General features: G+C 56.6%; 62 protein-coding genes and 7 pseudogenes (1 of these 69 only partly in view). 40 read left to right on the forward strand and 29 right to left on the reverse strand.

The genetic code is table 11. From position 1 onward, the window contains the following. The first annotated feature begins 182 nt into the window (after positions 1–182). Positions 183–437 carry a hypothetical protein gene (locus RGCCGE502_RS21085; protein ID WP_016556221.1) on the forward strand — a complete coding sequence of 85 codons (255 nt, stop codon included), beginning with the start codon at positions 183–185 and terminating at the stop codon, positions 435–437. A gap of 59 nt (positions 438–496) precedes the next feature. Here RGCCGE502_RS21085 and RGCCGE502_RS21090 read toward each other — a convergent pair whose 3' ends face one another. Beyond that, a complete protein-coding gene (locus tag RGCCGE502_RS21090; protein ID WP_016556222.1) occupies positions 497–1702 on the reverse strand; it encodes an MFS transporter in 1206 nt (401 codons plus the stop codon). A 107-nt stretch (positions 1703–1809) separates the two neighbouring features. Between RGCCGE502_RS21090 and RGCCGE502_RS21095 the strand changes: the two genes are divergently transcribed. Continuing rightward, complete coding sequence (locus tag RGCCGE502_RS21095) at positions 1810–2760, forward strand: AraC family transcriptional regulator (protein ID WP_016556223.1); 951 nt, start codon at positions 1810–1812, stop codon at positions 2758–2760. On the opposite strand, the gene RGCCGE502_RS38190 is transcribed toward RGCCGE502_RS21095, so the two are convergent. The 3 genes from RGCCGE502_RS38190 to RGCCGE502_RS21110 form a co-directional block, all read right to left on the reverse strand. After that, a complete protein-coding gene (locus RGCCGE502_RS38190) occupies positions 2741–2929 on the reverse strand; it encodes a hypothetical protein (RefSeq protein WP_016556224.1) in 189 nt (62 codons plus the stop codon). The genes RGCCGE502_RS21095 and RGCCGE502_RS38190 overlap by 20 nt on opposite strands. Positions 2930–2955: 26 nt before the next feature. Continuing rightward, a complete protein-coding gene (locus tag RGCCGE502_RS21105) occupies positions 2956–3240 on the reverse strand; it encodes a hypothetical protein (RefSeq protein WP_244441771.1) in 285 nt (94 codons plus the stop codon). Positions 3241–3408: 168 nt separating this feature from the next. Further along, positions 3409–3828: a hypothetical protein gene (locus RGCCGE502_RS21110; protein WP_016556226.1), complete on the reverse strand. Its 420-nt coding sequence runs from the start codon at positions 3826–3828 to the stop codon at positions 3409–3411. A 305-nt stretch (positions 3829–4133) separates the two neighbouring features. Here RGCCGE502_RS21110 and RGCCGE502_RS38195 point away from each other — a divergent pair, with 305 nt between their 5' ends. Further along, positions 4134–4349 (forward strand): hypothetical protein, encoded by a 216-nt coding sequence (locus tag RGCCGE502_RS38195; protein ID WP_016556227.1) that lies wholly within the window; start codon positions 4134–4136, stop codon positions 4347–4349. 10 nt (positions 4350–4359) lie between these two features. Then, positions 4360–4596 (forward strand): DUF6894 family protein, encoded by a 237-nt coding sequence (locus tag RGCCGE502_RS37770; protein WP_016556228.1) that lies wholly within the window; start codon positions 4360–4362, stop codon positions 4594–4596. A 33-nt stretch (positions 4597–4629) separates the two neighbouring features. Here the strand turns inward: RGCCGE502_RS37770 and RGCCGE502_RS21125 are convergent, their stop codons facing one another. Next, on the reverse strand, positions 4630–5046 hold the full coding sequence (locus RGCCGE502_RS21125; protein ID WP_016556229.1) for a hypothetical protein: 417 nt from the start codon (positions 5044–5046) through the stop codon (positions 4630–4632). Positions 5047–5371: 325 nt separating this feature from the next. Between RGCCGE502_RS21125 and RGCCGE502_RS37455 the strand changes: the two are divergent. The 7 genes and pseudogenes from RGCCGE502_RS37455 to treZ form a co-directional block, all read left to right on the forward strand. Further along, positions 5372–5520, forward strand: a pseudogene (locus RGCCGE502_RS37455) (DUF736 family protein); the annotation flags it as partial. A 168-nt stretch (positions 5521–5688) separates the two neighbouring features. After that, complete coding sequence (locus RGCCGE502_RS21135; RefSeq protein ID WP_051158714.1) at positions 5689–6186, forward strand: DEAD/DEAH box helicase; 498 nt, start codon at positions 5689–5691, stop codon at positions 6184–6186. A 145-nt stretch (positions 6187–6331) separates the two neighbouring features. Then, positions 6332–6394 (forward strand): annotated as a pseudogene (locus tag RGCCGE502_RS38990) (hypothetical protein); the annotation flags it as partial. Between the two features lie 60 nt (positions 6395–6454). After that, positions 6455–6568 (forward strand): annotated as a pseudogene (locus RGCCGE502_RS38200) (DUF736 family protein); the annotation flags it as partial. A gap of 356 nt (positions 6569–6924) precedes the next feature. Then, positions 6925–7275, forward strand: coding sequence for a hypothetical protein (locus RGCCGE502_RS35645; RefSeq protein WP_016556232.1), 351 nt, complete (start codon positions 6925–6927; stop codon positions 7273–7275). A gap of 251 nt (positions 7276–7526) precedes the next feature. Continuing rightward, entirely contained in the window at positions 7527–9176 is a 1650-nt protein-coding gene (locus RGCCGE502_RS21145; RefSeq protein WP_016556233.1) for a glycoside hydrolase family 13 protein, read from the forward strand. Positions 9177–9248: 72 nt separating this feature from the next. After that, positions 9249–11198, forward strand: a complete 1950-nt coding sequence (treZ, locus tag RGCCGE502_RS21150) for a malto-oligosyltrehalose trehalohydrolase (protein WP_016556234.1) — start codon at positions 9249–9251, stop codon at positions 11196–11198. A gap of 697 nt (positions 11199–11895) precedes the next feature. Here treZ and RGCCGE502_RS21155 read toward each other — a convergent pair. Further along, positions 11896–12213, reverse strand: a complete 318-nt coding sequence (locus RGCCGE502_RS21155) for a DUF982 domain-containing protein (RefSeq protein ID WP_016556235.1) — start codon at positions 12211–12213, stop codon at positions 11896–11898. A 685-nt stretch (positions 12214–12898) separates the two neighbouring features. Then, positions 12899–13114, reverse strand: a pseudogene (locus RGCCGE502_RS39270) (5-aminolevulinate synthase); the annotation flags it as partial. Positions 13115–13577: 463 nt separating this feature from the next. On the opposite strand from RGCCGE502_RS39270, the pseudogene RGCCGE502_RS35655 reads away from it, so the two are divergent. From RGCCGE502_RS35655 to RGCCGE502_RS21180, 3 genes and pseudogenes are all read left to right on the forward strand, one after another. Further along, positions 13578–13984: pseudogene (locus tag RGCCGE502_RS35655) on the forward strand (ATP-binding protein); the annotation flags it as partial. A gap of 1422 nt (positions 13985–15406) precedes the next feature. Continuing rightward, positions 15407–15967 carry an NAD(P)-binding domain-containing protein gene (locus RGCCGE502_RS21175; RefSeq protein WP_244441773.1) on the forward strand — a complete coding sequence of 187 codons (561 nt, stop codon included), beginning with the start codon at positions 15407–15409 and terminating at the stop codon, positions 15965–15967. Positions 15968–16207: 240 nt separating this feature from the next. Then, positions 16208–16624, forward strand: coding sequence for a CBS domain-containing protein (locus RGCCGE502_RS21180; RefSeq protein ID WP_016556240.1), 417 nt, complete (start codon positions 16208–16210; stop codon positions 16622–16624). Between the two features lie 113 nt (positions 16625–16737). Here the strand turns inward: RGCCGE502_RS21180 and RGCCGE502_RS21185 are convergent, their stop codons facing one another. Beyond that, complete coding sequence (locus RGCCGE502_RS21185; protein ID WP_016556241.1) at positions 16738–16974, reverse strand: hypothetical protein; 237 nt, start codon at positions 16972–16974, stop codon at positions 16738–16740. 347 nt (positions 16975–17321) lie between these two features. On the opposite strand from RGCCGE502_RS21185, the gene RGCCGE502_RS37775 reads away from it, so the two are divergent. After that, positions 17322–17516, forward strand: coding sequence for a hypothetical protein (locus RGCCGE502_RS37775; RefSeq protein ID WP_019280242.1), 195 nt, complete (start codon positions 17322–17324; stop codon positions 17514–17516). A gap of 232 nt (positions 17517–17748) precedes the next feature. Continuing rightward, positions 17749–18303: a hypothetical protein gene (locus RGCCGE502_RS35665; RefSeq protein WP_019280244.1), complete on the forward strand. Its 555-nt coding sequence runs from the start codon at positions 17749–17751 to the stop codon at positions 18301–18303. 15 nt (positions 18304–18318) lie between these two features. Here RGCCGE502_RS35665 and RGCCGE502_RS38205 read toward each other — a convergent pair whose 3' ends face one another. Further along, on the reverse strand, positions 18319–18618 hold the full coding sequence (locus tag RGCCGE502_RS38205) for a hypothetical protein (protein WP_016556242.1): 300 nt from the start codon (positions 18616–18618) through the stop codon (positions 18319–18321). Between the two features lie 836 nt (positions 18619–19454). Between RGCCGE502_RS38205 and RGCCGE502_RS21200 the strand changes: the two genes are divergently transcribed. Next, entirely contained in the window at positions 19455–19676 is a 222-nt protein-coding gene (locus tag RGCCGE502_RS21200) for a hypothetical protein (protein ID WP_016556243.1), read from the forward strand. Positions 19677–20502: 826 nt separating this feature from the next. Further along, entirely contained in the window at positions 20503–21591 is a 1089-nt protein-coding gene (locus RGCCGE502_RS21205) for an extracellular catalytic domain type 1 short-chain-length polyhydroxyalkanoate depolymerase (protein WP_016556244.1), read from the forward strand. 1603 nt (positions 21592–23194) lie between these two features. Here the strand turns inward: RGCCGE502_RS21205 and RGCCGE502_RS38210 are convergent. Continuing rightward, a complete protein-coding gene (locus RGCCGE502_RS38210) occupies positions 23195–23425 on the reverse strand; it encodes a DUF411 domain-containing protein (protein WP_019280248.1) in 231 nt (76 codons plus the stop codon). Positions 23426–23997: 572 nt separating this feature from the next. Between RGCCGE502_RS38210 and RGCCGE502_RS21220 the strand changes: the two genes are divergently transcribed. Both RGCCGE502_RS21220 and cueR read left to right on the forward strand, forming a co-directional pair. Beyond that, positions 23998–24390, forward strand: coding sequence for a heavy-metal-associated domain-containing protein (locus tag RGCCGE502_RS21220; protein ID WP_016556247.1), 393 nt, complete (start codon positions 23998–24000; stop codon positions 24388–24390). A 154-nt stretch (positions 24391–24544) separates the two neighbouring features. Further along, positions 24545–25012 (forward strand): Cu(I)-responsive transcriptional regulator, encoded by a 468-nt coding sequence (cueR, locus tag RGCCGE502_RS21225; protein ID WP_016556248.1) that lies wholly within the window; start codon positions 24545–24547, stop codon positions 25010–25012. A gap of 3 nt (positions 25013–25015) precedes the next feature. Here the strand turns inward: cueR and RGCCGE502_RS21230 are convergent, their stop codons facing one another. Both RGCCGE502_RS21230 and RGCCGE502_RS21235 read right to left on the reverse strand, forming a co-directional pair. Further along, positions 25016–25549 carry a cytochrome c gene (locus RGCCGE502_RS21230; protein ID WP_016556249.1) on the reverse strand — a complete coding sequence of 178 codons (534 nt, stop codon included), beginning with the start codon at positions 25547–25549 and terminating at the stop codon, positions 25016–25018. A gap of 85 nt (positions 25550–25634) precedes the next feature. After that, positions 25635–26159 carry a GNAT family N-acetyltransferase gene (locus tag RGCCGE502_RS21235; RefSeq protein ID WP_040675359.1) on the reverse strand — a complete coding sequence of 175 codons (525 nt, stop codon included), beginning with the start codon at positions 26157–26159 and terminating at the stop codon, positions 25635–25637. 253 nt (positions 26160–26412) lie between these two features. Between RGCCGE502_RS21235 and RGCCGE502_RS39275 the strand changes: the two are divergent. The 6 genes and pseudogenes from RGCCGE502_RS39275 to RGCCGE502_RS21270 form a co-directional block, all read left to right on the forward strand. Beyond that, positions 26413–26578: pseudogene (locus tag RGCCGE502_RS39275) on the forward strand (arsenical-resistance protein); the annotation flags it as partial. Positions 26579–27013: 435 nt separating this feature from the next. Then, positions 27014–27199: pseudogene (locus tag RGCCGE502_RS21245) on the forward strand (hypothetical protein); the annotation flags it as partial. 220 nt (positions 27200–27419) lie between these two features. After that, entirely contained in the window at positions 27420–27731 is a 312-nt protein-coding gene (locus RGCCGE502_RS21250) for a DUF982 domain-containing protein (protein ID WP_016556253.1), read from the forward strand. Positions 27732–28903: 1172 nt separating this feature from the next. Continuing rightward, positions 28904–29128, forward strand: coding sequence for a hypothetical protein (locus RGCCGE502_RS21255; RefSeq protein ID WP_016556254.1), 225 nt, complete (start codon positions 28904–28906; stop codon positions 29126–29128). 735 nt (positions 29129–29863) lie between these two features. Continuing rightward, positions 29864–30148: a DUF982 domain-containing protein gene (locus RGCCGE502_RS21260; protein WP_016556255.1), complete on the forward strand. Its 285-nt coding sequence runs from the start codon at positions 29864–29866 to the stop codon at positions 30146–30148. 673 nt (positions 30149–30821) lie between these two features. Beyond that, positions 30822–31262, forward strand: coding sequence for a hypothetical protein (locus RGCCGE502_RS21270; RefSeq protein WP_016556257.1), 441 nt, complete (start codon positions 30822–30824; stop codon positions 31260–31262). Between the two features lie 79 nt (positions 31263–31341). On the opposite strand, the gene RGCCGE502_RS34695 is transcribed toward RGCCGE502_RS21270, so the two are convergent. The 5 genes from RGCCGE502_RS34695 to RGCCGE502_RS21295 form a co-directional block, all read right to left on the reverse strand. Next, positions 31342–31806: a hypothetical protein gene (locus RGCCGE502_RS34695; RefSeq protein WP_141652397.1), complete on the reverse strand. Its 465-nt coding sequence runs from the start codon at positions 31804–31806 to the stop codon at positions 31342–31344. A gap of 60 nt (positions 31807–31866) precedes the next feature. Further along, on the reverse strand, positions 31867–32028 hold the full coding sequence (locus tag RGCCGE502_RS35000; RefSeq protein ID WP_016556259.1) for a DUF1328 domain-containing protein: 162 nt from the start codon (positions 32026–32028) through the stop codon (positions 31867–31869). 79 nt (positions 32029–32107) lie between these two features. After that, positions 32108–32512, reverse strand: coding sequence for a hypothetical protein (locus RGCCGE502_RS21285; protein WP_244441774.1), 405 nt, complete (start codon positions 32510–32512; stop codon positions 32108–32110). Positions 32513–33059: 547 nt separating this feature from the next. Further along, positions 33060–33467, reverse strand: a complete 408-nt coding sequence (locus tag RGCCGE502_RS21290) for a DUF4174 domain-containing protein (protein ID WP_019280253.1) — start codon at positions 33465–33467, stop codon at positions 33060–33062. A 31-nt stretch (positions 33468–33498) separates the two neighbouring features. After that, positions 33499–33684: a DUF3008 family protein gene (locus tag RGCCGE502_RS21295; protein ID WP_016556262.1), complete on the reverse strand. Its 186-nt coding sequence runs from the start codon at positions 33682–33684 to the stop codon at positions 33499–33501. Positions 33685–33872: 188 nt separating this feature from the next. Here RGCCGE502_RS21295 and RGCCGE502_RS21300 point away from each other — a divergent pair, with 188 nt between their 5' ends. Beyond that, positions 33873–34682, forward strand: coding sequence for a mechanosensitive ion channel family protein (locus tag RGCCGE502_RS21300; protein WP_016556263.1), 810 nt, complete (start codon positions 33873–33875; stop codon positions 34680–34682). 382 nt (positions 34683–35064) lie between these two features. After that, on the forward strand, positions 35065–35403 hold the full coding sequence (locus RGCCGE502_RS21305) for a hypothetical protein (protein ID WP_016556264.1): 339 nt from the start codon (positions 35065–35067) through the stop codon (positions 35401–35403). Positions 35404–35554: 151 nt separating this feature from the next. Here RGCCGE502_RS21305 and RGCCGE502_RS21310 read toward each other — a convergent pair whose 3' ends face one another. Further along, on the reverse strand, positions 35555–35887 hold the full coding sequence (locus RGCCGE502_RS21310; protein WP_016556265.1) for a hypothetical protein: 333 nt from the start codon (positions 35885–35887) through the stop codon (positions 35555–35557). Between the two features lie 69 nt (positions 35888–35956). After that, positions 35957–36148: a CsbD family protein gene (locus RGCCGE502_RS21315; RefSeq protein WP_016556266.1), complete on the reverse strand. Its 192-nt coding sequence runs from the start codon at positions 36146–36148 to the stop codon at positions 35957–35959. Positions 36149–36570: 422 nt separating this feature from the next. On the opposite strand from RGCCGE502_RS21315, the gene RGCCGE502_RS21325 reads away from it, so the two are divergent. Continuing rightward, the gene (locus RGCCGE502_RS21325; protein WP_016556268.1) at positions 36571–37476 is read left to right on the forward strand and encodes a hypothetical protein; all 906 of its coding nucleotides are present in this window, start codon (positions 36571–36573) and stop codon (positions 37474–37476) included. A 593-nt stretch (positions 37477–38069) separates the two neighbouring features. Here RGCCGE502_RS21325 and RGCCGE502_RS21330 read toward each other — a convergent pair. Further along, on the reverse strand, positions 38070–38264 hold the full coding sequence (locus tag RGCCGE502_RS21330) for a hypothetical protein (RefSeq protein ID WP_016556269.1): 195 nt from the start codon (positions 38262–38264) through the stop codon (positions 38070–38072). Between the two features lie 269 nt (positions 38265–38533). Between RGCCGE502_RS21330 and RGCCGE502_RS21335 the strand changes: the two genes are divergently transcribed. Further along, positions 38534–38734, forward strand: a complete 201-nt coding sequence (locus tag RGCCGE502_RS21335; protein WP_016556270.1) for a hypothetical protein — start codon at positions 38534–38536, stop codon at positions 38732–38734. 13 nt (positions 38735–38747) lie between these two features. On the opposite strand, the gene RGCCGE502_RS21340 is transcribed toward RGCCGE502_RS21335, so the two are convergent. Next, complete coding sequence (locus RGCCGE502_RS21340) at positions 38748–38951, reverse strand: hypothetical protein (RefSeq protein ID WP_016556271.1); 204 nt, start codon at positions 38949–38951, stop codon at positions 38748–38750. Positions 38952–39040: 89 nt separating this feature from the next. Beyond that, on the reverse strand, positions 39041–39436 hold the full coding sequence (locus RGCCGE502_RS21345) for a DUF1236 domain-containing protein (RefSeq protein WP_016556272.1): 396 nt from the start codon (positions 39434–39436) through the stop codon (positions 39041–39043). 344 nt (positions 39437–39780) lie between these two features. Between RGCCGE502_RS21345 and RGCCGE502_RS39280 the strand changes: the two genes are divergently transcribed. Both RGCCGE502_RS39280 and RGCCGE502_RS21360 read left to right on the forward strand, forming a co-directional pair. Continuing rightward, complete coding sequence (locus RGCCGE502_RS39280; RefSeq protein WP_439332348.1) at positions 39781–39987, forward strand: acyltransferase family protein; 207 nt, start codon at positions 39781–39783, stop codon at positions 39985–39987. 500 nt (positions 39988–40487) lie between these two features. Beyond that, the gene (locus RGCCGE502_RS21360) at positions 40488–41516 is read left to right on the forward strand and encodes a porin (RefSeq protein ID WP_016556275.1); all 1029 of its coding nucleotides are present in this window, start codon (positions 40488–40490) and stop codon (positions 41514–41516) included. Positions 41517–41554: 38 nt separating this feature from the next. Here the strand turns inward: RGCCGE502_RS21360 and RGCCGE502_RS38215 are convergent, their stop codons facing one another. After that, entirely contained in the window at positions 41555–42031 is a 477-nt protein-coding gene (locus tag RGCCGE502_RS38215) for a hypothetical protein (protein WP_244441776.1), read from the reverse strand. On the opposite strand from RGCCGE502_RS38215, the gene RGCCGE502_RS21370 reads away from it, so the two are divergent. The 3 genes from RGCCGE502_RS21370 to RGCCGE502_RS21375 all read left to right on the forward strand — a co-directional run bounded on the left by RGCCGE502_RS21370 (position 41913) and on the right by RGCCGE502_RS21375 (position 43026). Further along, positions 41913–42206: a TspO/MBR family protein gene (locus RGCCGE502_RS21370; protein WP_280114304.1), complete on the forward strand. Its 294-nt coding sequence runs from the start codon at positions 41913–41915 to the stop codon at positions 42204–42206. The genes RGCCGE502_RS38215 and RGCCGE502_RS21370 overlap by 119 nt on opposite strands. Continuing rightward, positions 42155–42355 (forward strand): tryptophan-rich sensory protein, encoded by a 201-nt coding sequence (locus tag RGCCGE502_RS38800; protein WP_280114303.1) that lies wholly within the window; start codon positions 42155–42157, stop codon positions 42353–42355. The genes RGCCGE502_RS21370 and RGCCGE502_RS38800 overlap by 52 nt, the downstream gene beginning before the upstream one ends. 254 nt (positions 42356–42609) lie before the next feature. Continuing rightward, on the forward strand, positions 42610–43026 hold the full coding sequence (locus RGCCGE502_RS21375) for a helix-turn-helix domain-containing protein (RefSeq protein ID WP_051158716.1): 417 nt from the start codon (positions 42610–42612) through the stop codon (positions 43024–43026). Between the two features lie 164 nt (positions 43027–43190). Here the strand turns inward: RGCCGE502_RS21375 and RGCCGE502_RS21380 are convergent, their stop codons facing one another. Both RGCCGE502_RS21380 and RGCCGE502_RS21385 read right to left on the reverse strand, forming a co-directional pair. Then, positions 43191–44870 carry a sensor histidine kinase gene (locus tag RGCCGE502_RS21380; protein WP_016556279.1) on the reverse strand — a complete coding sequence of 560 codons (1680 nt, stop codon included), beginning with the start codon at positions 44868–44870 and terminating at the stop codon, positions 43191–43193. A gap of 235 nt (positions 44871–45105) precedes the next feature. Beyond that, positions 45106–45576, reverse strand: a complete 471-nt coding sequence (locus RGCCGE502_RS21385) for an Hsp20 family protein (RefSeq protein WP_016556280.1) — start codon at positions 45574–45576, stop codon at positions 45106–45108. Between the two features lie 402 nt (positions 45577–45978). Here RGCCGE502_RS21385 and RGCCGE502_RS21390 point away from each other — a divergent pair, with 402 nt between their 5' ends. Then, positions 45979–46251: a DUF982 domain-containing protein gene (locus RGCCGE502_RS21390; RefSeq protein ID WP_051158717.1), complete on the forward strand. Its 273-nt coding sequence runs from the start codon at positions 45979–45981 to the stop codon at positions 46249–46251. A gap of 164 nt (positions 46252–46415) precedes the next feature. On the opposite strand, the gene RGCCGE502_RS21395 is transcribed toward RGCCGE502_RS21390, so the two are convergent. After that, a complete protein-coding gene (locus tag RGCCGE502_RS21395) occupies positions 46416–47069 on the reverse strand; it encodes a ChrR family anti-sigma-E factor (RefSeq protein WP_016556282.1) in 654 nt (217 codons plus the stop codon). Continuing rightward, positions 47070–47612: a sigma-70 family RNA polymerase sigma factor gene (locus RGCCGE502_RS21400; protein ID WP_016556283.1), complete on the reverse strand. Its 543-nt coding sequence runs from the start codon at positions 47610–47612 to the stop codon at positions 47070–47072. It abuts the gene before it with no gap. A gap of 372 nt (positions 47613–47984) precedes the next feature. On the opposite strand from RGCCGE502_RS21400, the gene RGCCGE502_RS21405 reads away from it, so the two are divergent. The 4 genes from RGCCGE502_RS21405 (at position 47985) to RGCCGE502_RS21420 (ending at position 51963) form a co-directional block, all read left to right on the forward strand. Continuing rightward, positions 47985–49358, forward strand: a complete 1374-nt coding sequence (locus tag RGCCGE502_RS21405; protein ID WP_019280258.1) for an NAD(P)/FAD-dependent oxidoreductase — start codon at positions 47985–47987, stop codon at positions 49356–49358. Further along, entirely contained in the window at positions 49355–50179 is an 825-nt protein-coding gene (locus RGCCGE502_RS21410) for a DUF1365 domain-containing protein (RefSeq protein WP_016556285.1), read from the forward strand. Before RGCCGE502_RS21405 ends, RGCCGE502_RS21410 begins: the two co-directional genes overlap by 4 nt. Beyond that, positions 50176–51408 carry an SAM-dependent methyltransferase gene (locus tag RGCCGE502_RS21415; RefSeq protein ID WP_016556286.1) on the forward strand — a complete coding sequence of 411 codons (1233 nt, stop codon included), beginning with the start codon at positions 50176–50178 and terminating at the stop codon, positions 51406–51408. The genes RGCCGE502_RS21410 and RGCCGE502_RS21415 overlap by 4 nt, the downstream gene beginning before the upstream one ends. Positions 51409–51558: 150 nt before the next feature. Continuing rightward, a complete protein-coding gene (locus tag RGCCGE502_RS21420) occupies positions 51559–51963 on the forward strand; it encodes a DUF2177 family protein (protein ID WP_016556287.1) in 405 nt (134 codons plus the stop codon). A gap of 386 nt (positions 51964–52349) precedes the next feature. Here the strand turns inward: RGCCGE502_RS21420 and RGCCGE502_RS21425 are convergent, their stop codons facing one another. Continuing rightward, positions 52350–52730, reverse strand: coding sequence for a DUF2147 domain-containing protein (locus RGCCGE502_RS21425; protein ID WP_016556289.1), 381 nt, complete (start codon positions 52728–52730; stop codon positions 52350–52352). Between the two features lie 475 nt (positions 52731–53205). Further along, positions 53206–54129, reverse strand: partial view of an amidophosphoribosyltransferase gene (gene purF, locus RGCCGE502_RS21430; protein ID WP_016556290.1) — the 3' portion only. 549 nt of this gene lie beyond the right edge of the window; only the last 924 of its 1473 coding nucleotides appear in the window; its start codon lies off the right edge, out of view; its stop codon occupies positions 53206–53208.

The following is a 54129-nucleotide window of genomic DNA, read 5'->3' on the forward strand; positions in this document are numbered from 1 at the left end:
CCAGCCCTCGCATCGACCCCATGAACGCTTCCTGGTCTCGACGAAACCGCACTGCAATGCGCCTTTTTGACGTGCGACCTCTCCTGATGAGGGGATTGTCCAGAGTTAACATTTCGTTAACCATGTGACCTTAGCGTCCGGAAGGCGAAACAATACTCTCCGGAAATCTCTAGGAGGACGCCATGTCTCTCGCAACCGTGCCCGGCAAAATCAGATTATATGGCAGTCATGCCGTCTTGGTCATGACTGAGGGTAGTCTGCATCAGACCGTATGCATCAGCGACGATGCCTTGCCTGCTGACGAGGGTGATGTAATCCAAGGCATCCTTCGTTATCTTCCCATGTATGAGTGTATTGCCGATCGCAAGTTCTCAGAGGGCCAATTGGCATATGATGGACGGGTATGGATCACATCTTCTGACATCACTTCGCACTGAGAAACAAAGCACATGCTTGGGCTCCGGCTATATGATTGCTGTGATCCGGCCGCTGATGCTCATGAGATCGCTCGAACGGTGCTCCGACCGAGGACGCCGATCAACGCGGATCCGCAAAGCGCCGCGATAGCCGCAAAGCCAAATACGCCTTCCAGACCTTGTGTTTCGACAATCAGACCGCCAATCGCCGCGCCGCTCGAAATGGCAATCTGAAATGTTGTCAGCATCAATGCTCCTGCGCTCTCGGCTTCATCGGACGCCGCCTGCGTCACGAAGCTCTGCACGCTCACAGGCAGAGCTCCGAACGCGAAACCCCATAATGCCGTTGCAATGAACGCGATCGTCGGATGAGCGCCAACAATAGCCAATGCAAGGGTCGTCGCCGCAATACCGGTTGCCGCGAAGGCAATCGCCCGACCCGTATTGCGTTCGGCCAGGTACCCCCCAATGAAATTGCCGAGGAAGCCACCAATACCGAAGGCGAGAAGAACACCCGAAATCCCTTGGACTCCGAAGTGAGGCACCGTTTCGAGAAATGGCCGGATGAACGTGAAGCCTGCGAAGTGACCCGAAACAACCAGAAGTATAGTGGCTAAGCCGATTCGAATTGCGGGCCGTCGCAAGACGCCCGCTATCGTACCCAGCCCGGCACCGCCCATGGATGGCATGGGAGGCAGTGCGAAAACCTGAACCGCAAGCGCGATGGCACCCACTGTGGCTGCGATCAGGAACGCCGCGCGCCAGCCTAAGGTCTCCCCAACCCATGCACCGACCGGCGCGGCGCAGACCGTTGCAACCGACACACCTGTCATTATCACCGCCATCGCTCTTGGCATCAACTCCTCAGGCACAAGCCGCATGGCGAGCGCCAATGACATTGCCCAAAAGCCGCCAAGTGCAATTCCGAGAACTGCTCGCGCTACCAGAAGTGTGGCCAAACCACCGGCGACAGCTGCGAGGAAACTTGAAATGATCAGGAGCGTGGTCAGTCCCCAGAGCGTTAGCCGACGGTCAAGCCGGCTGGTGGCAATGACAACGGCAGGACCCGCAATCGCGCCGATGACAGCTGTCATTGTGACGGACTGCCCCGCCGCGCCAATACTGATGCCCAGATCGTGAGATATCGGTGTAAGAAGACTGGCTGGAAGGAATTCCGCAGTGACAAGGCCAAACACTCCAAGGCCGAGAGAAACAACGCCTGGCCAATGAGCATCGCGCTTCCTGCTTTCCACCTCGAAGGCACTGGCTTCAGGTTTGACGTTCATAATCTATCTCCAACGTTTGATCATTGAAGGCTAGACGTGCCGCTACGGTGTTTCTATGCTAGAAAAGACAAAATATTTGATTATTCGTCCAAACAACGGATAGAGCAATGAGCGATGCATTGACGGAAATGATGCGGGGTTTGCGCTTGGATGGCGTCGAATATGGAAGATGTCAGCCGTCCGCGCCTTGGGCGACAGCTTTTCCAGCCAAGGAAGAAGCGCAATTTCACTTTGTGGCGGCAGGCAAGGCGCACCTTCAATCCCCGAATGGCGAGTGGGCAGAAATGCTGCCCGGCGACGCGGTGCTGCTGCCGAGAGGCGACGCACATGTGATTGCCAGCGAGCCCGGGCTGGATCCGACGCCGGTCGGTAGTCTACCACGCAAACCGCTCTGTGACGGCATCGTCGATTTGCAATGTCCGTGCGCCGACAACCGTAATCTCCTATTCTTTGCCGTCCTCCGCTTCAATGTCGATAAGCATCATCCGCTGTTGCAGTTGATGCCGAAGGTGATGCGGACAAGTGACCTCGCTGCGAATGAGCCATCGATCCCTGCCCTTCTCGAGGCAATGATGCGTGAGGTCGACATGAACCGCGTAGGCGCTGGAGGGATATTGGCTCGTCTCGCCGACGTCCTGACTGCAACACTCATCAGAACATGGGTGGAGCATGGGTGCGGAGACGCCTCCGGTTGGCTGGCCGCTGTTCGGAATCCGGAGATAGGCCGGGTTCTCGCCGCTATTCACCTCGACCCCGCATATGACTGGACGGTGGAAGAACTTGCCCGAAAAATGGGGGCATCGCGGTCCGCCTTTGCCGAGCGATTTTCTAAGGTCGTTGGCGAGACCCCGGCCCGGTATGTTGCACGGATGCGCATGCATCAAGCACATCAATGGCTTCTCGAGGGTCAGCGCGTTGGCTCAATCGCTGAGCGTCTGGGCTATGAGTCAGAGGCATCCTTCAGCCGTGCCTTCAAACGAATCATGGGTGCATCGCCTGTCACGTTTCGCGGAAGGGCCCTGGACCCTTCCCGACCCGTCATGCGAGTCGCCTCTTGAACAAAGGGGCATGACGCCGGTTGAGCGCGTAGGCCTCGCGGCTACCGATTGGAACTATGCCTTGCGCCTCGGCGATAGCCCGCTGGAGGTCATCGATCGGCGTTGCATTGACGATCGTGTTGCCTTCCAGTTCCTTCGGTATTTTCCAGCCTGGATCGACGCCATCCATTTTCGGCATACATTCCAACGAGCTTTTCAGGCGGCTGCCTTCCAACCGATGACAGTCACATCCGACTCCGTAGACAGGCATGGAAAAGCCGGCAGGAACAGCTTGACCATAGCGTCGCTGGTCGAAACTCCGCTCTGGTTGAGTTCGTCTGCACTCAATGATGAAATTGCCTTCCGCTGAACCGAAACGACATGCACCCTGCTCGCCGGCCAGAACCCACTCGCAGAACGGATTTCAAGCGGCCCCGGCTCGATGGAACAGTATCCAACTCGAACAGCAATCGTTTTGGCGCCGCTTTCAACGGATTCCATATGGTTATCCGCTATGATTATGTTTTGCATCATGTCTCCGTTCAAGGCATCGCGCATCACAAAGGGACCGTTAAATCGATCCGGTCCTTCCTAATAACCGGTGGTACACCGCGGGAAAACTGTAAATCCGGAATATCAGCTATGCGCGTTTTTAACACGGCATCTCCCTTAGATGACGGAGAAGATGACATTCATCTGTGGGAAGACAATCAAAGAACATCGCGGAATACCGGTTACAACATGGCTATCGGTGCGATGACCGGCCGCAGCCTCGATCCTTATCTCGGTCCGGCAAGGCGACGGGATCGCAACCATGTTTTCGAGTTTCGATGGTACCGCCGGACGTCTCTGGGAGGAGAACAATGTGGACTTCACCAACCTAGCAACCTGATAGTCGCCGGCGTCGCGCTGGTCCAAGGTGCTGGCCACTACGCTCAACATCGGCGGTTTCACGCTGGACGGAATCACTACAGCCACGCTCGGAGCGATGACCATATACACGCGCTCGATCAGCGAGATCGCCGGATCGAACGGGACTAACTCCGGGCGCTCGTAGCATACGTCGGGCGAATAGTCATGCGCTCGCACGATAGGATCGAGACATGCCACCTGACTAAACGTACGTCAGCGTACCCAAGCTGCAGTCAGACCTAGGTCCGATTGCTAACCTCGTCTACGGGCCTAATCTTCACCTATCCTTCATCTCCTGGAAGGATAAGGGAGGCCACCCGGGTGGGGTTTGTAATAGTCGGTGGCCTCCCAGTCATGTCAACTCTGGACCTACCTTTGCCATAGCGGCTCCCGACAGGGATTGCGTTGATCTCGCCGCCCTCCGTGTTCGGAACCATTTGGATTGTAGTTCATTAAACGGACGAAATCATCTGGAGGCAGTGATGGAAAGCGTGCGGACGTTTGAGAGGCGACGTCGTGTGCGAGGTGCGCCATATTCCTTGGAACAGTTTCAGCAAAAGTACGCTCTTCAGTCCGGTGAGGCCGAAGACCTCTATGCCCGGTTCGGACCCTCGTCAATCGAGCTTGATCTGTTGATGGCGGCAAAAAGGCGAAAGCCATGCTTTTCATCGCTCTCCGCGGACTTCGAACTGCGATAGTCGCAGCACCATGAAAAATGGTCCGCAAAAGCAGCGTTTTTTCTTTAATATCCGCGATGGCAGCAATTACATTGCGGACACAGAAGGTGTTTTGTTTCCTGACGTTGATGCGGCGATTACAGCTGGGCTGTACTGCGGCCAAGGTCTGTTTCTAAAGAAACTTCTAAACAGCCGACCAAAGCCTGGGCAGTGGCTAGAGATTACATGCGAGGCTGGAAAAGTGGTCGCACTTCTTCCGATCCTTTAATGTTCAAATCGAAGTCTGCCTCCGCTGCGATAATCAGGCGCCCAGGAGACGCTCCTGCGCCGCGATGATCATGGTTGGAGGTACCTTGATGGTTTGGAACAGCTCATAGAGAAAATACTTCAACGCCGAAATTTCCAGTTCAACGTGGGCTGCGAATATCGGATCTCCAGCAGCCCATCTCCTCATCGTGAAGATGGATCGGCCGATGGAGCCGGGCCGTGAAAGAACATTGGGATCGAAATGCTGGCTTTCCGTGACGTACCAGACGAACAGCCGGACGGCCAGCATCGCCGGGGATCGCCTCGCGTTTGTCGCAAGACTTTTCTCGTTTTCCAAGGCGCTTCGCGCCATTACGCCGAGCCGGCTGAGGTCGAGCCCCAGTTCCAGTAGGCGTTGCGACAGTTCCGCTTCACGCGGATCGGGGTGAGCAAAATGATCGGCGAGGTTCATGCTCAGAAGATACCGCCAGCGTTGGTAATGTCATATTCCCCTTACCCTCGTCAATTCGGCTGAGGTGACATTGAGGAGGGCAACGGTAAGCTGGCGCGAACCGACCGGCGCCAGCACTTACTTTCTGTTTCACCCCGAACGCAGCGCCGCGATCGGGTGCGGGACGGCCGCCAGGGGCGCGACGAAGCTAAGAGATGCCTCGGCGGTTACCCACTTCTCTTGAGCTTTAGCGCAGGTAGGATTCATGTGAGCGGCCCGATCTTCATCGGTCTTGGTGAACCCATCGGGGCCGTGACGGGCGCTGCCCAAAACGAAGGATAACAGCATGGCAACTATCGGTACCTTTACCTCCAGCGAAAATGGCTTTAGCGGTTCCATCCGCACCCTGGCCCTTAACGTCAAAGCCCCGCATTTCCCCGCATTGAGAACCCTTCCGACAAAGGCCCGCAATTCCGGATATATGCCGGCAATGTCGCCCGAAAGGACGGACATCATCCAATCATCTTCATGCAATGCGGCCCCGTTCGCCATCGGGTCGATGCAAGAGTACAAGCTGCCGAGCGTGGTATTCACCACCGTGCCCGTGATCGTTCGACGAAGTTTGAGTTGCCGGCGCCTCTGGTCCTGGCCGAGCGCCCGTCAATGCCCGCGATATATGCAGCCCTTGCGCAGGACCGCGGGCGAAATGAACTTATCTTCGATGATGTGTTGAAGTCTCTTGAAGCCAAGCGCTCACTGATCGTTCTGACCGAGCGGAAGGACCACCTCGACTATCTCCAGCAGAAGTTCTCACCGTTTGTAAAAAATCTGGTGGTGCTGCGCGGTGGCATGTCGGCGAAGGATCGCAAGCAAGCCGACACGGCGTTGAATGTCGCAGACGATGATGAGCGCCTGATACTTGCGATAGGGCGCTATATCGGGGAAGGCTTCGATGACGCCAGGCTCGACACGTTGTTCCTGACCATGCCGATCGCCTGGAAGGGAACTTTGGCGCAGTATGTCGCCCGTCTGCATCGCCAGCATGATGGTAAGAGAGACGTCTTGGTCGTCGATTATGTCGACAGCACCGTTCCCGTTCTGGCCCGGATGGCCGCAAAGCGACGCCTGGGTTATCGCGCGCTGGGCTATGTGATCGAATGAGGGCGCCCCGCTTTGAGCGGAGCGCCGTGGACCCGACCAAGCGCCATGACCAGAAGCTTATTTGTCATTTGACTATGGAAGAGGTCCGCGCGGTGCTTAACGCGCCGATCTTGCGACGCGATCTGGCATCCGCGACCGGGCAATGATGCATCGTTGCTTCGCCGGAGGCTTGCGGGTCTCCGAACTTGTCGGCGTTCGGATGAAAAACCTATCGCTTCGACACGGCGCAAGCCTGACGGTTCTAGGGAAAGGCCACAAAGAACGCTGTAAGACCTCCGAGCACGGTCGGGACTACCTTTTGGTCAAGCGTGATGACCCACGCTTCTCTGCGCCTATTTATGCGACCCTTGCGGAGGTCGATGGCACAGAGGCATTACAGTAAATTTGGTCGCCTCCTAGCAAGCACTAACAACAACGGGCTCCCGGGGGCGGAGCCACTCCCAATCTGACTTGGAAGGGACGACCCAAAAACATGTTTACACGAGCGGTCGCTTTATGTGGTCGGTGCAATGCAAATGTAAGCCATCTCGCATACCCGTCGTCCTGCCGCTGTCGCTCATGATCCATGACGCAACTGCAGCCCACTTCGCCCAAGCTATCTCTTAAATTGCATCGAAGCGAAATCCTATCGGAGCGTGCAAACATATTGATAACTCAGGTTGATTAGGCTTCGCTTACAGTGCTACCCTTTTGATGATTCATCGCGCCATTGGTCATCAAGAACAACAGGGAGGCAGCTTGCAAGAAGTCGCCATCAACGAAGACGACGCCGGCACCGTCACCAACGAGAATGCAAATGAGGGCAGCGCATTACCAAATCATAATGTAGTCGACTATGACCCTTGCAGCGGGAAAATGTCCTGTTCCGGCGCGAGACCCATTATTAATTTCTCCTTCGTCAAGAAGGCGCTTAAGACACTCTGCCGCGAGCAGGGGGTGGTGCGCGATAGAATGGCAACCGTTGAAATTGCGGCACTTCTGTTGGCATTGGTCAAAGAAGGCGTTCATGACGAAGAACAACTAACGCGCCTTGCTCGCGCGCGATGGCAGGAAATGGCGAAGGCAAGACCCGATGCCGACGCAACTTAGGGCGAGCATCGATTATTGAGCCCTGCAAATGACATGTGGTTGAGGCAGTGCGCTATCGTAACTTCAATCACGCCAAAGGTTCGCAAAACTTACGTGGCATTCCTTGAATGGGGATTGTCGTTCTGCGGCCATTGTCCACGTCAAAAAAATCGCAGGAACTTCGATGAGGTTTTTCTGTTATCTATCGGCGTTTGTGAAGGGGCGACCTGCATTTGATGCAGGTGGTGACAACCTCCAGTGAAGGATGACCCATGAGTGGCGAGCACGGGCTTCAGATGTGGTGGCATCAGTCAACGATCTATCAAATATATCCACGCAGTTTTGCCGATAGTAATGCTGACGGAATTGGTGACCTGCCCGGAATTACTAGCAAACTGGAATACCTAAAGGCCCTCGGCGTTGACCTCCTCTGGCTCTCCCCGATCTTCGCGTCGCCCATGGACGACAATGGCTACGACATCTCCGACTACCGAAACATCGCTCCCGAGTACGGTTCACTTGCCGATTTCGACTTTCTTGTCAGCGAAGCACGCCATCGCGGAATGGGTGTCATTCTCGACCTTGTTGTAAACCACACTTCGGACGAGCATCCATGGTTCCAACAGGCACGATCTTCTCGCAAAAATCCCCTCCACGATTTCTACATCTGGCGCGAGCCCGCTATCGGTGGGGGGCCTCCCAATGGACTTACATCGTCGTTCGGCGGCTCTGCATGGACCTTCGATCCCTCTTGCGGGCAATACTATCTGCACCTCTTCTCTCGGCGGCAACCTGATCTGAATTGGGAAAATCCGCTGCTTCGGTCCGAGATTTACCAAATGATGAATTGGTGGCTGGATCGCGGGATCAGCGGGTTTCGGATGGATGTCATTGACTACATCGGCAAAAGCGTCGATCAATCAATCATCACCGACGGCCCCCATCTCCATGACTATCTGCAGGAGATGAACCATATGACCTTCGGCGACAGGGATGTCGTTACTGTTGGTGAGACCTGGAGCGCTACCCCAGGCTCAGCATTGCTTTATTCGGGGCGTGAACGTCACGAGCTATCGATGGTCTTCCAGTTCGAACACGTGACGCAACAGTGGGACGAAATCTATGGTAAGTGGCGATCGCGTCCGTTTGACCTAGGCAAGCTCAAGTCTGTCCTCAGCAAATGGCAACTTGCCTTGGCGGACGACGGGTGGAACTCCCTGTTCTGGGGCAATCATGACCTGCCGCGCGCCGTGTCGAAATACGGTGACGCGAAGGGTTTCCCGCTCGAGTCTGCGAAAATGCTCGCGACGGTCCTTAATCTCCTCAAAGGCACACCATTCATCTACCAGGGTGAAGAAATTGGAATGACCAATGTGCCGTTTACGAAGATTGAGCAGTATCGTGACATCGAAACTCTCAACATGCACCGGTTACACCTCGAAGCTGGCATGTCACCGGAAGAGTTCCTGAAAGGCGCCAATGAAAATGGTCGCGACAATGCCCGTACCCCGATGCAATGGTCTGACGGTGCCAATGCTGGATTTACGACCGGAATCCCGTGGATCGAAGTAAATGAAAATTACACGATCATCAATGCCGAGCACGCAATTTCTGACGAACACTCGATCTGGAGTCACTATAGGAAGTTGATTCGTCTTCGCAAAGAACACCGCGTAATCGTCTACGGGCGATACCAATCCCACCTTGAGAGTCACCCGGATGTCTTCGCCTATACCCGCAGTCTTGATGGATCGCTTGTGCTGGTATTCGCCAATTTTTCAGCGCGGCAAATTACGATTGAGCTGCCGAATGAGCTGCAGGTAACAGGGAAGTGTCTTATCACCAATTATTCTGACAGAGGGGAACTTGGGGGATCGTTGTCTATGTCTCCCTATGAGGCTTTCGCGATACTCGCAGACTAACGTCTTACTCCGGAACAACGCACCGTTGCTGACGTTTTCCTTGGCCAGAACGCCTGGGAGGAAGTCAGACAAATGCAAAGCAAACTAACATCCGGAGCGAGGGGAAGTTCGAAGAGACGATATCCAATCGGTGCCGAGATCGTTAATGGCGTTACATCATTCCGTATCTGGGCACCAAACCACCCAACTGCGTCGATCGTTCTGGGGTCGGGCATGGAATACCCGATGTATCGGGAGGAAGAGGGCTACTTTTCCCTGGAGGTCGATGCTTTGGAGACTGGTACCCTTTACCAGATCCGGCTTGGAGACGAGCCGGAATGTCTACCCGATCCAGCATCGCGTTTTCAGCCGGAAGGACCGTCGGGCCCGTCAATGCTCGTAGATTCCAGCTCTTATCAATGGCAGGCAACGGACTGGTTAGGTGTGTCCCCCAATGGGCAGGTACTTTATGAAATGCATATCGGGACATTCACGCCGGAAGGAACCTACGCCGCCGCCGCGGGCAAGCTGCCACTGTTGAAGGACCTCGGCATCACATGCTTGGAGTTGATGCCGCTCAACGAGTTTCTTGGCGAGTTCGGATGGGGCTATGACGGGGTACTTCCCTATGCCCCTACCCGCCTGTACGGTCACCCGGATGAATTGCGTTCGTTTATCGATAGCGCCCATCAATCTGGAATCGGTGTCATTCTCGACGTTGTCTACAACCATTTCGGAGTTGGCGAGAAATTTAGCGCCTTTTCAACCGATTACTTTACGGACCGCTATTTCAACGAGTGGGGGAGCTCGGTCAACTTCGACGGAGAAAATTGTCAAGGGGTGCGTGAGTTCATATCAAAGAACGCAGCGTACTGGATCGATGAATACCACCTCGACGGTTTGCGCTTGGACGCCACACAGGCGCTCTTTGATGCTAGCACGGAACACGTCGTCACACTGATCTCCCGGGAGGCGCGCGCGGCGGGAGGGAGGAGATCGATTTACCTCTTGGCCGAGAACGAACCGCAGGACGCGGGACTTCTCCGCGCGATCGAGGAGGAAGGGATGGGCCTAAATGCAGCCTGGAATGATGACTTCCATCACTCGGCCATGGTGGCGGCAACTGGCAAAATGGAAGCCTATTACCACGATCACCGCGGTCACGCACAAGAGTTTATATCAGCGGCGAAATATGGCTATCTGTTTCAGGGTCAGCGCTATGATTGGCAGAATGCACCCCGAGGAACCCCCGGCTTTCATCTTCACCCTGAATGCTTTGTGCATTTTCTACAAAACCATGACCAGATCGCGAATTCTGCAAGAGGTTTGCGAGTAAATCAACTTACGTCACCGGCGCGCTTGCGGGCGTTGACCGCCCTGCTCCTCCTTGGTCCTCAGACACCCATGCTTTTTCAAGGCCAGGAATTTGGAGCTACAACACCTTTCTACTACTTCGCCGATAGTCGCGGGGAGATGATTGATCAGGTACGCAGGGGGCGGATTGAGTTCTTGAAACAGTTTCCAAGCCTGAAGGATCCTGACTTTGAGAATAACATGCCTTTGCCGTCCGATCGGCTGACGTTTGAACGATCGAAATTGAAGTGGGACGAATATGTCGCAAATGAGCACCTCGTCGCGCTTCATAGGGACCTTCTTGTGCTGCGGCGGAACCACATCTTCGGCGGACAAAAAGGACGACGCGCTGTCGACGGGAGCATTTTGGATAGATCCGCATTGCTGTTGCGGTTTTTCGCAGATAATCCAGAGGAACAGCGTCTGCTTCTAGTCAATCTAGGTCACGACCTTTCAATCCACAGCCGGCCCGATCCCTTGCTCGCCCCGCCGCGCGATTGTCAATGGAACGTTGAATGGTCCAGCGAAGATATGAACTATGGTGGAAGCGGGCGCCGGCCCATGGACTTGCAGCATCGTTGGGGTCTTCCGGCCGACTGCGCAGTGGTGCTCGCGCCGAGAAGGCAGGCGCGGAACAAGACGCCCCCTCCCGAAGACCTTGATCGCTGGCAGGAGGCGATCTCCTCCTAAAATCAGGCTGAGCAACGTTGGTCAGGCACTGAGTTTGCAAAGTCCGACTTGGCCGAAGCTGAGTGGATCAAAACTCGATCGCGGCGTGCCGGCGACCTGCATTGTCAATCAGAGGGCCGAGCTTCACTGAGTTTGGTTTGGGGTGCGCATTGGGGAACCCGAACGCTTGCAACGGCGTTTTGGTTCTGTTCGAGAGCTGCATGCATTAATTTGGCTTTCCCGAACACGAAACAAATCATCCGGGAATATGAAATGTTTATGCTTCTCACATTGGCCACCGCACTCATCGCTTCAATGTTTATCTTTTCCGTTGCCTCGACAATTCACGCACTGAAGGCCGAAGAGAATGAAGCTCGCACGAGATTAGAGCAAACTCGAATTCTCTAGTCGCCTGGTTGTTTTCCAATGTGCTGGTCCTCGAGGAGAGAGCCATCCACTTTACCGGTGCTCTTTTCCGAGCGGGGTTGATTGAGGTCCCAACCGGCGCCACTAAGACCTGGTTTTTCGAGCTCCCCGAAACTCGTCGCTTGCGATCCTTAAACCTGGTGATGGCGGTGTGATACCGCTCGTCGAACCTTTTTAGGCACTTAGCCACGTTCGTCAGTTTCCCGAGACTCATCGCAGAAGGAAGTGCATTGTTCTCATACTCCCTTCCGCCCAGGGTAGGCCGACGCCACTGACCTAACACCGCCAAAATCTAGTGGCTGTAGTTGATGGAAGAGCTGCGCGCTGCCACATCACTTCGAGATGGCACATGATAGACTCGATCCATCCACGGGATGCCAACGGCTTCGGCAGCATCGATAAGGGCCCGCTTCGCACTGTCTGGCGGCATCGTACCGTCAAGCACCGCAGCGCAGGTGCTGAGAGCGCGTTCGAACGCAGACCCAAATGTGACCGGCCATTTTTCGGCCAATAGCGCGGATGCTTCGTCTGTTCCCCTTATGTCTATCGGATTTGGAATCCCTGGCAGCCAGATCTCGAGGCCAAATGTCCAATCGCCCGTTGAAAACATGCGCGTGCTCCTCCCCTGAGTCGCCCCGAAGAAGGTTCACTCCGAAACACGGCAGCTTTGGGGCCAGTGACACAGCGCTCTTCGCCCGAAACCCCTCCCCCGTCAAAATAGCATCCTCAGTAGCTGGACAGAGCGCGATCGCTTCTGCGAAATACGGCAGCGTCGCCTTGGCAAAGTCTTCCGGCGTAGTTGCGTCGATAATGTTCCCAGCCGCGAAGGAGCGCTGAAACGCCGCTAGTACGTTCTTCTCCGCGCGACTGAGCCCCATCGCCCATCCGTCGTTAGCGACAATTCGGCGCCATTTTTCGCTACCAGGTACAATAAATGGTGGGCAAGCTCAGTGTGGCGCTTGAAAAAGAACCTCAATCAGGATTGTGCGAGGCGGTCCATTATTATGGCGCATCTCATAGGACAAAAGGAACCTGATCCCTTCAAGGAGAGCTTACCTTCTGAGACTGCTCGGCCGCTTTGAAGGAGGGCAGCGCGTATGTTGCTGCGACCGCAAGCACGGCGACAGCTATCGATGTTGCGATCAGGGCTCTCTTCATGGTCATTCCCAGTTCATCTTGCCAAAGTTCGATCGACAGACCGAGATCATAAGCAAGCCAGCTTAAGGACAACGCGTGATGCTTGGCAACTGCTACCAGCAATAAACGCTCGTCGTTCGATAAGCGGGCACACGGAGTTAGCGCGACCAGAGCGCATGCAGCGCCCCGACCAGATGCCCGATGTCGGGATCGCTGTGCAGCGGGGTCGGGGTGATGGGCAGCCGCTTGGTCTTCTTCGGGACGGTCTGTCAGTTGATCGGCTGCACGTACACGCCATAATTGTCGAGCGGCAGATCGGAGATCCACTTGCACTTGGCGGCCTCACCGACCACGACAGAACGTGGTACTGGGTGGCGCCAGATATTCCTGGTGCCTCCCTCCCTACGGCACACAGTGATCCGTTCTTGATCGCCTCGACCACCTTCGGGTGCCGACCCATGCCGAGGCAGTCGTTGGAGCACCGGACAACGATGTTGTTCGGACCGTCCGCCGCCGTACGTCGCTTGAAGCGCGAAAGGGGCCGCGGTGACGCTGAAGATCGGCAAAAACCCGATAACGGCTCTCGCTGTGAAGCCCGTCCAGCTCGATTTTAGAAAACGCTTCGAAATCCATCATCTACTCCTTGCTTTTGCGAGCAGCGACACATCGGCACTTCGGCCGCATATTTGATCTTCCCAACTTCACGCAACTTGTTGTGGCGCAGCCGTTTTGGCGCTCGGGCAAGCTTTGGTGAAGAGAGAAATGCCTGAAGTCGAACGAAGCCAGGCCGCCAAGGAGACCGCGGGCCTTAAGGTAAGAAATGTTTTCCGTCACCCGAAGCCCAAACTGCTCATCGTCGATGAATTGGGCTACCTGCCGTTCGATCCAAACGCAGCCCATTTGTTCTTCCAGTTGATCTCAAGGCGCTATGAGCGAGGAGCAATCCTCATCACCTGCAACCGAAGCGTGGGAGAATGGGGCACTGTATTTGAAGACCCAGTCGCCGCAACCGCGATACTCGACCGCCTCCTTCACCATAGCCATGTGTCATGACGATCCGAGGTGACAGCTATCGGCTACGCGAAAAGCGGCGAACATGTAATGCAACAGGGGGCCAGTTTTATATGACGCCAAGGGGACTCATTCCGATGTCGCTTGATAAAGATTTAGTGGCAAGCAGCTGCGTCGGCTGTTGTCCGTCCGATAATTGTCGAGCGCGTCTCCGCTGCGCTGAGCTAAAATAGCGTGAACAAGGCTTAATGCCGCGCGGGGATCGGTGGGGGATGACGATCATGAGATCACGCCAAATGAATGGTGGTGCCGAAGTTCTCGACGCCGTCGTTATTGGGGCCGGCGGGGCCGGCTGCCTGTCCGGGTCGATCTCAAATCGCTCGTCGTGGAAGCGACAACACCAATGCTCGACATCATGCGGCTGTCGGCAACATGATCTTACGTTCATGACGTTGGGAACATTTCGACCACGGCGCCGTTCGGGGGTGGGAGAAGAAGCGTCAGGCACGTTCCTGTTCCCTCAAACGGATGCATCTGCATAAACAAGGCGCCTGACCTTCTTCTCCTAGCAAACACCGTCCGATGACCCAGTACCAGGCCGAATAGCAAATGGCGCCGAACGAAGGTCGACGAGCGAGACGTGCCAACCGATAACGACTGGTCAGGGTATGACGGGGAGGTTGTTGTGGGGATGATCCAGCTTCAGGCATACGAACTCAAGAAGGACCAATGGCTTTGGGCCGGGCACTGCCCTAACGTAGCCCAACGGCACCTACTGCACCAGGGCTATGAAGCTGAAGGCCGGGAATCCATCCGGAAAATCGAGGACTACTATGATCGACTGCTCGCCTATAGCGGGCTAAGAGGCAGAGAATGAGCCGTTTCAGGAGACGTAGCATGAAGGCTGTAGAGCGACAATCTGGCCGGTTGACCAATCTACTAGGTTCAGACCAGCCCTCATCCTCCCCCGCAAGAAGAAAGCGTCAATGAAACAACCTTCTGGCAGTACTTTACACCTTAAAAATGTCCCGTATCATCGACGATATGCGGTTGCCGATTTAGTAGCGGAATTCGGAGGCTCTTACACAATCGCGCCTCCTTCTGCCGGGATCTCTTTTGCTGGTGTAGACGTGTCGGTTACTCTCCCCTCGCCCAGTCAGAAACCGCAATTCCAAAATGCGTGGTCGGAACTCCTCGGTGACGATGAGCCTGATCTCTAAGGCACCCTCGGCACTGGAGCGCCCCACGGCCGAACAGCGATGGCTTCCGCAAAAAGACTTAGTTGGCACCTGCTAAGTGTGATTTTCGATGCATTGACGGCCGCTGCTCCGCGGAACGGGCTAGGCTTTTCCTGATGAACTGAGAGAATACGACATTTTACGAATATCTCTGGAACCCCCAATCCGTCATCATAACCGCGCGTCGATCCCGGGCGGTTAACCGCGGCGCAGGGTCGAAAAGATCCTTGGCCAAGGGCTGCGTGGATCAGTCCTTGGCCTCGACGCCGGCCCAAACAGACGCATCCGTGTTCATTGACGAATACGTCTTTTGCGGGGCGTCAGCTATTGGCTCGCACGAAGAGGATTGCGCCATAGCGTTCTCGAGCGGGGCCGCCTGGGGGAAACCCGCGCACGCAACGATGGAATTCCTTTCGGATGAGTACCCCCAACGTGCAAACCGTCATGCCAGGCGACTGCTATGAGGGCGAGGATCCATCCGGTGCCCTGACGCGTGGCCAGTTTGTCGCTCTCCTCGAGGACTTCGCCAGGCGCAACGCGCTCCCGATCGAACCGGACACTGCTGTGAGCGAACTCGGGCACGAGAATGGCGCTTATCGGCTCACTACCTCACGCGGCACGGTTTCAGCGCGCAATGTGATCGTCGCAAGCGGCAGTCTGGATTGTCCCGTGCGCCCAGTTTGGGCCGCTGCGTTACCGTCCGTCCTTCGCCAGATCGACGCCTCCGGCTACCGCAGCCATTCGGATCTCCCCGATGGCGTGGTGCTGGTGGTCGGAAGTTGCCAGTCGGGTGTCCGGATTGCCGAGGAGTTGGCGGAAGCCGGCCGAACAGGACGCATCCCGGCTCGTGGTGTGCTTGGGTCGGTGCATACGATAAGTCTTCAAGCGCTCAGCGTCCAAGGTATTGTGCTTCTTGGCCGATTAACTGGCGTCGAGGATGGCGCCGACGATCTCGAAGCGAATGTTCGCTTTCGATAACACAACCAAACCTGCTTCGACCGAAGCTGCGTTAAGCTGCCGTGGTGGGTACCATTCACCATTCTTTGCCTGTGAATAACCTGAGGGCCTCGTTGCCAGCTGCATTCGTGGGTCAGGCTCGCTCTGCTCACCTGTTTGCGTTCCCCCGTCAAGGCGAGCTCGATTGAGCGCTGCTCGTCGAAAGATGGAACTCAATTCGTTCTGTGCGGTTAGGATCCTGTGAAGGAGACGGAGGTAAATATGCAAGTTCGCGATGTCATGACCAGACAGGTGATAACTGCCTCTGCCGAGACGAGCATTCGCGAAGTCGCGCGAATGATGTCGGAGATTGATTCCGGGATTATCCCCGTCATAGATGGAGACGAGCTCGGGATGGTTACGGACCGAGATATCGTCATTCGAGCTGTTGCCGAAGGTATGGACACCGAAGGGCCGATAACCAGTATCATGACGACGGGAATCGAAAGCTGTCTCGAGAGCGACGAACTCCGGGAAGCAGCGACACGAATGTCCGACCTTCAGATGCGGCGGCTTCTCGTCTTTGACGAGGACGGCGCAATAGCGGGGATATTGTCGCTCGGCGATATTGCCCTCCTGAACGAGGAGCTCGCAGGCGTGGCATTGGAAGAGATTTCAGACGACAGGTCCAAGCTCTAACCAACTTTGATAAGGACGAGCTTAAACAATGGTGGGACCGCGTGCGACTATGTCGGGCTACTCCAATCGCAACTGATCAATCCGAGCCGGGTGAGCGCAGATATTGCCAACAGTCACGGCTTACTCGGCGGATTTTCTTGATCCCAAAGCACAAGATCGATTTTCTCATCGAAGTCGCCTAGCGGCGTCCTCGTGTTGAAGGTTGCGTCAGGACGTTTACGCCACACGTCGATAGCACTTTTGCTGACGAGCACCGATTTTCCATCGACAATGAATATCCCGTCGATCGTCGTACGTTCGACGTCATCCCATTTGATCTTCAGCGGACCATCCCCAGAAGGCTGTTCCATAGCTTACCTTTCATGCGACAATTCACGGCCGAGGCATTCACAACAAATGCTGGCAAGCGACAAGAGACCCTTAAATACTGTACTGAGGATGAGACGCTCTTGCTACCCCTTACGGTCTTCGCTTCTCTGATTGCGAAAGCGCCAACGCGATTGGCCCGGGGTCAAACGCTCAACGACTTACCGCCCGGGGTCCGCGCCTCAGCACGGCCGGGAGTGCGTTCCTGGTCGTGGTGACCAGCAGCACCTATCGAGCGGACCGCCAAATCGAGCAACGGGCTTCAAATCGCCGCATGCGGGGCTGCCGTGTGCTACACTGCGCCAGGACCTGCTGCAGGAGGTATCAGTGAATGCAGCGCAAGCTGGCCACGATCATGGTAGCGGATTTTGTCGGATCCACCCCAGCAATGGAGTCGGATGAGGAAGAAGCTATATCACGGATTGACGCGGTTCTGAACAACGTCCGCACGGTCATCCAGCGCCATCACGGCCGCGTCTTCGGCGCGGCGGTGACGCCTTGCTTGCCGAGTTCGAAAGTCCGGTGAACGCGCTTGGGGGTCATCGAGGCGCGTGCCGAGATCGCCGCGCTCCCTGGATCAGGCGACGCTGACATGCGGTGGCCTCCACGTCGCAGATGTGGTTGTTGCAGGCTCGGACCCGCGGCGACGGGGTGAGCATCGCCGCACGCATCGAGGCCTCCGCGCCGCCCGGGGCAATCGAGGTTTCAGGACTGCTTTACGACCAGCCAGAAGGGTTGCGCCCTGCGGATTCGAAGACATGGGCGAGCGTCGGCTAAAGGGGATTCTCGAGCCGTTCCGGATCTACTGGGTCACGGAATTGAGTGACCGTCACCTCTTTCAGTTCGCTCCGACGCATTCTCAGACTCTGCCCTTCCACACCAGGCGCACCCTCGTCTACCAGATCGCGGCGATGGCCGCATGCGGCAAAGACGTGGAGGCAAATCGGTTGGTGCGTCAGGCACTATCCCTCGACCCCAGCCTGTCGGCCATCTATATCCGGCTGCAGGAAACATACGCGCACCAGTCGGTTACTGACATCTGGGTCGCGATGTCACGCCGCCGGCCTGCCGTTGGCATCACAGAAATCGACCGACTGAAACGGCCCCTGTTGTCTCCGCGCTCGAAGCCTCGTCACGCCGCGTTTCTGTGGCGACTGGAGCAAAACGCTTTCCGCATTGAAGCGGAATTGCAATCTAGTTTAGCGCCACTAATCCTACGGCGGGAATCGCAATGGGGCTTGACAGTAGGCATACAGCCCGTTGTCATCGCACACCATGATGACGATTTACCCCATGCGATCCAGTGGGATTAGACCTTTTGCAAGGAACTAGACCTCGGGACAGCCGCGGACGTTGGCGAAGATGATCCGGTCAGGACCGCGACGGGTCATACCTTCAACAACAACGCTTCTTGGCGAGATCCGAACAACATGGGCCCTTCGGAATCCGGCATCCCGCGCATTGTCTAATGCATCGTCAGGGTCGCAGCGCCGGCCACCGGCGCGATCGGACCAATTGCGACCGGGGTCCTGGTTACGATCGTGAATTCCGACGCCTCCTGGCCCCACCCGAAACTCGAGATCCTGTCCGATGGAAGGTGAATTGACGCCGATCAAACTGGTCGCCATCACGGCTGAACTGATAGCAAGTCTCTTCAATAGAGTCATTGATATATCCTCCGATAGTGTTTTTCCTGGGAGGATTAACCTTCCCGACAAGAAACTGTTCCGTCGACAAAGCCACGAACCAACAGGGGATTGCCTAAGCCCCTCGCCCCGGCCACGGGGATCGCCCGCGTTAGTTGCCGTCGGGGGACGAGGGCTTAGTGACGAAGCGGGCCCTCTACCGCGTTACCAGTTTGCACTTAGGGACGAAACACTGCAGCGTATAGCAACCGGTAGCATTCGCGCGTAACAGGTGGGTGCCACCGCATCAAATTTACTGTTGTGCGAGAGCGCTGTGCAGCTTCATGCAGTGCCGGCTCGCCGCTTATTTCTTTGGCTTCAGGACGTTGCTCGAAGAAAGGGAATGCTGAGTGTTGCCGTTCTGCACTCGACTCCATCGCCCAGCAGTGTTTTCTTGCGGCGGGGCTTTGGAGTTCGCTATGTTGTATGCGTGGGATGAGAATAGAACGAGACTGCAGTATCTTCTGAAATTCGCATCGGTTTGGCTCGTTGCCATTGGCTTGGCGTTGCTTCCGGTGTGGTGGCTCGTACAGGAGACCACATTCTAGAGCCTTACCAAACCCTCCTTGCAAAAGCCGCCCAAGTGGATCGCAAAAGCCCGGTGTACGATCCAGATCGCAATGATTTCGTGGAGGCTCGACCGGCGCTTCACCGGACAGAATTGGTCACGGTTCTGTTGACTTTTCGCTCCTCCGCCCATTTTAACTCGTTTATTGTCGCATCCCGAAATTGCAGTGGCCAATTGCTATTCCATCCATCTCTACAGGGAGGATAGTCCGATGCCCTTCTACAAGGAGACAAACCGCTTCCAGTGCTCCAATCACGCCGGAAGGCCCTGCATCGTCATCGAGCAGATGAGGACCGACCTTTTGGGAAACACCGGCCTCGATCCGACAAAAATCGATTATCTGACGGAAGACGGCGACGTGGTCTCACGATTGGATGAGTCGCTTTTTCTCGTCTTGATTAGCCAAGAAGAGCTAATGCTCACACAGCGGTGAAGGATGTCGTCGGGACGCTCTCTTTAAATCGACCACCTGCCCAGTTCGCCGTTACATCTTGTGAGGTACACGCAGTCTCGGTTCGGACAATCCGGAGCGAGGAGATCGCGCCCCGCGGCGCGCCAACGGTTCATAACGGTCCTCCCACTGTATTACGTTTACTCAACGGCGACTTGCCGTTACCGGATAAATCGGGAATGCTGAGGTGGAAGGCACCCTGCGCCTCGTGTGCATTCTGCAATTATTCAAAAGTGCGCCTTCAGCCGCCAAATGCCCTCAGAAACCGCCAACTGCCGACATTTTGGTCAATATACGGCAAAGCACCGGGTTCGTTAGGATTCATTGGCCTGGTAGCTGGCGGTTTCCTCAGTTCACCGTCGGCTCTCCTGATTTCTCATAGGATTCAAATAATGCGAGGGCTGCGCGCCTGTCTATAGAGGGTCACGAGCGTCGTGATTTCACCCCACCCGTCTATTCCTTTATCGGTCCTTACGCGGACGACAGTTCATCCTCTGTTTCGGACCCGACCTCCGGAAATTAAGTGCCGTGGGCATACCCCATGCTGTCCACCGGGATACGTCCAGCCCGATGATTTCCATTCCTTTTGCCTTTCTCAAAATGTCGGCTGGTTTGAGTGTTGATCATCTTCTAAGTCTGCAACTTGAATTTTTCACAAGACTTGGTCGTTCTGTTTGACGGACAGGAAAAGGCTGAGAACCGCCATCACTCACCGAAAAGAAATATTGTGCAATGCAGCAACCATCTTGGCGCCCGTTCGTTATAGGGTGCCCACTCACATTCAGTCGGGTGGCATGGAGGTACCTGCTTGCGCCCGCTCTCCGACACCATCGCCCGTCTATCCAAACTCCACGCACGTGCGCCTTTGCCGCCTCCGGTCGACCGCCTGACCCCGTTGTCGGCCTTCGGTGCGAACCCCGGAGTGCTGGCAGCCAAGGTATACGTTCCCACAGACCTTCCCGATAAAGCGGCGCTGGTCGTCGTACTTCATGGCTGCACGCAGACAGCAGCGGGCTACGACTACGCCAGTGGTTGGTCCCGACTCGCAGAAGAATACGGCTTCGTCGTGCTCTATCCGGAACAGTCCCGCGCGAACAATGCCAACCTGTGTTTCAACTGGTTCGTTGGAGATGATATCAAACGAGGCCAAGGAGAAGCGAAATCAATTGCTGAGATGATCGACGCTGTGTGCAGGCAGCATCCGATCGATCAGAGACGGGTTTACATTACCGGACTGTCCGCGGGTGGCGCGATGGCGAATGTCATGCTTGCGACCTATCCGGAATTATTTGCCGGCGGAGCTATCATTGCGGGCCTTCCGTACGGCGTGGCAGGAACCATTCCTGAGGCGTTTGACCGGATGCGGGGACATGGCATTCCGACCACCTCTGTGATGCAGAGGACGTTGCGCGATGCCTCGCAATACCACGGACCCCTGCCGACAGTGTCCGTATGGCATGGAACCGCAGACCGTACGGTAGCGCTTGCAAATGCAGATGCCATTGTCGAACAGTGGATGGCGGCTCAGAACATTGTTGGACCAGCGTCCGTGACGAACCTGCAGGATGGGCTGGCAAGGACTGCATGGAAAGACGGCGGTGGGCAAGTTGCAATCGAGCAATATCGCATCACTGGAATGTCGCACGGCACGCCACTCGACGTGTCGACCGGAACCGAGAATGCAGCACCATTTATGGTTGACGTCGGTGTCTCATCAACGAGGCTGATCGCCCATTCCTGGGGTTTGACACCGTCGTTTGAACGGCGCCAGCCCGCAAAGACAGCAGCTCCACACGACATGGCAAAAGGGGGTCCCGCGCCAGCCGCCGAACATTCGACGTCCGGAATTCAGAAGGTAATTGAGGATGCGCTAAGGGCCGCAGGGCTGATGGGTTGATGCCAGCTTGCGCTATCGCAACCATTCGTCCCTTGAGAGGGTTGGCCGTATCAATACCAACACGCAAAAGGATGGTTCATCGTGGCAAATGGGAAGTACGACGTGAAGGTGGACTACGACGGTTCCTGCTCGGTTATCGATATTTGAGACCGGAGACACGGCCGAACTGTATGGCCACGTCCTATGTCGCCTGAGGCCGCAACTCGCCGACGACTTGGCGTTGGTGATGAACCTCGACGAACTTCAGAAGCGCCATGAGGACTTCTCAGAAGAGAATGACTAGAACTACGCGGCCTATCATGATGCCCAACAGCCGGTCGCGCTACTAACGCGCGACAAAGGGGCCAGTTTGGATGTCGCCTAACAGCGTGGACCGTGGACCACATTGACTCGCTTGCACCCAGAGCTGACTTCGCGTTTCAGCAGCACCCACATTGACCAGCGGATCACTTCTTAAGATCTGTAGCAATGGGCATGTGAATTAGGCATGATACATATACAACTTTCGAGCGGGAAAGGTGCCCTATTTGATAAATAGCCGGCCCCCCACCTTTCGTTCAAACTTGATTGGTCTGAACAGGGGGCTGGTTATGGCCGACGAATACCGTTTGCGCCTAGAAGGCGAGCGCTGGTCAATCATCGATGAGGCGACGCTTGAACCGGCTCGGCTCGATGGCGTTCCTTTCGCCACGATGGAAGCTATTGAAGCACAGCATATGTTGAAAATTCTGAAGGGAGTGGATCGCGTCCGCAAGGCTTCGAAACGGTCGGCGTCCATCGTCAAGAAGGGCCGTTTCAAGACGCTTCGGACGCCATGCGTCCAGTCCGTCACAGACACATTCGCTCCGTTAAGGCCCCCTGGCGCCGATTGTTCGCTTTGTCTGACATGCAGCGGCTCTTGCATGCGGGGCAAGCTGCTTGACCTACTTAACTGACGCGGAAAGGCGCCTCGGTCGTCCTATCGGGCCGCGGCTCGGCGCTATGAAACGTGACGACGGTGTTTACGAAGCGCGCGCTGTCCCGGCCTACGCGGGTGAGGACAGAACGATCATTTTTATCCGGCGACCGAGCCTGAGATACTGGGTCCAATCGTTGATGAGTAAACTCTTAAGCGCAAAGTGCTCCAAGTGATCTCGCGACATAGCACCGACATAATCAGACCATCGTGAGCTTCATTATCGCTTGTTTGGCCTTTCTCCGACTGCGAAAAACGTTCCGTCACGCCTTGTAAGGCCCCGTTATTTACCGGCAAGTGGACCGCAAGACCTGTTCAAAATTTGCTCGGGGGGCGCCAACCGGATGCCACTTAATCATGTACCATGATCATAGCCACTCCGGCCGACAGGGATAAACCGGACGTTTTTGAAACAGATGGTAAACGGGGAGCGCGACCGACCGGGTGATCAAAAAATAGCCTCGGGGTTCCCGAGGCTCAGGTGTGGCTCTGCTCCAACAGATGAAGCCTGCGTATTGTACCGATAAATCATGAACCTGATAGGTCAGATCTTTTCATTCTGGTACTATATGCGGCGCACCTCGTTTTTTTTTCGGCGCAGGACTGCCATTCAACCCGTTATCCCGGGGCAGCTCCATGCTTGGGGTCCTAGCTGCCCATGCGCATGTAAAGCGACGGCTCCATGTCAGGCCTATTCAGGCTGTAAACTTCAAAAGCCGCTGTCGGATCGTCCCCCATACCTAGTGAACCTCGAGGCATTCCTGGAACAGCAAGTCCAGCGATCGCGGATTTTTCATTCAAGACTCTCTCGACAGCTTCCAAGGGGACATGTCCTTCGAAGAAGTAGTCGCCAACCACTGCGGTATGGCACCCCTGCATCTTCTCGGGGATGCCGAGCTTGACCTATATCGCGATGAAATCCTCCGCGCGGACGACGACGTTAAAATCGCTATCCACCATCACGGCTGCCCAGGCTCCGCGACATCCGCAATCGGGGTCTTTGTAGATGTCCATGCGAACCTGCGATGCTGTTGACGACCTTGCAACAAAGGCAACCACCCCCCGTCAGAGCCATGCACGTAAAAGCTCGACGCTGCATGCTCATCTTTCCTTCCATTGGGGTTCAACCACATTTGTCTTTCCGGCCAACGAGCCATTCCTGGCCTCGTTTTCCTGCATTATCTCGGGAGTTGCTTCCCTTGACCTTCCCACCATGGCAAACCCCACATAGTCTTCGTCACTTGAATTGGAGGCGCAAACTTCAGGCCGATGGCGAGGGTGACGATCGGTGCAAAACGCACCAGTGCTCGATCAAAATTCGCCGCCGCCACGCCGTTCGGCTTATTATGAACTGGAAGAGTAAACACGATCGCGTGACAGGGCGTTGATCCACTTGACCTTCCCATCATGGGAAGGATTACTTATCTGTGCAGTGAAATGAGGATCCTCCCGTGACTGCACTCTCCCAATTCGAACAAAGCCTGGCACACCCTATCCCGAGACAGCGATCAAGGCTCTCAGGCGTCGACAGCGCATCTGTCAATCTCTCGACTGAACGTGCCAGCGTGACGTTCAAGGATGTGGTCGATCCGGGGTCGGTTCTGCGCGCCATCGAGGCCGCATGCTATCACGCCAAGGTAAATACTCATGAGTTTGGCATCGAAGGAATGACCTGCACCTCCTGTGTTGCCCGTGTCGAGAAAGCGCTAAAGGTCGTCCCCGGCGTGATCGACGCATCGGTGAATCTCGCGACCGAGAGGGCAACCGTCCACGTTGCGGCCGGGGCTGTCCAGACGCTCTCGCTTGAAGCTGCCGTGAGGAATGCCGGATACGATGTCCAGTAAACGGAACCCTGATGTCGCCTATATTCGCGGCCGCCGCGATGGCGATGTCCAGCGTCTTTGTGCTCGGAACCGCGCTGCGCCTGCGTTCCGTAAATCCATAACAAATGCCGGCGGGCTCCCTCACACGACGGCCCGCGTTTCAAGGAGATCAAAGATGAACATCGGACAAGCCGCCAACGCCAGCGGCGTCTCGGCAAAGATGATCCGCTACTACGAGCAGATCCAACTGATCACGCCCGCGCATCGGACGCAATCCAGCTACCGCACCTACACCGACAACGACATCCACACGCTCCGCTTCATCCGCCGCGCACGCGATCTTGGCTTTTCAGTCGATCAGATGAAAACCTTACTGGCACTTTGGCGGGACCGCTCTCGCGCAAGCGCGGACGTCAAAAGCCTCGCCATGGAGCACATCGCCGAACTTGAACGGAAGGCAGCCGCGATCCACTCGATGACGGAAACCCTGAAGCATCTCGCCAAGCATTGCCACGGCGACGAGCGGCCGGACTGCCCGATCATCGAGGAGTTCGCCAATGCAGCAGATGCGGACGACGTCGCCACCATAGACGCGCCTTTCGGCGTGAATGGCATCAGGCCTGATCAGGCGACCCGGCGCTGAACGCTATTCCATCCTGAAGCGGACGTGACACGTCGTGCAGGTCTGTAACATCAGGTGGAAGGTGTGCTCGGCCGGGATCGATGCAAGCTTGATCTCGCTCTGGACATGGGTCCCAAGCGGACCGCCGCCCATCGGCTCACCGGCTTTCATCCGCATTCCATCGGTCATCGCAGTCGGGTTTCTATCTGCTGCAGCAGCGAGCGCTCCGGCATAGCTCCCGAGATCGATCGCGAGACGGTCGAAACGCTTCCGTTCCTCGACGATACCGGGCTTTGCCTTCGAGTCCGGGGACGCCGCTCCCGCTGAAAAGTAGTCGATCAGTGGCTGGCCAGCCTTATCCCTGATGAGCTCGGCCGCCCATTTGAATTCGGCCGAGGAGTACGTCGAAGGCTCCTTGAACATGCCCGCGATGGCTTTGGTCGCCGAGGCAATGGCCTTCATGTCCGCCTGTCGGAGTGTCACGATGTCCTCTGCGCAGATCCCTTGCACCGCTGCAGCCAGGAAGACCAGCGACACCATGAACATTTGAGGCTTCATTGCATACCCTCGTTCAGCACGCAGATGCGCGCGAGCACCATCGCCATCCCAGTGGTCTTCTCGCCTCGCACAACCCGCTCAGCGGTCAACCTATCGAATTAAGGTTTTCCTGATCTTCACTTAACTGCAGTGTCATCTCAACCATTGTCGGGCGAAAACCGGCGGCAGCGAATAGCCGCCTGCCCGCCTCGTTCCGGTATGCAGTCGACAGCACGACCTGCGTCGCGCCCCGATGCTTCAACTCCGACACGGTCGCATCTAGCAGCGTCCTTCCCACGCCCTGGCGGCGTCGATTGGCGTCGACAAAGATGTCGTGAATGACACCCGCGGGTCCACGGAGTGCCATGTAGTTGTGTCCTTCCAAGACGGCAAACGTGTATCCGCAGGCAGCACCCGCCTGTATGGCCACGAGAACGAGAGCGTCTGGTTTGCCGAGCTGATCCTTCAGATATCTACTGTAGAGTTCGGTTGTTCTCGGTCCCGTCGAGATGAACCTGGCTGCATCCCACGCGTGATGGAGAGCGATGAGCTCGGCACCGTACACGCCGAGAATGTCTGTGTCTTCGGCGGTGGCAGGTCTGATCTCGACCGGCGAGTTCTGCTTGTTCATGCTGCCATCCATTTCTACCCGCGTTTCCGCTAATACTCAGCCCGGTGTCGGAGGGCTCACTATAACCGAAAAGCTGCCGGGGTTGCCGTAGCTCAGTTAATAAAGGAAATATTCGTCAAGCGGCCGCCGCAAATCCTCGTGCAGCACTGCTCTACCTTGCCTAGTCGCCCAATCTTCGTTTTCCCAGAGGCGGCGGCCTGACGCGATGATCAAAGAGGTTACCGGAGAGGCATGGCTTGAGGGTCAAACCGCCAGGGGCGAGCCGCACTCCAAGCTGTCGCAGGTCGCTCAACGACACCATCATGATCGCCGTCGCAGCCACCGTCGGACTGATTCTGGGCCTATCAGCAATCACCGTCCCCGGGGATAAACTGACGATCTCGGTCGTCCTCTACATCCTGATCCCGATCGCGATTTCATAAATGGTCCGCTAGCACCTGACGGCCGTTGGCACGACGCGATCTCTCGACACCCTTCTGGGCGCGGCACCAGCCGCTTTCCCTCCTCGCCCTGCTCACATTCGGATGAAAGAAGGGAAAGTCAATTGGCTGACGGCCATCAATCGTTGGAGCTTCCTTGCCGAAAGCGTTCGGGAGGCATGTTGATCCTTACGCCCTCATCGGCTTCACCCCATGCTAAGGCTGGCTCCGGGTATCGGGCTGCGATGTGCCGGAGGCGCGTGTGCGGCCACGATCGATGCTCTCACCAGGCATCTTGCTCCCAAAAATGGAGGTTGGAGGCCGTTCAGGTCGAAGGGCTACATCCCTCGATCTGTTTGATAGCGTACTAAGCAATGGCGCTGCTTGCTTATGAGGATGCTAATATATTAGCTATCGCTTTCGGAGGACCGCTGAATGAAAAAGCAGGCAGTCATTTATAACGGACTAGAGGTCGGCATCGCAGTGCCAGTCGATGATCGTATGAAATTCATTGCCGTGAAGTTCAACGTGATTGATTTGGACAATGGGATTTTCAATTCAGTTGGAGATATTCGGCTGGCCATCGCCGAGCACATTGCGTCGGAGGCAGGCAAGTCTGTCGACGTGACCGCGTCCGATGGCTGCCCTGTCGCCGTTACGGCGGGGCCTCGTCGCATGCAACACTGCATTGGATAGGGATGTCTGGTGGCGAACCTTGATCCGGAGCCGGACATTTTTGCGATAGCTCCGATGAGCTGGAAGCGCGCAGGCGATCTTTGGTACTGCGCGAGCCTGTTCGGGACAGTCCTCGGGAATTTCTTGGCGATTAGGAGTTAGCATAATGATCCAACAAAACCGAGCTGGTTTCGAACCGCTGGTGCTCGTGGTTCCTGGTGAGCAGACATACAGGCGCGTTGCCTCTCTTCGACAAGCTGCTGAGGCTCTTCTGATCGCCTGGCCGTCGGACGACGGTGAAGAGTATATGGACGCGGTCAAGACTTGTTTCGATGCAATGCAAGGAAAACTCACCGCCGTGGAAGCTCGCGCTGCTTTTGTCCGCGCAGCCGTTGAAGCCGGCCTGCCCATAATTGCAATGGTCGCTTCTGCAGGCGAAATCGACAGTCGCGGTCCGGAGCGCCGCTTTCGACGATAGACCAATGGATCTTGAGCCACTTTTCGCGTGAGCCAATTGCTGCCCGGTGCATTGAGATCGCATGTCGCTCTTAGCTTTCCCGGCTCGATTGGAGGAATTTTGCTTTGTCCCGGTGCGCGAGCGTGAGAACACCATAGCGACCGCAACAACCCACTGAAGCAGGCTTTCGACGTCGTAGAGCTGGCGCCTGATCATCCGGGTAAGTTCAAAAGGATGCCGAAGCAGTCAACGGCGGCAAACAGCACCGAGCGCGTCGTCAAAAACCTTTTTTGACCTCTCGGCCTCATTAGCTTTCGTTTTGGTGGGGAGAAGGGCACTCGCTCAAACGCAAGCACGCCGAATGCAGGCACATACGTCGGGGGCCGCGGCCGTCACAATAATTTCGTACGATCCGAAGCGATGAGCTCCAGCGACGAGTAGAGCTCCGAGCGCATTCCATGAACCGGCCAGGCCGCGATGGTAGCGAGCGGTCGCGACGAGTGAACCTGCAGATTGCCTTCAGATCCACTTTCCGGGCGGCCGGTATGGAAATAAGAGGAGAACAACACAATCTTATCGCAGCCACCATATTTGTAGAGACGCCAGTCCGAACGTCATCGCCGCCAAGGTGAGGTAAATGGCCCATGCCGCAGCATTGCGGACAGGGCGAGGTAGGCGAGCAAGACGAATTCGCAGGCGATGTGACGCGCTTGATCCCGCTCGAAAGTTGTCCTTCCGCGCACCTTCAACCCGTTGATGAACGTACGAGCCAACCATTCTGGTAACCCCGTCATATGGTCCATGCCCACAGCCGCGCCGGCACCTTGTGTACCCGCGTGAGCGATCAAAGTGATAAATGCGCACTGCCCTGAATTGTTTCATGGCCGAGGGAACGCGTTGACCATGCGGCCCTATGGGCTCAGGGATTCAGATCATGCCGCGCTCGGGGTCGTCCATCGGCCCGCGTTGACCTGCGTGAAGCGAGACGATTGCCCAGACTGATATTACAGTGGAGGTCGATCTCGCTCACGGTCGCTTCTTTGAACGGAGCGAACGTGAAATGAAGACACATTTCGACATACGAGAAGGCCCACCACCCCGGGTGACAAACCGGCGACACGCTCTCTGTCCCTCGAAACTCAAGCCCGGTTATCGCGTTTATTGCGTGAAGCAATCGTTGACGGAGAGAGACCATGAGGCTCGTGCAATTGACGTTGGTGGGACAGGCGGCGATGCCTGTCTTTCTGAACCCCGATCATGTGGTGTCTTTGGTCGCGCTGCCTGATCGAACTCAGGTCATCACGACTGCAACAAGCCCCCACGGTGCATCGGTCATCTACGATGTGACGGAGCTGGCTGCAGAGGTTGTGCGCTTGCTGACGATAAATCCCGCTGTCGCCCCGCCGGGTCGAGCGTGAGGCATGCAAAACCGCCGTCCAGTGGAGGGCAAGGGAGTGACTTTGTACGATCGCGTATAAACGCTTCGTTGCAGCCCTGACGGCGTATTCTGTGTTCATCTCGGAACCCTGCATACAAAGAGGGGTCCCTATTTTCCCGCCAGCGAAATTTCCCAATTGAGGGGGACTGAAACAGATCGCCTCCAGTTTATGCAAGTGCTTGAGTAAGCGCGCTCAAGGCAACCCCATCTGCGTGCCCCAGCTCTGTTTTCGGCCATGCGGAATATTTTTTTGGATACAGATTCCCTTCTCGGTTCAAGCAAGCCAAGTGCGTCGCGTCAGTGGCTGGGTGCAATGGAACCAACGGCGACTTGCGGGTTACAGCAACAGAGGAAAGGACCGCCCTTCCTCTGTTTTCCTCGTCGACTGCCTCGCTTGACTGTATTGGCGGGGCTTTTTTCTGTTCCCCTGATCTGCGTGCCAAGTTAACCCTGGAACCGGAGAGCGAGTGCGTCAGGGGTCACCGCCATTGCCTTGATCGAAGCGGGCCTGAGAACTTGCGAGAGCCTATCGATCGCGGTTGCCATGCGCTAAGCACCCTCCATCAGTGGCGAATGGACAACTGGATTTCCGAACTACTCTTCCATATTCCCAAAGAAATCCTCGGCCCTCTCGAGCCCTTGTGTGCGATGCCCACCTTCAGTTCAACCTGTCGCTCCAATCAATGGCAAATGGCTGCGTATAACGGAACCTGTCTTGATCATTGCAGTTCCTTCTGTCGTTGGCTCCGAGGATGGCAGTTCCGTGTCGGGATGGTTAATCGTACTGGTCAAGAGAAAGCAAAGCGTCTACACGGTCACCTCGGCAAAGGACGCGGTAGATCTGCTGTTCTCTGATTGGCCCGCCCACGATGGAACTCCCTTTATCGAGGCGATGGAGGCATGCGAAGGCGTCGGGAAGGGCACGGTGACGAACGAGGAGGCCCAGTTTGCCTTTCTGGCAGCGGCAATGGATGCAAATGTCCCCTTCGAGTTTCTCTAAAGTCCTTCGGAACGTCCGATGAATTGAGTACGCTTGATGAAAGAAGATATTGCCCAAACCGCTTCTGAGACGGCATCCTCACGAGTTAGATAGGCATCCACCCGTCGCGCGAGTGAAGCTTCATCTGCAGTCCGCTGGTCGCCGCACAAGATCGACCGCCCCGTGGCTGTCGCAATTGTCGTGGTTGGGCTGCCAACATTGGCTATGTTCGGTGGCGGCCACTCCATGCTTGTTGATGCCGATATTGTCTCGACTTCCTGCAGGGGCAAGCGTCCTTCTGCGAGCCACGGAGGTGCAAGTGGCGGGAAGAAACCCAAATCGATGGCCTGACTTGCCGGCAGCATCGCGCTGCTCACGACGACGTGATGTTCCTCGAGGCAGCTAGCGGACCGTTATTCCCCGTCAACCCGTGAGAAATCTGACTGACATATTCGTGCTTCTTGAGAAGGGCCTGACCTTCTATCCTGTCAGCAGGTCGAGCTCTTTGGCGGGAACCGGTGCGTAATCGTACCTGGTCCCGATGTCTTTGACGGAGATAAACATGGGCTGCCGCTTCAACGACTGCAGTGACGAAATCCTCCTGTCCGCGGAGACTTCCAGTTCTGTCTAAACGAAGGAGCCCCGCGACGAACCAAAATAACGCAGCAGCGTTTCCCCCCGAAAGGAGACACCAATGCGTTTGAACCGTGATGGCGAAACCAGTCGAAGCATTCACCAGGACCTTGTGGATGCCCGGCTCGCGGAGGCCAATCAATTTATCGACCAATTCCTGCTGTACGTAAGGGACAATCATGTCGGACATGATCTCGTTGATGAGATCGAATTGCCGATTTCCAAGCGCGTCCTAGTGTTAGCATTCAAGATCGCCATTGCCGCCGAGCGAAGACCAAACATCCGGGCGCTGCTGATTAGGGCCGGGTTGACTCTTGCCCAGTATCGGCCGGGCCTTGGCAACCGCATCACAATGACGCCGGTAACACCGCACGGTCGTTCAAGACAAACGCAATCTGACATGTTTGAACAGCGTCTGCAGCGCGCTCTAATGGCCACCGCCAATGAACGAATTCTGCTCGGCGAACTCTATGAGCGCGCTTGTGTTGAATCTTATAATTGACGGCCACCGACCCCTGAGTGGTTCGGCAGGCCGTGATGCGCTTGTAGATAGTCCATGTCTTGGATGACTGCTGAGCGTACTATCTCTCTATCTTGCGTTTGATTGTGCCCGCCACCAAGGGAAGCGCCGCCGTGACGAGAGGGCCGAGGGGAAGTCCCTTGATCAGCCTGGCTACCAAGAAAGTCCCCGTCATAGCTCCAGCCAGTTTTAGCCATGGATAATCGCCAAGCTGGGCATGAGCACTTGCATCCGCCCACTCGGCACGCGATTTGACTACCACCTCGGCTTGCGCCGAGATGACATAAAGCCTTGCACGAAGTTGCTCAATCTCGTGCCGGACGGTCGAGATATCGGATTGAACGTCCTCAAAGGTGCGCCGTGACCGGGTGGGCGCCTCGTCGCCTTCAGCCACCGCCTGAGCTTCCAGCTGCGCAAGATGCGCCTGAAGCTCTTCGTCGGTGTCGTAGCCAGCTGGTCGCGTAAAGCTATGATCCGCCATAATACCGTTTCCGCTTATCGCACATTGCTTCAAGGCCCATACCATCTGCCCTCGTGCGTCGCGAACGCCAGAGTTCGACTAACGTTGCTGGGCTCGTCGTTGACCTTACCGCCTCATGGTTCGCATAACGATCGAAACGACAAAGAGAACAAGGAAGATAAAAAACAGGACCTGAGCGATTGATGCGGATGCGCCGGCGATACCACCGAAACCGAGCACGCCTGCAATCAATGCGACAACCAGGAATACTAGAGCATAGTAAAGCATTTCCACCTCCGTCATTGTGACGACAAGGAAACGGAGCGGAAGGCGATTTGGTTCCGACGAACGTCGCCAGCAAGCGGTGTCAGGCTGACGCCATCACGCGACGAGGACTGAATACGCTGTCGCCGTCTCTTGGCCTTGGCGGTTCTGCAGCGGCGAGATACGCATTCGCGGGAGCCGTCAGGACGAACCAGAGGCCCGCACCGATAACGAAGAGTTCCCCTGCAAGGTCTCCACCGCGCGCAAGCATCGGCAGGCAGGCCGAGATCATCAGCACCAGCACACGGACAGTCCATTCTGTCTCGCGCTTTTTGATTGCCAAAGCGGCCATTGCCCGATATGCGCGTGCGTCATAGTCCCTCCGCATCGGCCCCTTAAGAAGCTTCCACGCGTGTGGAAAGGACAGCATCACCAATGTCCCAGCTGCCAGCAAACCGGCAGAACCTGGAAGGTACCAGCAGGCCGACATGAAAAGACCTGCAATCACCAGGAGATTCCACAAGGGGGAAAGTTCGTCCGGAGGACGGTGGCTCCGCTCATGCCAGATCTGGAGAACTCGCGATGCCCCCTGCAGCATCGGTTGATCAACGAAACGATTTAAAAAGTCCATGTCGCGCCCTTCGGTCCACGGGCTACCAACACCAGAGAAATCCGGCATGAACGTGGCGTAGATCGCCATTTTTTGGGCGCACGGCGGTTTGTATCGAGAGGGTTCAGCGGGCGGAGCCAGCAGGCTAAGCTTGGTTTGCCATCGAGGTTTGAATAGCTAGATTTCAATCACAATGATGGTGTCGTGGAATGGATCCCTGATCTAAATGGCGTGGCCCGCATCATCAGCGAGACCGGCGCCATACCCACAACCCGGAACTGGCGGGCCGTCCGTACTCTTCCCAGCTGTTCGATGCCCAAGGCACCCTGCTGAGCCGGGCGTTGTCGAGCACGCCTTGCAGCAGGAATAACATCCAATGCAGCCCCGACAAGGACGGTGCCCCCGTGAGACCAACAGGCTGGCTGGCAATGGCCACCACCCTTTGTTAGTTTTCCCTGGGCAGACGATCGATAGCGTCTATGAGGGAAGGCACGCTGACGGGCTCCTGCGACCGAAGCTTGGTCGCTCCGTTGGGATCGATCAGTACAGCCTCGAATTCCTCGGGTGAAGGACCCTCGAGATCGCGGCGAACGTCGTCCGCTTCTATATCCATGGCTTGGTCGAGGCTGGTAAAAACGCCGCCGCCGGCAACACGAACAATGGCGATATTATGTGCGGCAAGCACATCGTGTTGATTTGCCAGCATCTCTTCCTGCATCTCCGGTCGATCATCGGCCGCACCCTCGAAAAGAACGAGGACGTAAGACGCGTTGCGGAACGCCAAAAGACTGGGGCATGGATCGGACGCCACAGGCGATGCACCGATAATTTCTCTTATAAACGACTTGAGCATTTGATCACCGGATTAAAGCCGATTTTTCGCGCTAGTGAGATACGCGCGCCGGCTTTCCCTTTCGCTTTGTCGAAGCAAATTCCGCGAGCTGTCGCTCGCTCATGGTCTCGACCATTTCTTTGGACGCTCCCTTGAGCCTGCTCTTCGGCGTCTGGCCACGCTTGGCCGCAAGGGCTGCTCCTGCTGCTTTCTGTTGGACTTTGGATTTGGCAGGCATCGGTATCCTCCATCAATGACTTGTGATAACCGAGCGGCCGCTGTAAATGTTCCCCGTAACTGCCGGCGCGGAACCATTTGCAACGTGCAATCGTTGTTGCCAGCGCTCCCTTGCGGCAGCCCGGTCGCAGTGACTTTACTGCGTCCCGAAGTCTCCATCACCCTTCCCTGGCAATCACGGATAGCATCATGGAAAATCAGGCAGCGGACGTTGTCCTCGCGACTCGAACCGCATTCAACCAAGCAGCCGCACTCGCCGTCACCTACGGATTTTCAATTCTCGGCGCCGTCGTACTTCTGGTCGGCGGCTGGATTATTTCAGGTGTCCTAAGCCGTTCGGTTTATCGCGTCATCTCAAAAATCCACGGGATTGACGAGACGCTGGCACGTTTCTTTCAGAACCTTCTTCACTACGGACTGCTCATCCTGGTGTTTGTCACCGTTCTTGGCCAATTCGGCGTTCAGACCGCCTCGATCATCGCCGCCCTCGGTGCTGCCGGTCTTGCTATCGGGCTCGCACTTCAGGGCACGCTGCAGAACATCGCCGCGGGCATTATGCTTCTCGTACTCCGGCCTTTCAGGGTTGGCGAATATATCGAGACGGGCAACGTCAAAGGCTTTATCCGCGAGATTGGACTGTTCGCCACGGAGATGAACACGACGGACGGGCTTTACCTTATGGCGCCCAATTCCACGCTGTGGAACACGCCGATCGTCAATCACAGCCGGGAGCCGAGCCGCCGTCAGGAGCTTTCAATCGCCATTGGAAACGATGTCGACGTGAGGACTGCCAAGCAGGCGGTGCTCAGCATCGTTTCATCCGATAAACGCGTTAAGAAACAACCGACACCGCGCGTTTTCAGTGATGATCTCACGTCAGACAAGACCGTCCTCAAGATCGAGTACTGGGCAAACACGCGGGAATGGAGCGAAACCCGCTACGATATTATCGACCACCTCAAATCCGGCCTCGTCGAAGAGGGTATTGCTATCAAATAGCCTGGGCGTCTGGCTGGGCGGAGACTGGCGCAACCATTTATGTAGCCTCTCTCTTATCGTTCATGGAGGCCGGCTCGATCTGGGGGTCGAATTGCTCTCCAAGCCATATAGGCGCTAAAACATGCCAGGTCTTTTCGCCTGGGGGTTGGTCCGTCGATACGCTCGCCGATGCACGGGTCGTCTCGCGCCATTCTTCCATGCCGTCTTCAGGAAGGCGGCCCCGGCGGGGGCGATGAATCATAGTGCTCGCCCCCGCAATACCAGCTATTCACACCGATGGTGGGAGGTGATACAGCGTGTCTTCCTTGACCGAGCAATGCCTCGGGCGTGGATCATCACGGGACTTCGCATTCAGCGCCAATAGCAAGGAAGACGATCCAAAATGGACCTAAAATATGCAGCCCCGCGGGAGCAGTTTTTTGCTGCGGTTCGAGCTTTGGCAACATCCTCCGACAGTATCCAGACACGCTTACTCGAAGCCACAACGAGCATTTCGTTGGTCACCCTCGACGAGTTCGATGATGACATAGAATTGAGGATCAAGTTGGCCAGAATTCTCGACCATATTGGACCGGACCGTGATGACATTGAGCGCGTCGCTGTCGAAATCACCCCTTATATGACGGAGCGTGAGGCCGAGAGAGTAGCGGACCTGATCGTCGACTTCTTCGACGAGCTCGTTGAGGCACGCTCTCAGCAGTCTGACAGCCGATCGTTGTAACGCATCTCTGAACGCTGCGCGGCCGTGGGTGAATACTCACCTATTCGCGTTTTGTTTTCCGCAATTGAAGAGCTTGACCCCTCGCTGCCAAGGCTGGGCTCGAGAAACGAGAGGTAATCGTTGAAGTCTTCGGTACCACTCTGCTTAACACTTACTGCGCTGTAAAAAAGGTCAAGAGCACCTTTCCCTTCTCGCCGAGCAGGCACACGAAGCGGTCGGGCTTTCCGGTCTTTTCCTTACGAGCGATGTATGCCTCGCCCAGGATCACGGTTCTGACCGGAACGTCGCCGACCTTGGTGTCCGCCTTGCTCACCGCCAGGCTTTCAATGTCCATGACGAGGTCCGTCACTTCCGGCGATCTTTCTTGAAGAGCCAGGAGGCCCGTCGACTTGCATGCTGTCACGGCCGGATCCGCCGCCGCTTGTGCGAAGGCGTCGGAACTAAATGCCACTGTCGCAGCGATTATACAGACAAGCGTTCTCATGGGCGCCTCTGATGGTGGGAATGCCGGCATATACTGGATGGAAAGTTTTAAGGCCGTCGATTGTCTAGTTCACGCCTTGTCGACGATCTTCTTGACCGCCTCCTTGGCGTTGCCCTTGGCGACCTGAGCGTTGCCCTTGGCTTCCTGGACGGCGCCCTTGACCTGCTCTTCGTGATTGTCGATCGCCTTACCCGCGGCCTGCCTGGCCTTACCGGCGATTTCGTTTGAGGTACCCTTGATCTTGTCGAACGTGCTTCCCATCGGATGTCTCCTTTTACGGTCTTTGAAGGTGCCAACAGAAATGTTGGCGGAAGCAATTCGTTCCCCCGCGAACGGCTTAAACATTTTAAGTCGTGAAGAAGCACCCTGTCCGACCGGCCGACGTGTAACTCAAGGAGCATTGCATGAGCCTTCTATGTCGTGGCGGCAGCATCCGCATGGGGATGCAGGCGAAATATCCGCATTCCGATCGGCTACGAAGAGTCGGTCATTGTCGCCTTGGCAACGGCGGCTTCCTTGGCCGCCGCAACGCTACGTCGCGATCGACCCGGCGCCGCTTGGTCCCACCAACACAACGACTTTGCCGACAGCAGCTTGTTTGGAAACTTCAACCGTCTGGAACAAGTGGGTTAAGTCCGAGGTTATGTCGCCTCACGATCCCGTGACAGCTAGAGGACATTTCCATGGCCGAACCCGTTTCCGCAGTCGCCCACATTCATACGCGAGACGACAATCCGTACCTTAACGCCGCACTCAACAAGATCTCGTGGGGAGCAGTTTTCGCAGGTGTCGCCGTGGCGCTTGTCGTGCAGCTTCTCCTTAACCTTCTCGGAGCTGGTATCGGCGCGGCTGTCATCGACCCGGCATCTAACGATAATCCTTCGGCCACGACGCTCTCCGTGAGTACCGCCGTGTGGTTCGTTGGCAGCGGCCTTATCGCTTCCTTCGTCGGCGGCTACATCGCCAGCCGCCTATCAGGCCGACCTGTCCGATCGACGGGTGCTCTCCATGGCGTGACCTCGTGGGCGGTGGCCACGCTTATCGTCATTTACCTACTCACGACCTCCGTCGGCGCGCTTGTCGGCGGGGTTTTCTCAGGTCTAGGCGGCATTGTCTCTAGTGCAGGCTCGACTGTCGCCACCGCGGCGACTACCGCGGCCCCCGCCCTTGCGGCCGCAACTGATCCGATGGCTGGTATCGAACGGAATATTCGTGAAGCCAGCGGTGGCAACGATCCGGCAGCTCTGCGCGACGCTGCGGTGGCATCCGTTCGGGCCGCTGTCACTGGAGACCAGGCAAAGGCCGACGAAGCTCGCAATCGTGCGGCCGACGCCATCGCCAAGGCTCAGAACATTCCGGTCGACCAGGCCAAGCAACAGGTCGCCCAGTACGAACAGCAGTACAAGAATGCGGTGGCCCAGGCCAAGCAAAAGGCGACAGAGGCGGCGCAGGCAGCGGCTACAGCCTTGTCCGCAGGCGCCATTCTCGCCTTCATAGCGCTCGCGGTCGGCGCCATCGCCGCATGGATCGGCGGCGCGCTCGGCACCACTCATGTCGTACGAGATGAGGAGGTCTACGTAGCCCGCTAATCCATTTACATCAGGAGCCGTGGAGGCGGCTCCTGATGCAAGGTCACTGGCCAACATCAAGACCCTTGGTGACCTTTTTTCGATAAGATCCATGGCCATTTAATCTTCTTAAGAGGGCGCGCGCGGCCCCGTTCAGCGGAAGACAGGGGCTGGTTCCTCCAACGCCGGGACGAGACGCAGGGGCCAGATTGAACTCCCCACGCAGGTGTTCAAGATCCTCGGAAGGCCGTTCGTGGCAGGACGCGCGAGGCCATCTAGGGCATCATTGCTGAACGCAAGGAATCGAAGAGTGCAAGAATTCGTCTGCCCTCGACGCTGGCCTGGTTTCGTCAGCCTAGGCTCGGCATTACGAGATGGTGTGCTACGGCACCGTCATCCCATGGGGCCACGGAGGCCCGTGCTACTGCTTCAGGCGAAAGCCCGCGGATCAACTACATAGCTCGCTGAAGCACGAAGCATCGGAGGCACAACCGGCAAGTGAGCCTAGGATGCGCGCCTCTTTCACCAAGAAATTGAATCGGGTGGCTCCCTAAAGGCGCTTCTCGGCATCTGCCGTGGCAGACCAGAACCGTGATAAAATCGCGCGCCGCGCCTCACGACTTGGTTTTCGGGCCCGACCAGACGTAGCCAAATCGGCTTCCAGCCTTTCGCCAGCGAATAGTGTAGCCAATTACTTCGAGCTCTCTCAGGAAGGAGTGGCGTTCAAGCTCCGACAGGCCGTTGAGCGCGACATTCAACCCGTCCAATCCACCTAACCGATATGCCTCGACGAACATCTGCAACTTCATGCTCTTCCCTGCAGCGCCAAATCGCTCCGGTCGGAACCGCGGGAAGAGAACAGAGTTCCAGGTTACCTTTCCAAATTCTCAGAAAAACACAGACTGCGGGGCGCCCGGAGGCGGGCTCCTTAAGCGAGAGAACGACTGGGGATGGTACGCTCTCGCACAGTCCGAAAACATTGCACCGTTTACTGTACAATGTAGACGTCGGTCGATCTGCATGGCGGGACCGCTTGAGAGACGGTGTGTGCTCTTGCCGTCTAACTGGGGGGATTGATATGTTCCACTCCTTGGTAACCCTTGATGATCGAGACATTGCCGCCATCCTTGAAGCCCTTGAGGAGTGGTGTTCAGCACGCGGAGTAGAGATCGAAAGCGACCAGGGTCGTCGTGCCATGGCGATTGCGGTTGATCACGTTCAAACGAAGGGTACGAGTGCCGAGCTACTAGCGGAAATTTCCGCTCAGCTGGACGGTTAAGCGGCCGGACCGATTAGCGAACCGCTTCGTGTAGATCAGGTCGAGCGACGCGGGCAGTTGTTACTGACAGCGCTGAATTGGTCGGCACCCAGACCCGTGTCGCCGTCCTCGTATGCTCTGCGTTCATGGCGAGAGTTCCAACGATTGCTGCCATGGCAATCAGGATGGCAATCAGCGGAAAGCCGACGCCGGAACGTTTGTCATCGTGATGGATCATGCCTCAACTCCTGCGGCGCTGTAGGGGTAGCACTGGTGATCTGATATGGCTTTGGTGTATGGAAGAGGGCGGCTTGCGCCGCCCTTCGGTCACTGGATGACCTGGATCACCTTCCGGGAGGAAGGTTCGACGATGACGCGTTCGTCATTCACGATTGCATATGCGTATTTCGGGTTTTCGGGAACCGGGGTGACAACGACAGTGCTCGGCAAAGGCTGCCCGATGACCACCTTCTCCTTTACCACGACGCGCTCGGCGGGAGCTGGAGCCTGTTGAACATAAGTCACCACCTGCTGCGGCGGCGGATCAAGAACGGCACCTGCGACGCCACCGACAATGCCTCCCACAGCCGCGCCAACCGGACCGCCTACGATAGCACCGGTTGCGGCACCCCCGACGGCACCAGTTACCGCCGACGACTGAGCGAAGGCGCAAGTGGATGCCATGAGAACGCTGGCGGCGATACCTACTGCTTTGATATTCATCGTTAAGTTCTCCTTTGAGAAGCGGGTTGTTCCGCTGCAAAAAGGAACTTCCAAGTAAAAAGACAGTTCCGCATATAGGACTTCAGTCGGTCGATTTAGGACCTTGGTCCTATTACGGCCAACGTGTTCAGATTTTCGTCAGTTTGTCACGTTACTGACGCTACTCTCGACTGCTGCGGGCACAACCGAACTCGGAGTACTGCGTTTTGAATATCCGTGCCAAACCACCTCGGAATTCGCTCGCAATCGGCGTAGGAGGTACGGGTCGCGTTATATCCTATCGCAAAGACATTGATGGGCTGCGTGCGTTGGCGATCCTTCCGATCATTCTTTACCACGCGGGCGTGCCCGGCTTTCGCGGTGGATCTGTCGGTGTCGACGTTTTCTTCGTGATCTCCGGCTACATGATGGCCTTGTTGATTTCGGGCGAAATCGCTGACGGCGGCTTCAGCTTGTTGCGGTTCTACGAACGTCGCATCCGGAGAATCTTTCCAGCACTCCGTCCTTGCAGCGTCGTCCATCGCGGCGTGGCTCCTTCTCATGCCGGCTGAGTTCATCTACTTCGCCAACGGCCTGAAGGCGGCGGCCCTCTTCACGTCGAACATCCAGTTTGACAAGGAAAGCGGCTATTTCGATATCGGCCAGCCACGACGGCATCAACCGCACACATGGCGTGCAGGGTTGGAAAGGCGGCATTGGGCGGGGCCTTCGTCAGCCATATCCGGCCGCTTCAATGATGCCGCTCGACCGGTGCGCGCGAGCGTGACTTCTCCAGTTTCGTGTTGGAAGTGCAAAACGCATTCAATACCTGAGGACACGCCGCTGAAATGATCACGACAGCGTCCTCCTTTCTATACCAGTGACGTGAGTTGTTACCCAAGCGCCACGTCGCCCAAACAAAAACCGTTTGCGGGCAACAAGCCATCACTTCGAGATTGATCGACTCAAGCAAGGATGAAACGCTGACTTCAGCGGTTTGCTTAATCTGCAAACTGTCGGAACGGCGCTAGCCCCCAGGCGGCGGTTCAATCGAAAAGGAAATGGTTCTCCAATGAATATCCGGATGGCTTCGTTGACCTCCGCCGCGGCATTTGCAGCTGTTGCGTCCACGCCGGTGTTCGCTGCCGATGCAATCGTTGCAGCTGAACCCGAGGCGGTTGAATATGTCCGCGTCTGCGACGCGTACGGCACAGGTTACTTCTACATCCCGGGCACCGAAACCTGCCTCAAGGTCAGCGGTTACCTGCGGTTCGAAGTCTATGCCGGCCCGGATGAGAAGGGTACCTCGGACTGGAACGCGCGTACGCGCGCTCATGTGCAGTTCACCGCCAAGAGCGACACCGAATATGGTCCGCTCACCGGCCTGATCGTGATACGCAACAACGGTGACAATCCAGAGACGACCTCGATCCTGGACTCGGCCTACATCGACATCGCTGGCTTCCGCACCGGTCTGTTCTACAGCTGGTGGGATGACGATCTCTCCGGTGAGCCTGATGTTCTGTCTAGCTTCGAAACCCTGCACAACTCCATCCGCTACCAGTATGAAAGCGGCGACTTCTACGCTGGGGTGACCGTCGACGAGCTGGAAGACGGCTATTACAAGCCTGGTGAGAACCCGAACAATTTCGGTGTCGGCCTCGGCATCGGCGGCAAGGCTGGAGCAATCAGCTACCAGCTTATCGGCAGCTACGACACCGATAATGAAGAGGGTGCAGTTCGCGGAATGCTTTTCGCTGATATCGGTCCCGGTACACTCGGCCTGGCAGCTATCTACGCGTCGGGTCCGAACTCCTACTACTCGCAGTCGGAATGGACTGTTGCTGCCGAATACGCTTACAAGGCCAACGAAAAGTGGACCATCACCCCGGAGGCCCAGTACTTCGGCAATTACGTGCCTGATCTCGGTACCTTCAGTGGCGACTCGTTCGACGGCCTCGGCGACGCGTGGACGGTCGGCATCACTGTCGACTATCAGATCGCTGACAACCTCTATGCCAAGGCAACCGCCGACTACACTGATCCCGACGATGCTGACGAGGTGACCAAGGGTTTCTTCCGTCTGCAGCGCTCATTCTGATTTGAAATCCTGGCGCCCTGGATTGACCTGGGCGCCGCTCAGCTTTGCGCTTTCTGATCTCGTGACGTCAGATCGTCCACCGGATCGATCATGGTCTTTTTATAAGCCGTGGAATCCAACCCGCATGGCCCGATGTCGAACGGGTCCCATCCGCGACTTGGCGATCGAACCTCAACCATCGTGATCGGATTGCCTGCGTCTGGATTGGCAGCGCTCCATTTTCCTGTGAGTTGGCGGACGAACCTTCCGGCGGCGATATGATCCAAGCAGGCATTAGCCTCGTAACCCGCGCATCCCGGAAGCGATATGCCGGGCGGCTGGGCCCGTGCTGATCTGGAGATGAGAGTAGACTCCAATAGAGACAGGTCTATAGCCGTGGGTTTGGCGATCGCGGTGATGCCCGTGATTTTGGCTTCGGTTGCGGGACAGATCGCAACATTTCCCAACATTGAAGGCTGGTACGCGGCGCTCAATAAGCCATGGTTCAATCCGCCGAATTGGCTATTTGGGCCCACGTGGACCGCCCTTTACATTCTCATGGCATTGGCCGCGTGGCGGCTACTTCGTCTCCCGCGTCATACCCTCGGCCGCGGGTCTGCGCTCGCTCTCCTTTTTCCGCAGCTCGCACTGAACGCATTGTGGTCCTGGCGCTCTTCTTTGCTTTGCACAATCCGCTGGCTGGCCTGGTAAACATCGTGCTTCAACTGCTTTTGATCGCGTTGACGATTAAAAGGGCGCGCCACGTTGATAATGTAGCAGCGGTTTGCCTGATCCCGCTGGCGGTGTGGGTGGCTTTCGCCACAATCCTGAACTTCGAAATCTGGCGGCTCAACGGGTAGTCGTTCTTATTCAGCTCCCGGAGCATCTTTAGTATCTAGGCTTTCGTCAACGCGAATAGAATGGAAACTTCCTGCACACGAAATCGTTCACTTACACACGAACGAGGATAATATGTGATGAGGGCGGTCGGCAGTGAGCAACGGGTTGGAGTGGCAATGCTTTCCTGTCTTGCGCTCGCTGGTTTGCGTGATCAGCGAAATCAAGAGGTCGGGGTTTGGAAGGGACCACCCACTTGCAGCAGCAGGAGGCCGGCATGAAGGCCAAGCAACCGAACGCTGTGGATGCCTATGTCGGTAAACGGGTAAAATCGCATCGAAAGGAGCTGGGCATAAGCCAGGCCGCGCTTTCTGAAAAACTGGGGATTACATCCCAGCAGCTTAACAAGTGCGAACAGGGCATAAATCGGGTAGGTGCGAGCAGGTTGCAGGCTATTGCCGAAGTGCTTCAGGTGCCGATCGGCTACTTTTTCGAGAAGGATGCTCCGGAAGCGTCAGTCTCGCCACTCAAGGGCAAAAACGATGTCAGTCTGTTCATAGCTACCGAAGAAGGTTTGGCCTGGATTACCGCCCTACTCGCAATCAAAGACCAGAACACTCGCGAGAAACTGCTTTCCCTCCTGACACACCTTGGTTCGATGCATAGAAAACAGGCCGACGAGAATAAAGAATGAAGACTCCTTGTCCAACCCGTCATAATGGGACGCTAGCATCGGAACCGACTACGCTATTACCAGCGTGACCGACTCTGATCCCTCATGCACGCTCGGGCCTTGGGCAGATCGACTGGGCCACGCCTCCATTCGTATGCTTAACTCTCCTGTAGGGCCGGCGCTGTTTACGCGATCTCCACTTTCGAAGCGATAGCGTCGATCTCGGCCTTCATTTCCACTGCGGTAAAGCTCAGCTCAAAGACCAGCCCTTCGGGTCGATAATCCGCTAGGCACTTGGGTTCGAACTTCGCTGGGAAAGCCCGTTCAATGAGAACGGAGCCGAATCCTTTTTTACCGGTGTTTATCACAGTCGGCCCGCCCGATTCGGTCCATGTCAACACGAGCCGTTTGCCATCCCGCTTCCAGAGCACCTCAACGGTTCCACATTCCGTTCCGAGGCTGCCGTATTTCGTGGCATTTGTCGCCAACTCGTGCACCACGAGAGATAATGGAAGGGCGAGATCCGGCGGCAGGACGAAGTCTGGCCCATCCAACGATACGTTTTGAGCCTCTGATGCCACATGTGCCCGCAGCGCGGCCGTCAGGATGGCTCTTATTGGCGACGCCAACCCTTCCCGAGATAAGATGAGGTCGTATGTGCCACCGAGCGCCGCCAGCCGTTCCGAGAAAGAACGGTATCGATCCGGATCGGAACGAGCAAAGGTCTGGCGAGCTATCGCCTGAACAAGTGCGAAACCGTTTTTTACCCGGTGCGTCAGCTCCCGCACGAGAAGCATCCGCTCCTCTTCCACGCTCTCATTCTGAGTTCGACGACAATCCAGTTCGTCAAGAAGCCGATCGAGGGACGCGCCTACGGCCGCCAATTCGTCAGTACCATTCATTCTTGTCCGGGCCGCCGCCTCGCCGCCTCGCCACCTCTCCATGACGTCCGCGATGTGAGAAATCGGCGTCAGGATGAATCGTTTTCCAATAAACATCGACAGGCAGAACGCAGTTGCGACCCCTAGCACAATGCCAATGACGTTATTGACAGTAGCCCTGTCGATGGGCCCGAATGCTTCGGCGGTGGAAAAGCCCGCGCTGACATAGAGGGGGAGTCCAGCCTCCGATATCGGCCGATAACCAAGCACACGCTCGGTGCCGTCCTGGCTCATCACGTTGATCACACCCGGCTCATCGGCATGGATCAGCTTCTGGAAGTCTGGTGGGATGACTGTTCCGACGAACCGTTCCGCCAGCGGTACGCGGGCCAGAATGGTTCCCGTGTCGTCGGCTATCGTGACTGCGCTACCGGGCGCGATGCCGCGCTCGGTGACCCGGTTCTGGAGCCAATCCAGTCGAATGCCGCTGACAACCACAGCCCTCACCCTGTCTCCTTCGACCACTGGCATGGCAAGAGGCAGGACAGGACTATCCGATACCCTGCTTTTTGTGTATCGGCCGACGACGAACGCCTTTGTCTGCAAGGCCTTCTTGAAGTAGTCTCTGTCGGCAAAATTCGTTGTGCGCGGGATGGCTGCGCTTCCGCAGATTGGTGTTCCAGCTGGTGAGAGTACAAAGAGCGTCTGGATGTTCGGGACGTTTGCTGCCAGCGACGTCAATGCCTCGTTACAAGTGTTGGCGTCCTGGTGGCGAACCGAGGGCATTGCCGTGACGGCGACCATCAGCCAGCGCAGGCCTTCGACGATGCGCTCGACTTCGAAAGACGCCTGTCGAGCTGCTTGCGCGGCCTGCATGCGCACCTCTTGGCTGCGCTGGAGGCGCATTGCCACTTCGTTGTAAGCGAGCATGGCGATGACCGGGGCGAGCGCGGCAACCGCGACCGCCACAAGCTTTGCTCTCATAGACCTTCCCTCTCGAACCTGCTTGATATCACGGTCGCGAGGCCGCCGCCATATGCTGTTCTCGCTTGGTCCGCTCGGAGACCGCCATATCAGGGGGTGTGACTAGACAGCCTGTTCCCGAGGCCTCCAGCATTCAGCGAAGACGACGTTTTCGGACTAGAGCGTTCGAACTATTTGCAGCATCCGTATCAAGGGCGGGTCGACGCAGCAGGCGACGGCCCGCCGTTTTTCACACTCACGTTGTCTTCTTGGTCGCCTCAATCTGAAGCGAGGCATGATCATTAGCACCAGCGCCAACCGTAATCTTGCGTGGCTTCATCGCTTCGGGAATCTCGTGCCTCATCTCAATGTTCAGCAGGCCGTTGTTGAGAGAGGCATTCTCGACCTTCACATGGTCGGCGAGTTCAAAGCGGCGTTCGAAGCTTCGTGAGGCGACGCCCCGATAAAGGTACTCGCCCTCCCCTTCTTCACCTTTTCCACCCTTGACGATCAGAACGTTGTGTTCCTGGGTGATGTCGAGATCGCCAATCTCAAAGCCCGCGACGGCGATACTGATCCGATATTCGTTGTCGCCGACTTTCACGATGTCGTAGGGCGGCCAGGCGTCGACGGCCTGCAGGCGCTGCGGATTGCTGAGAAGATCGAAAACCCGGTCGAAGCCGACGCTCGAGCGATAGAAAGGTGCGAAGTCCAGTTCGTTTCTCATAACCAAATCCTCCGTAAAGCGAGTTGGAATGGGAACGCCAGTCGGAAACCTGCGTCCCCGGCTTCCCGGCCCCCTAATGGGCTGCCGGCTATATTCGATTTGGTTTTGCTAGCACTGCCTTTCAAGACATTCAGTGAATTTTTTTTCATCGGCTTATGCTCCGAATGTGTGGCATCGCAGTCCGGTGCAAATGACCGCGCTGCTGCACGCTATCGAACAGCGCCTCTGTCTCTGTATAAGAGGCTGGCATTTACCAAATGGCATTGTAGATTAGCATTTGCTGTCGTAGCCTCAGACGGCAAGCGGGTGCCGGTCCCGTGGAACCAGGCGGCAGAGTTGAGTTATTTGGTTGTGGAGGCAGGGTTGGTGATTTGGCACAAAGGCGGAGATTTCGTTCCATTGATGCTAGTGATGTGCGGCCCGCAGAAATACCTATCAATCAGCTCACTCCGGCACGTCGCCGAGGCGCTCATCCTGGCGTGGCCGTCGGACGATGGAGATGAGTATGTCAGCGCCGTCAAAGCGTGCCTGGATGCGATCGAGGGACGCGTTCCCGCGCTGGAGGCCCGGGGCGCGTTGATCCGTGCTGCCGACGAGGCGGGAATTCCGGTAATCACCGTAGTTCCCTATGGCGATGCAGAGCCCGAGACGGAAGGGCTTGTGATGCGAAAGTGAGGGGTCTTCCTGTGAGCCAGAACAGGGCTGAATACCGGCGGTCACTGAAGCCGAACCGGACGATTGCCTCAACCGTCTATTTCTTCCAGCTGTCCTCAACCGGAGCCTTGTCCTCTGGCGGTCGCGGGTCCTCGGTATCGGTTGGCCTTGGTCAACATGGGGGCCTAGATCTTAAAGAGCCTCTGAAACAGCCGCATGTGCAGGCTCGAGAATTTGAGCGGCGCGTCTGTCACTGCAAGGCAGATGCAGTCCTTCCCCTCTGTCGCTCTGGGGGTGTGCGTTAACGTACCGTCCGCTATTTCCACGTCGCCCGGGCCGAACGTCGACACTTCGTCAGTGAAGCTGCCATCAAGAACAAGCGTCAGTTCGGTGCCCCGGTGCGAGTGCTCAGGAACAGGCTGGCCCGCAGGAATTTTCAGCAGACGAACAGTTGTTGTTTCGTCCTCTGTGGGGACGATCATCTGCGCGGCTCCGCGGCCGAGAAAACGCCACTTAAGCCCCCCCGCCCGATCCACGTAAGTAGCCAGTGGCTCAGGAAGGAACATCTCTGCCTCGCTGCGGGGACTGCTTGTGACAGGGTCCTCTTCCCATTGTGATTCCGTAATACGTCTCTCCATCTCCCTCCAACCTTCGTCAAGGTTGTCGTTGGCGACCTCACATTCAAGGAAGTACCCGCCAATCCGTTCGAAGGCGTGAAGCCCCGCCCGGCAGGCTGAGCACATGGTAAGGTGAGTTGTTGCGCCGAGCGCCCATCCCGCCTCCAAAGTGCCTGCCGCCATTGCGGCGATCATCTCATCCGTCAAATGATGCTGGATCATCTAAAGATCCCCCAACGCTGCGCGGAGTTTCTCGCATGCCAGGCGAATCCTCGACTTCACCGTCCCCAAAGGGAGCCCCAGCTTCTCAGCGATAGCACCGTGCGGTAGCCCTTCGAAATACGACATTCTGAGGACTTCGACGAAGTCAGGTTTCAGTTGTTTCATTGCTTCTCTCAGTGCATCTGCTTGCTGCGACCGCAAAACCAATTCATCCGGTGGCTCGGTTCCGTTAATAGCGAGCAGCGGATCAGCTGGATCGAAGTCGGGTTTCGGACCCCGCCTGAACGCATCGATCCTCAAGTTGCGAGCGATCGCAAAAATCCAGGTTGAAGCATGGCCTCTGGAAGGATCGAAGAGATGAGCTTTCCTCCAGACGGTCACCATCGCTTCCTGCACGTATTCTTCCACTACCGCTGGCTCATTGGATGATCTTGCCATGAATGACCTGAGTTTCGGGACAAAGTGTCGATAGATTGCTTCGAAAGCTGCTTTATCCCGGCTCGCCACCCTTCCCATCAACGAGTTGAGCAACTCGCGTTCCATCTCATTCGATTTCACAGGCAATGTCGTTACCCTATATTGCGGATTTCTTTCCCGCGCATGCTGCGAAGCGCCTGCCCGGCAACTATACGATTTGAGATCGGCCTTCGCTAGTAACGACATCCCCTTTGTACGTCGTGGTCGCAGTCTGGATCAGAGGTATCCGTAAAAACCCAGATTTCCGGCATCGGATGCTTCGTTCCGGCTCGTCTGTAGACTTCCACGTGCGCGGAGAAAGGCGCGGTGCCGATGCGCTGCTTAGTCAGTAGCGAAAAATTCGCGCGACTTAGAAAACTAACCGGTAGCTGCTCTCGTACATGCGGCTGAGGGCAAAAACTGGTTAAGGAACTGAGACAGCTCGAAATGGAGGACTGCATGGCATTTCAAGACGGGAGCGCAGTTGCCCCGCGCCTGAATATCGCAGTGGTTGGCAGTGGTATTTCGGGCCTATCGGCGGCGTGGCTCTTGTCGCAACGCCACGACATCACGATGTTCGAGACCTCGAACCGCATTGGGGGTCACAGTAATACGGTTGAATTTGAAAGTGCCGGTGTGTCGGTCGCCGTCGATACCGGCTTCATCGTGTACAACGAGGTCACCTACCCCAATCTGACGGCCCTATTCCAGGCACTCGACGTACCGACCGCGGCATCCAACATGTCATTCGCCGTCTCGCTGAACGACGGCGCGCTCGAATATTCCGGCGGGACAGGCTCCGGCCTTTTCGCCCAGAAATCCAACCTCGTGAACCCACGCTTCTGGTTGATGATGTGGGACCTTCTGCGATTTTATCGCAGCGCGCCACGCGATCTCGGAACGATGGGCGGCGTTTCACTCGACGATTACCTCACACGCAACGGCTATAGTCGCGCCTTCCGAGACGATCATCTTTATCCGATGGCAGCGGCGATCTGGTCGACGCCTGCCATGCAGGTCGGCGCGTATCCGGCCGCCGGCTTCGTGAACTTTTGCCACAATCACGGGCTTCTTGAACTACGCAATCGTCCAATCTGGCGCACCCTGCAAGGCGGTAGCCGCGAATACGTGATGCGCATGATCCGTCCATTTTCTGATCGCATCCGCCTTTCAACCGCAGTCGAAGCAGTCCGTCGCGTACCCGGTCGCGTGGAGATCCGGGACGCCCGCGGCGAGAAGTATGTTTTCGACCATGTCGTGATCGCAACTCATGCGGACCAAGCGCTCCGCATGCTGTCTGATGCGACGGATGACGAACGACGCATCCTTGGCGTCTTCCGTTATTCGCGCAATGAGGCGGTGTTGCATGGCGACGTCAGCCTGATGCCCAAGCGACGTGCTGCATGGTCCAGTTGGAACTATGTCGCCGATACACGAGGCAGCACCACCAAGCCGTCGATCACCTATTGGATGAACAGGCTGCAGCCTTTGGGCGCAGCACCGCCGACTTTCGTGACACTCAATCCACGCCGAGAACCGCGCCGGGAAACCGTCATTAGCCGCGAGGTCTACGAACATCCGGTCTTCGACCTTGATACCGACCGGGCGCAACATGAGGTCTGGTCGCTGCAGGGCGTGCGCAATACCTGGTTCTGCGGCGCGCATTTCGGCTCAGGCTTCCATGAGGATGGTATCCAGGCCGGGCTTGCGGTTGCCGAAGACCTCGGTGGTGTGCGCCGCCCCTGGGAGGTCAAGCAGGAAAGCGCCCGCATCATTCGCAAGCCATTGATGAGGCCGGTTGAACTATCGACAAAGCTGGAGGAGCCGGTATGAAGGCGGGTCTCCGTTCGGCCCTGTTTCCTGGGCACGTCACGCATGCGCGGGTAAAGCCGAAGCAGCACCGTTTAAACTATCGCATCTATTCACTTCTAATCGATCTCGACGAACTCGACGAGCTCGACCGCAGGCTGAAGCTTTTTTCGATCGATCGCTTCAACCTTTTTTCCTTCTATCGCAAGGATCGCGGCAATCGTTCTGGTTCCGACCTGAAGAAGCAAGTGGAGCGCACCATCGAGAGAGGAGGCGTTGAGCCGGATGGTGGCGCCATTCGCTTGCTCACCATGCCGCGTATCTTGGGTTGGGCCTTCAATCCCCTAAGCGCTTTCTTCTGCTACGGCAGGGATGGAGCGTTGAGGGCCATCCTCTGGGAGGTAGACAATACGTTTGGGCAGCGCCATGGCTATATGTTCCCGGTGGACACGCCTGACGGTGCGGAGATCGTCCAGCATTGCGACAAGGCGTTCTACGTATCCCCGTTCCTAGACATGAACCTCCGCTACGAGTTCGTTGTTTTGCCCCCTTCGGAGACCCTATCGATCCGCATTTGTGCGTTCGACGACGAAGGGTTGATGCTGACTGCCCGGCACCTGGCCAGGCGGATCGAACTGACGGACGCCGCCCTGCTGAAGGCCTTCTTCGCAATTCCTCTGCTGACGTTTCGGGTCGTCGGCGGCATCCATTGGGAGGCCCTAAAGATCTGGCTGAAAGGCATTCGCCTGCGCGGGCGTCCGCAGCCCCCTGAACACCCGGTTTCCTATCATCCACATCACCAAACCGAAGAAAACGCATCGCATCGAAAGAGCGAGATTCAATGAGCCAGTATGACGATTTATCCCATCTCACGCTTACGCTGCCGGCGCGTTACGAATATCCGGGTTTTGCTGGCCGGCTTTTGCGACGCCTGGTCGGCAATCTCCATACCGGTCGCCTTAGGATCGTGCTGCCCTCCGGTATTGTCGTCGAAAAGACCGGTACAGAACCCGGTCCCGACGCGACGATCGTCATGACGAAATGGCGAATGGTTCGTCGCATCCTGACGGCCGGCGATATCGGCTTTGCGGAAGGATTTCTTGAGGGAGACTGGACGACGCCGGACCTGACTGAGGTCATTCGGCTTGCAGCACGGAATAAAGATGTCCTGTCGCGCGCAATTGGCGGCAGCATCCTGATGCGGTTGGTCAACAGAATGCTCCACCTCTTGAATGCCAATACGAAAAAGGGCAGCCGACGCAATGTTGAGGCGCATTACGATCTCGGTAACGATTTCTACAAGGAATGGCTTGATCCGACTATGCTCTATTCCTCGGCGATCTATGACGACACGACGCCGCACCTCGAAGCCGCCCAGCAGAAACACCTCGATCGCATTCGCGAAAAGCTAGCGCTTTCTGGGGGTGAAAGCGTGCTGGAACTCGGCTGCGGCTGGGGTGCATTGGCCATCGAGCTTGCGACCAGATCGAGTGCCAAGGTCGTCGGCCTTACCCTTTCGCCGTCGCAATTGGCTTGGGCTAACGATGTGGTCGGGAAGAGCGCCAAGGCTCGCCTGGTCGATCTGCGGCTGCAAGATTATCGTGACGTGGAAGGTCAGTTTGATCGCATCGTTTCGATCGAGATGTTCGAAGCGGTAGGCGAAGCCTATTGGCCGGTCTATTTCGAGACCTTAAGACGTTGCATGAAGTATAATGGACGCGCAGTGCTGCAAATCATTTCCATCGAGGAGACTCGGTTCGAGGCCTACCGCGGAAGTATCGACTTTATCCAAAAATACATCTTCCCTGGCGGGTTCCTGCCATCGGACAAGGCGCTCGAACGAGCAATCTCCACGGCCGGATTGAAACTCACGGAAATTGAACATTTCGGGAGATCGTATGCGCGTACGCTTGCCGATTGGCGGTCGCGTTTTCACGCGAATTGGCCAGCCATAGCAAAACAAGGCTTCGACGAACGGTTCCGACGTCTTTGGCACTATTATCTCTGCTATTGCGAAGCAGGTTTCGAGGAAGGAAACATCAATGTCGGGCTTTACACGATCGAGCATCCGTAGCGTGCACGGGCTACTGGCCAAGACGATGCGCGTTTTTGACCGCCGACGTTTTTCCTTTCGCTTTCGTCCCTGTTGGCCCATCTGCCGACGAGGCGGATGCGACGACGAAAACCAACTGAAGCTCGCATAAAATTTTCGAAGGATAGCAAAGTGAAGACCTACATCGTCGCCTACCTGGCCACATTGATCGTCTTTACCGCGATCGATTTTATCTGGCTGAGCACTATGGCCGATCGCCTTTATCGGCCCATTTTGGGGGACATGCTTTCCCCCAGATTCCGGCTAGCTCCGGCAGTCGTATTCTATCTGATATATGCGGTGGGGCTAACATTTTTTGCTGTCAGGATTGGCTTAGTATCCGGTTCTTCGGCCACCGCGGCACTCTACGGCGCGCTTGTTGGCTTCACCGCCTATGCGACCTACGACTTGACCAATCAATCCACGTTGAAGAACTGGTCTACGACGTTGACAATAGCAGACCTCTTTTGGGGCACCTTCCTATCAGCGTTGTCCGCGGGCATCAGTTCCTGGATTACCCAATGGATCGACGGGTAAGATTCGGCGGAGCCCCAGGCTTTGTCAGTCCTCGTGCTTTTATTTAGGGACAGAGAACCAGTCTGATGATCAAGGGTGACAAACGTATTCCCACGTCGAGGCGACACATCTTGCGATTGTCAGGCCTTCCCATTTTCTTCCTTGTTGCCGCGGCGTTGGTCGGGGGCGGCTGTACATCCCAAAGGCCGACCAGGGCAGCCCATACCGACAGCGACACCCTGAAGCCGGCTGCTAAGCGGATCTACACCACCGGGTCCGAATCTTCGAATGACTGCCGGCGCAAACCCAATGTCGAGGGCATGCTGCGCACTCTCTGTTACTAAGCTCGGCCCAGGCTGGGTCTCGAACCCACCTGTTGCTGCCGCGAGCGACAACGGATGCCTAGCCTACCTCAATCTTGCCCAACTTACGGCCTTGCAAATGGTGCCATAAAAGATGCATCCGCTCGTCGTCATGAGGTTGCCTGCTATGGTCACTGTCAGCCTATAGGTCAAATTGCGCTGTGGGTCGAAAGCCGTGCCGGAGTAGCCATTTCCCCCCGCTCGAATATCCATGATGAGCTTGTCCCCGATCTTTTCCTTCAGGGTCCCCGGCTTGATCCAAGTGTTTACGGCGCAGATGCTGGTGCCGCAAGCCGCGATCCGGACAATGGCATTGCCATCGCCTCGTGCCCACCGACCCGAAATATCGCTCCCCTCACCCGGCACGCAAACCGTCGGCAGGCCCACTGCCACTGCACAAAACAGGACAACGCGATTTAGTCGCATGGGCTCCTCCAAACAGATTTTGTGAAACGCCGGAGTCCAGTGAAGGGTCTGGCAGATCCAACACTCATGGGCATTTCATACGGCGAGGATCGGGATTTGGATTACCTTCCGCTCGTTGGCATTGCATCGGAATGTCACTTGCGACTGCGATCGCTTGGGCGATCCTGCACGCAGCGAACAGGTTCGATTTGATCGTCGTTCATCGCAGGTCCCGTGGGCGCGGCGGCTGCCCCTCTTATGGGCTTTCAGAAGAAGAAATTGCGATCGCTGTTCTGGTGTTGATCTGAATGTGCAAGGCCTTCAACGACTCACGGCAGTCGGAACGGGTACGCGCCATATGTTGGAAGACCGGCGCGAAATACCCCCTGGCAGCGTTTCAGCACTTTTGCTGAACATGCTCGATTTCTTGCCATAGAGTGTGTTTGCTTTCGGTTGTCTCCCAAAATGCCGGGTTTGGAATGATCATGGGGCCTATCTAAAAAACCTTGCGGCCCATCGTTTCGCCGTCCTTGTCGAGAAGGCGGGTCGGATAGTCGCCGGTAAAGTAGTGGTCGGTGAACTGCGGACGGGCGTCGTTGCGATCCTCGCCACCGACGGCGCGATAAAGGCCGTTGATCGACAGGAATTCCAGCGAGTCCGCGCCGATGTATTTGCACATGGCTTCGAGGCTGTCGTACTGGTTGGCCAGCAGCTTCTCGCGATCCGGCGTGTCGATGCCGTAGAAATCAGGATAGTAGATCATCGGGCTTGCGACGCGCAGGTGCACTTCCTTGGCGCCGGCATCGCGGATCATCTGCACGATCTTCAGCGAGGTTGTGCCGCGCACGACCGAATCGTCGACGAGCACGACGCGCTTACCCTCGATCATCGCCCGGTTGGCGGAGTGCTTCAGCTTCACGCCGAAAGCACGAATCTGCTGCGTCGGCTCGATGAAGGTGCGGCCGACATAGTGGTTGCGGATGATGCCGTATTCGAAGGGGATGCCGCTTTCCTGGGCGTAGCCGAGGGCTGCCGGCGTGCCGCCATCTGGAACGGGAACGACGACATCGGCGTCGACGGGCGCTTCCTTGGCAAGGTTGATGCCCATGTTCTTGCGGGCGACGTAAACGCTGCGGCCGCCGACGACCGAATCCGGACGGGCGAAATAGACATATTCGAAGAGGCAAAGCCGCTCGGGCTGGCCATTGCCGGCCTTGCGCGCGTCGATCGAGATCGAACCGTCAGGCTGGATCTCGCAGATGATGACTTCGCCGTTCTCGACGTCGCGGATGAATTTCGCGCCGATGATGTCGAGTGCGCAGGTTTCCGAAGCGAAGATCGGCTTGCCGTCGAGCTCGCCCATGACCAGCGGACGGATGCCGGTGGGGTCGCGTGCTGCAATCAGCTTCGTGCGCGTCAT

The organism is Rhizobium grahamii CCGE 502, assembly GCF_000298315.2.
GTDB classification, from domain to species: domain Bacteria; phylum Pseudomonadota; class Alphaproteobacteria; order Rhizobiales; family Rhizobiaceae; genus Rhizobium; species Rhizobium grahamii.

Coding starts and splice junctions, on each gene's coding strand:
- RGCCGE502_RS21085 (WP_016556221.1), top strand. CDS start 183: ATGTCTCTCGCAACCGTGCCCGGCAAAATCAGATTATATGGCAGTCAT.
- RGCCGE502_RS21090 (WP_016556222.1), bottom strand. CDS start 1,702: ATGAACGTCAAACCTGAAGCCAGTGCCTTCGAGGTGGAAAGCAGGAAG.
- RGCCGE502_RS21095 (WP_016556223.1), top strand. CDS start 1,810: ATGAGCGATGCATTGACGGAAATGATGCGGGGTTTGCGCTTGGATGGC.
- RGCCGE502_RS38190 (WP_016556224.1), bottom strand. CDS start 2,929: ATGGATGGCGTCGATCCAGGCTGGAAAATACCGAAGGAACTGGAAGGC.
- RGCCGE502_RS21105 (WP_244441771.1), bottom strand. CDS start 3,240: ATGGAATCCGTTGAAAGCGGCGCCAAAACGATTGCTGTTCGAGTTGGA.
- RGCCGE502_RS38195 (WP_016556227.1), top strand. CDS start 4,134: ATGGAAAGCGTGCGGACGTTTGAGAGGCGACGTCGTGTGCGAGGTGCG.
- RGCCGE502_RS37770 (WP_016556228.1), top strand. CDS start 4,360: ATGAAAAATGGTCCGCAAAAGCAGCGTTTTTTCTTTAATATCCGCGAT.
- RGCCGE502_RS21125 (WP_016556229.1), bottom strand. CDS start 5,046: ATGAACCTCGCCGATCATTTTGCTCACCCCGATCCGCGTGAAGCGGAA.
- RGCCGE502_RS21135 (WP_051158714.1), top strand. CDS start 5,689: ATGCCCGCGATATATGCAGCCCTTGCGCAGGACCGCGGGCGAAATGAA.
- RGCCGE502_RS21145 (WP_016556233.1), top strand. CDS start 7,527: ATGAGTGGCGAGCACGGGCTTCAGATGTGGTGGCATCAGTCAACGATC.
- treZ (WP_016556234.1), top strand. CDS start 9,249: ATGCAAAGCAAACTAACATCCGGAGCGAGGGGAAGTTCGAAGAGACGA.
- RGCCGE502_RS21155 (WP_016556235.1), bottom strand. CDS start 12,213: ATGTTTTCAACGGGCGATTGGACATTTGGCCTCGAGATCTGGCTGCCA.
- RGCCGE502_RS21175 (WP_244441773.1), top strand. CDS start 15,407: ATGAGTACCCCCAACGTGCAAACCGTCATGCCAGGCGACTGCTATGAG.
- RGCCGE502_RS21180 (WP_016556240.1), top strand. CDS start 16,208: ATGCAAGTTCGCGATGTCATGACCAGACAGGTGATAACTGCCTCTGCC.
- RGCCGE502_RS21185 (WP_016556241.1), bottom strand. CDS start 16,974: ATGGAACAGCCTTCTGGGGATGGTCCGCTGAAGATCAAATGGGATGAC.
- RGCCGE502_RS37775 (WP_019280242.1), top strand. CDS start 17,322: ATGCAGCGCAAGCTGGCCACGATCATGGTAGCGGATTTTGTCGGATCC.
- RGCCGE502_RS35665 (WP_019280244.1), top strand. CDS start 17,749: ATGGGCGAGCGTCGGCTAAAGGGGATTCTCGAGCCGTTCCGGATCTAC.
- RGCCGE502_RS38205 (WP_016556242.1), bottom strand. CDS start 18,618: ATGGCGACCAGTTTGATCGGCGTCAATTCACCTTCCATCGGACAGGAT.
- RGCCGE502_RS21200 (WP_016556243.1), top strand. CDS start 19,455: ATGCCCTTCTACAAGGAGACAAACCGCTTCCAGTGCTCCAATCACGCC.
- RGCCGE502_RS38210 (WP_019280248.1), bottom strand. CDS start 23,425: ATGCAGGGGTGCCATACCGCAGTGGTTGGCGACTACTTCTTCGAAGGA.
- cueR (WP_016556248.1), top strand. CDS start 24,545: ATGAACATCGGACAAGCCGCCAACGCCAGCGGCGTCTCGGCAAAGATG.
- RGCCGE502_RS21230 (WP_016556249.1), bottom strand. CDS start 25,549: ATGAAGCCTCAAATGTTCATGGTGTCGCTGGTCTTCCTGGCTGCAGCG.
- RGCCGE502_RS21235 (WP_040675359.1), bottom strand. CDS start 26,159: ATGAACAAGCAGAACTCGCCGGTCGAGATCAGACCTGCCACCGCCGAA.
- RGCCGE502_RS21250 (WP_016556253.1), top strand. CDS start 27,420: ATGATCCAACAAAACCGAGCTGGTTTCGAACCGCTGGTGCTCGTGGTT.
- RGCCGE502_RS21255 (WP_016556254.1), top strand. CDS start 28,904: ATGAGGCTCGTGCAATTGACGTTGGTGGGACAGGCGGCGATGCCTGTC.
- RGCCGE502_RS21270 (WP_016556257.1), top strand. CDS start 30,822: ATGCGTTTGAACCGTGATGGCGAAACCAGTCGAAGCATTCACCAGGAC.
- RGCCGE502_RS34695 (WP_141652397.1), bottom strand. CDS start 31,806: ATGGTATGGGCCTTGAAGCAATGTGCGATAAGCGGAAACGGTATTATG.
- RGCCGE502_RS35000 (WP_016556259.1), bottom strand. CDS start 32,028: ATGCTTTACTATGCTCTAGTATTCCTGGTTGTCGCATTGATTGCAGGC.
- RGCCGE502_RS21290 (WP_019280253.1), bottom strand. CDS start 33,467: ATGCTCAAGTCGTTTATAAGAGAAATTATCGGTGCATCGCCTGTGGCG.
- RGCCGE502_RS21295 (WP_016556262.1), bottom strand. CDS start 33,684: ATGCCTGCCAAATCCAAAGTCCAACAGAAAGCAGCAGGAGCAGCCCTT.
- RGCCGE502_RS21300 (WP_016556263.1), top strand. CDS start 33,873: ATGGAAAATCAGGCAGCGGACGTTGTCCTCGCGACTCGAACCGCATTC.
- RGCCGE502_RS21305 (WP_016556264.1), top strand. CDS start 35,065: ATGGACCTAAAATATGCAGCCCCGCGGGAGCAGTTTTTTGCTGCGGTT.
- RGCCGE502_RS21310 (WP_016556265.1), bottom strand. CDS start 35,887: ATGAGAACGCTTGTCTGTATAATCGCTGCGACAGTGGCATTTAGTTCC.
- RGCCGE502_RS21315 (WP_016556266.1), bottom strand. CDS start 36,148: ATGGGAAGCACGTTCGACAAGATCAAGGGTACCTCAAACGAAATCGCC.
- RGCCGE502_RS21325 (WP_016556268.1), top strand. CDS start 36,571: ATGGCCGAACCCGTTTCCGCAGTCGCCCACATTCATACGCGAGACGAC.
- RGCCGE502_RS21330 (WP_016556269.1), bottom strand. CDS start 38,264: ATGAAGTTGCAGATGTTCGTCGAGGCATATCGGTTAGGTGGATTGGAC.
- RGCCGE502_RS21335 (WP_016556270.1), top strand. CDS start 38,534: ATGTTCCACTCCTTGGTAACCCTTGATGATCGAGACATTGCCGCCATC.
- RGCCGE502_RS21340 (WP_016556271.1), bottom strand. CDS start 38,951: ATGATCCATCACGATGACAAACGTTCCGGCGTCGGCTTTCCGCTGATT.
- RGCCGE502_RS21345 (WP_016556272.1), bottom strand. CDS start 39,436: ATGAATATCAAAGCAGTAGGTATCGCCGCCAGCGTTCTCATGGCATCC.
- RGCCGE502_RS21360 (WP_016556275.1), top strand. CDS start 40,488: ATGAATATCCGGATGGCTTCGTTGACCTCCGCCGCGGCATTTGCAGCT.
- RGCCGE502_RS21370 (WP_280114304.1), top strand. CDS start 41,913: ATGCCCGTGATTTTGGCTTCGGTTGCGGGACAGATCGCAACATTTCCC.
- RGCCGE502_RS21375 (WP_051158716.1), top strand. CDS start 42,610: ATGAAGGCCAAGCAACCGAACGCTGTGGATGCCTATGTCGGTAAACGG.
- RGCCGE502_RS21380 (WP_016556279.1), bottom strand. CDS start 44,870: ATGAGAGCAAAGCTTGTGGCGGTCGCGGTTGCCGCGCTCGCCCCGGTC.
- RGCCGE502_RS21385 (WP_016556280.1), bottom strand. CDS start 45,576: ATGAGAAACGAACTGGACTTCGCACCTTTCTATCGCTCGAGCGTCGGC.
- RGCCGE502_RS21390 (WP_051158717.1), top strand. CDS start 45,979: ATGCTAGTGATGTGCGGCCCGCAGAAATACCTATCAATCAGCTCACTC.
- RGCCGE502_RS21395 (WP_016556282.1), bottom strand. CDS start 47,069: ATGATCCAGCATCATTTGACGGATGAGATGATCGCCGCAATGGCGGCA.
- RGCCGE502_RS21400 (WP_016556283.1), bottom strand. CDS start 47,612: ATGGAACGCGAGTTGCTCAACTCGTTGATGGGAAGGGTGGCGAGCCGG.
- RGCCGE502_RS21405 (WP_019280258.1), top strand. CDS start 47,985: ATGGCATTTCAAGACGGGAGCGCAGTTGCCCCGCGCCTGAATATCGCA.
- RGCCGE502_RS21410 (WP_016556285.1), top strand. CDS start 49,355: ATGAAGGCGGGTCTCCGTTCGGCCCTGTTTCCTGGGCACGTCACGCAT.
- RGCCGE502_RS21415 (WP_016556286.1), top strand. CDS start 50,176: ATGAGCCAGTATGACGATTTATCCCATCTCACGCTTACGCTGCCGGCG.
- RGCCGE502_RS21425 (WP_016556289.1), bottom strand. CDS start 52,730: ATGCGACTAAATCGCGTTGTCCTGTTTTGTGCAGTGGCAGTGGGCCTG.